The 57,671-nt window shown below is 64.4% G+C and carries 50 protein-coding genes and 1 pseudogene (2 of these 51 cut by a window edge); 37 read left to right on the top strand and 14 right to left on the bottom strand.

All coding sequences use genetic code 11. The features are described from left to right. Both NH14_RS17920 and NH14_RS17915 read left to right on the top strand, forming a co-directional pair. Nucleotides 1-439 carry the end of an ATP-binding protein gene (locus NH14_RS17920; RefSeq protein ID WP_052148302.1) on the top strand. Its footprint begins 974 nt before the window's first position, so only the last 439 of its 1,413 coding nucleotides appear in the window; the start codon falls outside the window, past its left edge; the stop codon is at nt 437-439. A gap of 14 nt (nt 440-453) precedes the next feature. Continuing rightward, complete coding sequence (locus NH14_RS17915) at nt 454-1,056, top strand: phosphatase PAP2 family protein (protein WP_035530444.1); 603 nt, start codon at nt 454-456, stop codon at nt 1,054-1,056. A gap of 61 nt (nt 1,057-1,117) precedes the next feature. Here NH14_RS17915 and NH14_RS17910 read toward each other — a convergent pair whose 3' ends face one another. The 3 genes from NH14_RS17910 to NH14_RS17900 form a co-directional block, all read right to left on the bottom strand. Further along, on the bottom strand, nt 1,118-1,405 hold the full coding sequence (locus NH14_RS17910) for an H-NS histone family protein (protein ID WP_035530442.1): 288 nt from the start codon (nt 1,403-1,405) through the stop codon (nt 1,118-1,120). A 685-nt stretch (nt 1,406-2,090) separates the two neighbouring features. Then, complete coding sequence (locus tag NH14_RS17905; protein ID WP_035530438.1) at nt 2,091-3,218, bottom strand: aminotransferase class V-fold PLP-dependent enzyme; 1,128 nt, start codon at nt 3,216-3,218, stop codon at nt 2,091-2,093. Nucleotides 3,219-3,460: 242 nt separating this feature from the next. After that, nucleotides 3,461-4,627, bottom strand: coding sequence for a porin (locus NH14_RS17900; protein WP_035530436.1), 1,167 nt, complete (start codon nt 4,625-4,627; stop codon nt 3,461-3,463). A gap of 587 nt (nt 4,628-5,214) precedes the next feature. Between NH14_RS17900 and NH14_RS17895 the strand changes: the two genes are divergently transcribed. The 6 genes from NH14_RS17895 (at nt 5,215) to NH14_RS17870 (ending at nt 11,696) form a co-directional block, all read left to right on the top strand. After that, nucleotides 5,215-6,243, top strand: coding sequence for an ABC transporter substrate-binding protein (locus NH14_RS17895; RefSeq protein ID WP_084225765.1), 1,029 nt, complete (start codon nt 5,215-5,217; stop codon nt 6,241-6,243). A 127-nt stretch (nt 6,244-6,370) separates the two neighbouring features. Further along, on the top strand, nt 6,371-7,204 hold the full coding sequence (locus NH14_RS17890; RefSeq protein WP_052148301.1) for an ABC transporter ATP-binding protein: 834 nt from the start codon (nt 6,371-6,373) through the stop codon (nt 7,202-7,204). Nucleotides 7,205-7,229: 25 nt separating this feature from the next. Continuing rightward, nucleotides 7,230-8,093: an ABC transporter permease gene (locus NH14_RS17885; protein WP_035530434.1), complete on the top strand. Its 864-nt coding sequence runs from the start codon at nt 7,230-7,232 to the stop codon at nt 8,091-8,093. A 114-nt stretch (nt 8,094-8,207) separates the two neighbouring features. Next, on the top strand, nt 8,208-9,671 hold the full coding sequence (locus tag NH14_RS17880) for a sensor histidine kinase (RefSeq protein WP_052148300.1): 1,464 nt from the start codon (nt 8,208-8,210) through the stop codon (nt 9,669-9,671). A 13-nt stretch (nt 9,672-9,684) separates the two neighbouring features. Continuing rightward, nucleotides 9,685-10,389, top strand: a complete 705-nt coding sequence (locus tag NH14_RS17875; protein ID WP_052148299.1) for a response regulator — start codon at nt 9,685-9,687, stop codon at nt 10,387-10,389. Between the two features lie 206 nt (nt 10,390-10,595). Continuing rightward, nucleotides 10,596-11,696 carry a porin gene (locus NH14_RS17870; RefSeq protein WP_407947162.1) on the top strand — a complete coding sequence of 367 codons (1,101 nt, stop codon included), beginning with the start codon at nt 10,596-10,598 and terminating at the stop codon, nt 11,694-11,696. 86 nt (nt 11,697-11,782) lie between these two features. Here the strand turns inward: NH14_RS17870 and NH14_RS17865 are convergent, their stop codons facing one another. From NH14_RS17865 to NH14_RS17835, 7 genes are all read right to left on the bottom strand, one after another. Further along, nucleotides 11,783-12,082, bottom strand: a complete 300-nt coding sequence (locus tag NH14_RS17865; protein WP_035530430.1) for a hypothetical protein — start codon at nt 12,080-12,082, stop codon at nt 11,783-11,785. Between the two features lie 69 nt (nt 12,083-12,151). After that, complete coding sequence (locus NH14_RS17860) at nt 12,152-12,502, bottom strand: hypothetical protein (RefSeq protein WP_035530428.1); 351 nt, start codon at nt 12,500-12,502, stop codon at nt 12,152-12,154. A gap of 31 nt (nt 12,503-12,533) precedes the next feature. Further along, nucleotides 12,534-12,689 (bottom strand): hypothetical protein, encoded by a 156-nt coding sequence (locus NH14_RS17855; RefSeq protein WP_161790867.1) that lies wholly within the window; start codon nt 12,687-12,689, stop codon nt 12,534-12,536. A gap of 45 nt (nt 12,690-12,734) precedes the next feature. Beyond that, the gene (locus NH14_RS17850) at nt 12,735-13,631 is read right to left on the bottom strand and encodes an ABC transporter permease (protein WP_035530426.1); all 897 of its coding nucleotides are present in this window, start codon (nt 13,629-13,631) and stop codon (nt 12,735-12,737) included. Nucleotide 13,632: 1 nt separating this feature from the next. Continuing rightward, entirely contained in the window at nt 13,633-14,547 is a 915-nt protein-coding gene (locus NH14_RS17845; protein ID WP_035530424.1) for an ABC transporter permease, read from the bottom strand. Between the two features lie 16 nt (nt 14,548-14,563). Further along, nucleotides 14,564-15,853 carry an ABC transporter substrate-binding protein gene (locus NH14_RS17840; RefSeq protein WP_035530611.1) on the bottom strand — a complete coding sequence of 430 codons (1,290 nt, stop codon included), beginning with the start codon at nt 15,851-15,853 and terminating at the stop codon, nt 14,564-14,566. A 38-nt stretch (nt 15,854-15,891) separates the two neighbouring features. Next, a complete protein-coding gene (locus NH14_RS17835) occupies nt 15,892-16,947 on the bottom strand; it encodes an ABC transporter ATP-binding protein (RefSeq protein ID WP_035530609.1) in 1,056 nt (351 codons plus the stop codon). 273 nt (nt 16,948-17,220) lie between these two features. Between NH14_RS17835 and NH14_RS17830 the strand changes: the two genes are divergently transcribed. The 5 genes from NH14_RS17830 to NH14_RS17810 all read left to right on the top strand — a co-directional run bounded on the left by NH14_RS17830 (nt 17,221) and on the right by NH14_RS17810 (nt 20,401). After that, nucleotides 17,221-18,138: a polysaccharide deacetylase family protein gene (locus NH14_RS17830; RefSeq protein ID WP_035530422.1), complete on the top strand. Its 918-nt coding sequence runs from the start codon at nt 17,221-17,223 to the stop codon at nt 18,136-18,138. After that, the gene (locus NH14_RS17825; protein WP_052148298.1) at nt 18,135-18,875 is read left to right on the top strand and encodes a GntR family transcriptional regulator; all 741 of its coding nucleotides are present in this window, start codon (nt 18,135-18,137) and stop codon (nt 18,873-18,875) included. Before NH14_RS17830 ends, NH14_RS17825 begins: the two co-directional genes overlap by 4 nt. A 219-nt stretch (nt 18,876-19,094) precedes the next feature. Continuing rightward, nucleotides 19,095-19,436 carry a superinfection immunity protein gene (locus tag NH14_RS17820; RefSeq protein WP_052148297.1) on the top strand — a complete coding sequence of 114 codons (342 nt, stop codon included), beginning with the start codon at nt 19,095-19,097 and terminating at the stop codon, nt 19,434-19,436. Next, complete coding sequence (locus NH14_RS17815) at nt 19,433-19,783, top strand: hypothetical protein (RefSeq protein WP_052148296.1); 351 nt, start codon at nt 19,433-19,435, stop codon at nt 19,781-19,783. The genes NH14_RS17820 and NH14_RS17815 overlap by 4 nt, the downstream gene beginning before the upstream one ends. Before the next feature lie 174 nt (nt 19,784-19,957). Beyond that, nucleotides 19,958-20,401, top strand: coding sequence for a glycine zipper domain-containing protein (locus NH14_RS17810; protein WP_035530420.1), 444 nt, complete (start codon nt 19,958-19,960; stop codon nt 20,399-20,401). 48 nt (nt 20,402-20,449) lie between these two features. Here the strand turns inward: NH14_RS17810 and NH14_RS17805 are convergent, their stop codons facing one another. The 3 genes from NH14_RS17805 to NH14_RS17795 form a co-directional block, all read right to left on the bottom strand. Then, nucleotides 20,450-21,235, bottom strand: a complete 786-nt coding sequence (locus NH14_RS17805; protein WP_035530418.1) for a PP2C family protein-serine/threonine phosphatase — start codon at nt 21,233-21,235, stop codon at nt 20,450-20,452. Further along, nucleotides 21,232-22,515 carry a type VI secretion system-associated FHA domain protein TagH gene (tagH, locus tag NH14_RS17800; protein WP_035530417.1) on the bottom strand — a complete coding sequence of 428 codons (1,284 nt, stop codon included), beginning with the start codon at nt 22,513-22,515 and terminating at the stop codon, nt 21,232-21,234. The genes NH14_RS17805 and tagH overlap by 4 nt, the downstream gene beginning before the upstream one ends. Before the next feature lie 69 nt (nt 22,516-22,584). Then, complete coding sequence (locus NH14_RS17795; protein ID WP_161790866.1) at nt 22,585-23,022, bottom strand: TssQ family T6SS-associated lipoprotein; 438 nt, start codon at nt 23,020-23,022, stop codon at nt 22,585-22,587. Between the two features lie 378 nt (nt 23,023-23,400). On the opposite strand from NH14_RS17795, the gene tssJ reads away from it, so the two are divergent. The 21 genes and pseudogenes from tssJ (at nt 23,401) to dmeF (ending at nt 53,128) form a co-directional block, all read left to right on the top strand. Further along, nucleotides 23,401-23,937: a type VI secretion system lipoprotein TssJ gene (tssJ, locus tag NH14_RS17790; protein ID WP_052148295.1), complete on the top strand. Its 537-nt coding sequence runs from the start codon at nt 23,401-23,403 to the stop codon at nt 23,935-23,937. Nucleotides 23,938-23,945: 8 nt separating this feature from the next. Beyond that, nucleotides 23,946-25,349 (top strand): type VI secretion system baseplate subunit TssK, encoded by a 1,404-nt coding sequence (tssK, locus tag NH14_RS17785; RefSeq protein ID WP_052148319.1) that lies wholly within the window; start codon nt 23,946-23,948, stop codon nt 25,347-25,349. A 53-nt stretch (nt 25,350-25,402) separates the two neighbouring features. Beyond that, the gene (locus NH14_RS17780) at nt 25,403-26,734 is read left to right on the top strand and encodes a DotU family type VI secretion system protein (RefSeq protein WP_084225779.1); all 1,332 of its coding nucleotides are present in this window, start codon (nt 25,403-25,405) and stop codon (nt 26,732-26,734) included. Nucleotides 26,735-26,739: 5 nt separating this feature from the next. Continuing rightward, nucleotides 26,740-30,456 carry a type VI secretion system membrane subunit TssM gene (tssM, locus tag NH14_RS17775; protein ID WP_407947160.1) on the top strand — a complete coding sequence of 1,239 codons (3,717 nt, stop codon included), beginning with the start codon at nt 26,740-26,742 and terminating at the stop codon, nt 30,454-30,456. Next, on the top strand, nt 30,438-31,094 hold the full coding sequence (gene tagF / locus NH14_RS17770; protein ID WP_244143484.1) for a type VI secretion system-associated protein TagF: 657 nt from the start codon (nt 30,438-30,440) through the stop codon (nt 31,092-31,094). The genes tssM and tagF overlap by 19 nt, the downstream gene beginning before the upstream one ends. Continuing rightward, nucleotides 31,091-32,323: pseudogene (locus NH14_RS34115) on the top strand (serine/threonine protein kinase); the annotation flags it as partial. The gene tagF and the pseudogene NH14_RS34115, both read left to right, overlap by 4 nt. Before the next feature lie 842 nt (nt 32,324-33,165). After that, nucleotides 33,166-34,266: a type VI secretion system protein TssA gene (gene tssA / locus NH14_RS17760; protein ID WP_407947153.1), complete on the top strand. Its 1,101-nt coding sequence runs from the start codon at nt 33,166-33,168 to the stop codon at nt 34,264-34,266. Between the two features lie 82 nt (nt 34,267-34,348). Continuing rightward, complete coding sequence (tssB, locus tag NH14_RS17755; protein ID WP_035530408.1) at nt 34,349-34,915, top strand: type VI secretion system contractile sheath small subunit; 567 nt, start codon at nt 34,349-34,351, stop codon at nt 34,913-34,915. Beyond that, entirely contained in the window at nt 34,902-36,425 is a 1,524-nt protein-coding gene (gene tssC / locus NH14_RS17750) for a type VI secretion system contractile sheath large subunit (protein ID WP_035530407.1), read from the top strand. Before tssB ends, tssC begins: the two co-directional genes overlap by 14 nt. A 44-nt stretch (nt 36,426-36,469) precedes the next feature. After that, nucleotides 36,470-36,961 carry an Hcp family type VI secretion system effector gene (locus NH14_RS17745; RefSeq protein ID WP_035530406.1) on the top strand — a complete coding sequence of 164 codons (492 nt, stop codon included), beginning with the start codon at nt 36,470-36,472 and terminating at the stop codon, nt 36,959-36,961. A 7-nt stretch (nt 36,962-36,968) separates the two neighbouring features. Further along, a complete protein-coding gene (gene tssE / locus NH14_RS17740) occupies nt 36,969-37,526 on the top strand; it encodes a type VI secretion system baseplate subunit TssE (protein ID WP_052148292.1) in 558 nt (185 codons plus the stop codon). A 14-nt stretch (nt 37,527-37,540) separates the two neighbouring features. Beyond that, nucleotides 37,541-39,448, top strand: coding sequence for a type VI secretion system baseplate subunit TssF (tssF, locus tag NH14_RS17735; RefSeq protein WP_035530404.1), 1,908 nt, complete (start codon nt 37,541-37,543; stop codon nt 39,446-39,448). 23 nt (nt 39,449-39,471) lie between these two features. After that, entirely contained in the window at nt 39,472-40,650 is a 1,179-nt protein-coding gene (tssG, locus tag NH14_RS17730; protein ID WP_084225764.1) for a type VI secretion system baseplate subunit TssG, read from the top strand. Nucleotides 40,651-40,653: 3 nt separating this feature from the next. Continuing rightward, nucleotides 40,654-42,900 (top strand): type VI secretion system Vgr family protein, encoded by a 2,247-nt coding sequence (locus NH14_RS17725; protein ID WP_035530403.1) that lies wholly within the window; start codon nt 40,654-40,656, stop codon nt 42,898-42,900. A 123-nt stretch (nt 42,901-43,023) separates the two neighbouring features. After that, a complete protein-coding gene (locus NH14_RS17720; protein WP_035530400.1) occupies nt 43,024-43,704 on the top strand; it encodes a hypothetical protein in 681 nt (226 codons plus the stop codon). An 18-nt stretch (nt 43,705-43,722) separates the two neighbouring features. Beyond that, entirely contained in the window at nt 43,723-44,982 is a 1,260-nt protein-coding gene (locus NH14_RS17715) for a hypothetical protein (RefSeq protein ID WP_035530399.1), read from the top strand. A 444-nt stretch (nt 44,983-45,426) separates the two neighbouring features. Continuing rightward, on the top strand, nt 45,427-49,596 hold the full coding sequence (locus NH14_RS17710; protein WP_477640193.1) for a polymorphic toxin type 15 domain-containing protein: 4,170 nt from the start codon (nt 45,427-45,429) through the stop codon (nt 49,594-49,596). A gap of 15 nt (nt 49,597-49,611) precedes the next feature. Further along, nucleotides 49,612-50,229, top strand: coding sequence for a GAD-like domain-containing protein (locus tag NH14_RS17705; RefSeq protein WP_035530395.1), 618 nt, complete (start codon nt 49,612-49,614; stop codon nt 50,227-50,229). Nucleotides 50,230-50,247: 18 nt separating this feature from the next. Continuing rightward, nucleotides 50,248-51,453 (top strand): MFS transporter, encoded by a 1,206-nt coding sequence (locus tag NH14_RS17700; protein ID WP_035530393.1) that lies wholly within the window; start codon nt 50,248-50,250, stop codon nt 51,451-51,453. A 93-nt stretch (nt 51,454-51,546) separates the two neighbouring features. Continuing rightward, nucleotides 51,547-51,819 carry a metal/formaldehyde-sensitive transcriptional repressor gene (locus NH14_RS17695; protein WP_035530391.1) on the top strand — a complete coding sequence of 91 codons (273 nt, stop codon included), beginning with the start codon at nt 51,547-51,549 and terminating at the stop codon, nt 51,817-51,819. Nucleotides 51,820-51,826: 7 nt separating this feature from the next. Further along, nucleotides 51,827-53,128 (top strand): CDF family Co(II)/Ni(II) efflux transporter DmeF, encoded by a 1,302-nt coding sequence (gene dmeF / locus NH14_RS17690; protein WP_035530389.1) that lies wholly within the window; start codon nt 51,827-51,829, stop codon nt 53,126-53,128. Between the two features lie 36 nt (nt 53,129-53,164). Here the strand turns inward: dmeF and NH14_RS17685 are convergent, their stop codons facing one another. After that, a complete protein-coding gene (locus NH14_RS17685; protein ID WP_035530386.1) occupies nt 53,165-53,893 on the bottom strand; it encodes a glycine zipper 2TM domain-containing protein in 729 nt (242 codons plus the stop codon). A 334-nt stretch (nt 53,894-54,227) separates the two neighbouring features. Here NH14_RS17685 and NH14_RS17680 point away from each other — a divergent pair, with 334 nt between their 5' ends. The 3 genes from NH14_RS17680 to NH14_RS17670 form a co-directional block, all read left to right on the top strand. Beyond that, a complete protein-coding gene (locus tag NH14_RS17680) occupies nt 54,228-54,644 on the top strand; it encodes a plastocyanin/azurin family copper-binding protein (protein ID WP_035530385.1) in 417 nt (138 codons plus the stop codon). A gap of 51 nt (nt 54,645-54,695) precedes the next feature. Next, nucleotides 54,696-55,772 (top strand): TIGR03118 family protein, encoded by a 1,077-nt coding sequence (locus NH14_RS17675; RefSeq protein ID WP_035530383.1) that lies wholly within the window; start codon nt 54,696-54,698, stop codon nt 55,770-55,772. Nucleotides 55,773-56,034: 262 nt separating this feature from the next. Beyond that, nucleotides 56,035-57,671, top strand: the 5' portion of a protein-coding gene (locus NH14_RS17670; protein WP_035530381.1) for a penicillin-binding protein 1A. The gene runs 577 nt beyond the window's last position; only the first 1,637 of its 2,214 coding nucleotides appear in the window; its start codon is at nt 56,035-56,037; its stop codon lies off the right edge, out of view.

The following is a 57,671-nucleotide window of genomic DNA, read 5'->3' as shown; positions in this document are numbered from 1 at the left end:
GAGCCAGATCGACCTCGGGCTCGCGAGCGAACATGCGGTGAGCGTGAGCGGCTATGGCGAGAACCTGCGCGTGCTGCTCAACAACCTGGTGGACAACGCGATTCGCTATGCCGGCGCGCACGCGCGCGTCGACGTGGTGGTGCGCGAGGAAGGCACATGCGCGGTGCTCGAAGTCAGCGACAACGGCCCCGGGATTCCCGAGCCCGATCGCGCGCGCGTGTGGGAGCGTTTTTATCGCGGCAGCGGCCATGCAGCCCAGGCGATTTCTGGCAGCGGGCTGGGGCTTTCGATCGTGCGGCGTATTGCAGAGCAGCATCAGGCGAACGTTACGCTCGACAGCGGGTCCGATGGCCGGGGCCTCACGGTCCGCGTGCGCTTTCCGGCTCGGCAGCGGCTCGCGCAGCCTGGCACTGAAGCAAGCACCTGTACTTCAACCTGAATTTGACTTTAGCAATGGAAACACTCGAAGCACTGAACCGTTCGCTTTTTCTCGCGATCAACGCCACGCCGGCCACGCCGCACTGGCTCATCGAAACGGCGCTCGTCGTCGCGAACGACCTGATCTTGATGGTGCCGCTCGCGCTGGTGCTGATGTGGCTGTCCGGCGATGAGCGCAAACGCGCGCTCGCCCTTCGGGTGGGCGTGGTCGCGCTGGTCACGCTGGGCGTCAATCAGGCAATCGCTTTCGCCTGGCCGCATCCGCGGCCATTCGTGATCGGGCTTGGGCACACCTTCTTCGAGCACGCGCCCGACTCGTCGTTTCCGAGCGATCACGGGACCGTGTGCTCGGTGTTTGTGCTCACGCTGCTGTTGGGCGGCATGGTGCGGGCCGGTTTGCTTGCGCTGGTCGCGGGGGTGGCGATTGCCTGGGCGCGGGTCTTTCTCGGCGTGCACTTTCCGTTCGACATGATCGGCGCATTCGTTGTCTCATGCCTGGTTTACGCCGTGATTACACCGGTCTGGAACGCGTACGGCGTGGCGTTTACGCAGTTTGCCGTCACGCTGTATCGATCGCTGCTCGCGGTTCCGATTCGCCAGGGCTGGCTGCGGCCTTAGGGTCTGTGCACATTCATTTATGAATGTGCACAGACCCTGGTCTCCCAGAGCCGGCTTCCGATTAGTGGTTAATCAGAAACTTCGTGCGGTCCGGCTCGTCCTTGATCCAGTTCGGCGGCTTGCCGCGCCCCGACCATTCCGCACCGGTTGCCGGGTCGCGATACTTCGGCGGCACCTTGTTGGCCTTCACGGCTTGCACAGGGCCGCGAATTTCATCGAGCGTGATTCTATGGAGCTTCATCTTGCGGATGATCTCATCGAGCACGTTCACGCGTTCTTCCTTGAACGCTTCCTGAAGCTGGGCTTCGAGCTGCTCGCGCTGAGCGATCAATTCTTTGTAGCTGGACATCGGCGGGTAGGGGTGTTGAGGGTAACGCGCATATTTTAACGCGAGCGGGCGCGTGATCGATTGAATCGCTGCACGCCGTTAAATCCATTTAATCCTGTCTCGCCGATAAATCATGCAGGGCACGGGCTCGACTGAGTCCGATGGTGCGCTTGGCGCATCGTATGGATTCCTGATGATTGAAGGCGGCAGCTTCGGACCAGAACCAGGCCGCACCATTTCGTTTGAAAGCCTGTTGAATGGCCGGCTTGCCCGGCCAACGAGCTACGTTCGTTTCGCTGTTGCTCGGCGCGTTCGTGGCGAACTGGTTTCAGCCCGGCGCAGGCCTGAATTTGCCGCTGCCCGACGAGCATGCGAGCACCGGCATCCGTGCGGGAGCGATCAACATGAAAGCGTTCGTCACGCACCTCGTGCCCAAGAGCTTCGTGCAGGTTATGGCCGAGCCGTGGTGTTGCGCGGCCGCGTGTTCGACCTCGGGCGCGGCGTGCGCACGCCCATGTCGACATTCGGCGCACGGCCACCAACGTGCTTGGCAACAGTGTGGCCGCAGCGGTCGTGACGAAGTGGGAGGGCCAGTTAGGCCCCGCGATGAGCGATGAGGAATACGAATCGCTCGTTACCGCGAGAGAGGCGGAGAGGGTGTGAGGCAGTGGCCGCGCGAGCGGCCGCCTGAAACCGGAAACGCGCTTTAAAGGATGCGGTCCAGCGCGTTGGAGAGCCTGGCGAGCGCGCCGTCGACATCATGCAGTTTGTCGAGGCCGAACAGCCCGACGCGGAAGGTCTTGAAGTCCTCTGGCTCGTCGCATTGCAGGGGAACGCCGGCGGCGACCTGCAAGCCGACATCGGCGAACTTCTTGCCGGAGCGGATGCCGTCGTCGTCGGTGTAGCTGACCACGACGCCGGGCGCCTGAAAACCTTCGGCCGCCACGCTCCTGAACCCCTTGCTCTCCAGCAGCGCGCGAACGCGCTTGCCGAGTTCGAGCTGCTCCGCCCGCACCTTGTCGAAGCCGTATGCCTCGGTTTCCTTCATCACGTTGCGCAGCGTCGCGAGGCTGTCCGTGGGCATCGTGGCGTGGTATGCGAACCCGCCGTTCTCGTAGGCTTCCATGATCTGCAGCCACTTGCGCAGGTCGCAGGCGAAGCTGGTGCTGGTGGTGGCGTCGATTCTTTCGCGCGCGAGCGGGCTGAGCATGACCAGCCCACAGCAAGGTGAGGCGCTCCAGCCCTTTTGCGGCGCGCTGATCAGGACGTCGACGCCGCTTGCCTGCATGTCGACCCAGATCGTGCCGGAGGCGATGCAATCGAGCACGAACATGCCGCCGACTGCATGCACGGCGTCGGCCACCGCGCGCAAATAGTCGTCGGGCAGGATCATTCCCGATGCGGTTTCGACGTGCGGGGCAAAGACCAGATCGGGCCTGTGCTCCTTGATTGCGGCGACCACTTCGTCAATTGGGGCTGGTGCATAGGCGGCCTGCCTGCCGGATTCAACCGGACGGGCCTTCAATACGATCGATTCGGACGGAATGCTGCCCATGTCGAAAATCTGCGACCAGCGGAAGCTGAACCAGCCGTTGCGAATGACCAGACACTTTTTATTCGTCGCAAACTGCCGGGCCACGGCTTCCATGCCGAAAGTCCCGCTGCCCGGAACGACAATGGCCGCCTTCGCGTTGTAGACCTTCTTCAGCAGACTGGAAATGTCGCGCATGACGCCCTGAAAGAGCTGCGACATATGGTTGATCGAGCGGTCGGTGTAGACCACTGAATATTCGAGGAGCCCCTCGCGGTCGACATTGGGGAGTAAACCTGGCACGCTCGCCTCCGGTATGAGATGAATGAGTTGAGCAGTATTTGTGATTCGATACTACGGCAACAACACAAATATGCTTTTCGCCTCGATGAAAGCAAATTCTAGCGAAAGCGGCCGGTTGATTGGTGCATATTTTTCCTTAGGGTATTCCAGACAGAAAAAAGCCCGCGCCAGGCGGGCAATCGGAGTCACAAAGAAGTGCGGCGGGCAGGCGCGGGGCCTGCCCACGGCCATACCGCGAGGCCTTAGAAGCGGTGACGGATACCGCCGCTCACAACCACCTGGCTGCGGCTCGTCGACGGTGCTGCCGTACCATTGACCTGCACGACGTTGAAGCCAACCTGGTTGTTCGCGCCGACAAAGGCCACGGCCTCGCCATAGAGGTCGGTGCGGCGCGACAGCGCGTAGTCAGCCTGCAGGCCGAACTGGTTCCAGTGCGCCGAGAGGTTGTTCGACGTGCCGCTGGCCGGGGTATTGCGCAGGCCTTGCGTGTACGCGTACTCCGCGCCCAGCGAGAACGCCGGCGTGAAGTTGTATTTGCCGTTGATTTCAAAGTTGTTCCAGCGCAGCGTGATATTGGCGATCTGGTTTTGCAGACGGGTCTGCGTGAACACGAGGCCAACCACCGCCGGGCCGAACACATAGTTGCCACCCACACCCCAGGTGCGCTGGTTCTGGGTGCCCGGCAGATTAGCGGTGATGTAGGTCGGTGTATCCTGCAGCGAACCACTGGTGTTGCCGGAATTCAGCCCTTGAAGTTGCAAATAGGCCGCGCCGAATTTGAAGCCAGCGTATTCATAGCCCGCACCAAAGCTATATGCGCGATTGTCGGCAAAGCCCGACTTGTTGGAGAAGCCGTACAGGGCGTTCGCCGAGAAACCGGCAAAGATCGGGCTCTGATACTTGACCGTATTGCTCAGGCTGAACGAGGCATTGAGGTTGTCGTTGTCACCCGGGTGAGCGAAGTAGGTGCCGCCCCACGTGCCGGTTGCCGAGAGCGGGCCCAGATAATCGACCACGGAATCGTACTGGCGACCAAGGGTCAGCGTGCCGTAGTCGTTATGCGAAAGGCCGACAAAGGCCTGACGATTGAAAAGCGCGCTGCTCTGGAGGCTGCCGTTCGCGACATTGAAACCGCTTTCGAGGTTGAAGATCGTCTTCAGGCCGCCGCCGAGATCTTCAACGCCGCGCAAACCCCAGCGGCTTTGTTGCACGTTACCGCTGGTCATCCCGAACGTTGCCTTGCCGTTGGACAGACCGTTCGGGGTAATGGTGGAACTCCGGCTTGCTTCGTTGCTTACATAGGTCAGGCCGGCGTCGACGATACCGTACAGCGTCACGCTGCTCTGCGCATGGGCTGCGCCCGCAAAAGCCGCAGTCGCCGCAGCAAAAACCAGGGTCTTCTTTTTCATCGTCGTCAATTCCTGTACAGGGTGGAGTAAACAGCTAAATTCATGCGCCGCGAATGCGTTTGATATTCACGTTGCAAAACATTTGCATATCGGAATACAGGAAATGCATAACGGCTTTTGTGCTGGCTTTTATGCCGTTTGCGCGGAAATTAAACGGCTGCGCGTAGTCAGTATCTTATCGGCTTTAAGGGTGAGGCCGCATTCAGTTTCTTTCAATATCGAGCGCCGCGACAATAGTCTGTTGTTGCCCAGCAACAATAAAAGAAGCGGGCTTATTTTCATAAGCGGATTGCATATTTTCATATGAGAAAAGCAATGCTCAGAATAATAGTTGAATCGTTTATAAACATTCTTCCAGAAATGGGTCATTGCCTGCTTGTTTCGAAATCCGGCGCGATGCGATGCGGACTGAATGATAGTGATTCGCGTTGAGAAAATTGCGTGCCGCCCAGGCCGCGTTTCATGGAAATCCCCCATATTTTGCTGCCTGGCGCGAAAGCATCGGGAAGGGTTCCGCTGGCTAGAATGCCGCCATTCATCGAGGCAGGCGGTATCGTGCCGCCGGCCCAAAATAATGGAGACAGTCGATGCAACCCACTTCCCGCGCATTGCGCCGTCGTTTGCCCGCCGTGGCGGTCGCCTGTGGCCTGTTGTTCGGCGCCGCGCTGCAAAGTGCGCAAGCCGCCGACGCGCCCGGCAAGATCACCATCATGGTGGGCGGGATCACGAAGCTCATTTATCTGCCCGCGAAACTCACGGAGCAGCTTGGCTACTTCAAGGACGAAGGGCTCGACGTCGAGCTGCTCTCGCAGCCGGCCGGCGTGGACGCCGAGAACGAACTGCTGGCGGGTGCGGTGCAAGGCGTGGTGGGCTTCTACGACCACACCATCGACCTGCAGACGAAGGGCAAGGACGTCAAGGCGATTGCCGTGTTCGGCCAGGTGCCGGGCGAAGTGGAGGTGGTGTCGTCGAAGTCCGCCGACACGATCAAGTCGATGGCCGACGTCAAGGGCAAGACGCTCGGCGTGACGGGTCTGGGCTCGTCCACGAGCTTCCTTACGCAGTATCTCGCGGGCCAGCACGGCATTGCGTCGACCGAGTACACGATGCTGCCCGTGGGCGCCGACGCAAGCTTCATCGCCGCCATCAAGCAAAGCCGCATCGATGCGGGCATGACCACGGAGCCCACCGTTTCGCGCCTGCTGCAAACCGGCGACGCGAAGGTGCTGGTGGACATGCGCACGGTAGACGGCACGCGCGCCGCGCTCGGCGGCACCTATCCGGCAGCGAGCCTGTACGTGCAGGACGCGTGGGTGGCTTCGCACAAGGCCGAAGCCGCGAAGCTCGCGCATGCGTTCGCACGCACGATGCAGTTCATCCACACGCATAGCGCCGAGGAAATCGCGGCGAAGATGCCCGACGACTACCAGAAGGACAAGGCGCTCTACGTCACCGCACTCAAGGCTTCGCTGCCGATGTACACCGCGGACGCGAAGATGCCCGCCGACGGTCCCGCCACCGTGCTGAAGGTGCTTTCGGCGTTCAATCCGTCGGTCAAGGGCAAGCACGTGGATCTGGCCAAGACGTACACCAACGAGTTCGTCAGCGCGAAATAACGGCGTTTCCAGGTCGTTACGGCAAGGCGGTCCGTGCGGACCGCCGCGCTGCTGCTTTCCTGTGTTTTGTTGGCTTCGGCGCCGGCTTCTTGTCTGGCCGCGCCCGAACAATCGTGAGATGTCCTTGATGAAGCAAGCTTCAGTTCAATCAGGCGCGCAAACCGTTGCGCAATCCGCCGCGCAATCCGCTACGCCGGCTATCGAATTCCGCAACGTCTCGTGCCGCTTTATCGCACCCGACGGCAAGGCCACCGTGGCGTTGCGCGATTTCAGCATGTCGGTCGCGCAGGGCGAATTCATCGCCATCGTCGGCCCCACGGGCTGCGGCAAGTCCACTACGCTCAGCATGATCACGGGCCTGCTCAAGCCCACCACGGGCGAAGTGCGCGTGATGGGCGCGCCCGTGAGCGGCATCGATCCGCGCATCGGTTTCGTGTTTCAGGCCGACGCCGTTTTCCCGTGGCGCTCGGTGCTCGACAACGTGGCGGCCGGTCCGCTGTTTCGCGGCCGCTCGAAAGACGCCGCTTACGACGAGGCGAACGAATGGCTGCGCCGCGTTGGCCTCGACAAGTTCGGCAAGCACTATCCGCATCAACTCTCGGGCGGCATGCGCAAGCGCGTGGCGCTCGCGCAGACCTTCATCAACAAGCCCGAAATCCTGCTGATGGACGAGCCGTTCTCGGCGCTCGACATGCAAACGCGCACGCTGATGCAGGACGAGTTGCTGCAACTGTGGGGCGGCACGGGCTCGGTGGTGTTCGTCACGCACGACCTCGAAGAAGCGATTGCGCTGGCCGATCGCGTGTTCGTGCTTACGGCGCGGCCCGCGACGCTCAAGAAGGTTTATGAAATCGACTTGCCGCGCCCGCGCATTACGTCGGAAATCCGCTACGAACCGCGCTTTATCGAAATCTCCCGTGACATCTGGCACGACCTGCGCGAAGAGGTGCAAATTGCCTGAAACGCTTCAACTCCGGAAAGCTCCCATGACTGCTCCTGCCACTGTTTCGAACGCGGCCGCACTCGACCGCAACTCGCTCGCGCAAGTCGAGCGCGCCGCGCAGCGCCGCATTCGCCAGCGCCATGCGCTCGTGATCGGTCTGCGCATTCTGGTGCTGGTCGTCGTGCTCGGCGGCTGGGAACTCTCGGGACGCAACAAGTGGATCGACCCGTTCTTTTTCTCCATGCCTTCGTTGATCTTTCAGCAGATCGTCGACTGGTTCGTGAACGGCACCTCGCAAGGCCCGCTGTTGCTGCAAGTGTGGGTCACGCTTGAAGAGACCGTGCTCGGCTTTCTGATTGGCGCCGTGGGCGGCGTGGTGTGCGGCGTGGTGCTGGGCCGCAACAAGCTGCTCTCGGATGTCTTCAGCCTCTACATCAAGATCGCCAACTCGATCCCGCGCGTGGTGCTGGGCTCGGTGTTCGTGATTGCGCTGGGTCTCGGCATGGCGTCTAAGGTGGCGCTGGCCGTGGTGATGGTGTTCTTCGTGGTGTTCGCCAATGCGTTCCAGGGCGTGCGCGAAGCGGACCGCTACATGATCGCCAATGCGCAGATCCTTGGCGCGTCGCGCCGCCAGGTGACCACGTCGGTGGTGATTCCTTCGGCGCTTTCGTGGATTCTCGCGAGCCTGCACGTGAGCTTCGGCTTCGCACTGGTGGGCGCCGTGGTGGGCGAATTCCTCGGTTCGAAGCAGGGCATCGGACTGCTGATCTCGACCGCGCAGGGCGCGTTCAACGCGAGCGGCGTGTTCGCGGCGATGATCGTGCTTGCAGTCGTTGCGCTGTCAACCGATTACTTGTTGAGCTCGCTGGAAAAGCGTCTGCTCAAATGGCGGCCTTCCGCATTCTGATCGCTTCGAGCACTTGAAGGGCCCGGCCGGCGACCGCTCCGGCAAGCGAGGTCCGAAGCGTTCTAACGCCGTCCCGCAGCGCGGGGGCGGCTTCTTTGTCGTGGGGAACGTGACATGGTGCATAGCCTGCGTGCGCGTCTGCTGTTGTGGTTGCTGCTGCCGCTGGCGGCGTTCACCGTCGTCACGGGCGGGATGTCTTACGATGCCGCGCGGCAGACCGCGGATCTGTTGCAGGACAATTCGCTGCTCGCTTCGGCGCGCACGATCATCGAGGACGTCGACTGGGAGAATGGCGCGCTCGTCGCGAACATTCCGCCGGCGGCGCTCGAGATGTTCGAGTCGCCGTACCAGGACCGGGTGTTCTACAAGGTGCTCGCCGGCGACGGCCGGCTGCTGGGCGGCGTGCCGGAACTCGCGCCGCCGCCCGCGAGTGCGCAGTCGTTCGCGCAATCATCCACGCAATCATCCACGCAGTTGCCCGCGTTCTACGACAGCCAGTACGACGGCGCGCCCATTCGCGCGGTGGCCTACGAACGCATGCTCTACGACTCGGGGCGCGCCGAGCGCGTCACGGTGATCGTCGGCAAGACCGTGGCCTCGCGTCAGGCGATGATCGACGGCCTCTGGCGGCCGCAGTTGATGCGCCAGTGGCTGATGCTTGCGCTTGTCGCGCTGCTCGTGCCGCTCGGGCTCACGCTGGAACTGCGCCCGCTCATGAAGCTCAAGAACGACGTGGCCGATCGCGAGCCCACCGAACTCGAACCTATCCGGCCCGATCATTTGCCATCCGAACTAAGGCCGATCGTCGATGCCATCAATCAGTGCATTGCGCGGCTGAAGGTGCACGCTTCGACGCAGCGCCAGTTCATCGCCGACGCGGCGCATCAATTGCGCACGCCGCTCACGCTGCTCGCGACGCAAATCCAGTTCGCGAGCCAGTGCGATGCGCAAGACCCGGCACTGTTCGTCGCGCTGCGCGGCGTGCGCCGCACGAGCCAGAAGATGGCGGAACTGACGAGCCAGTTATTGCTTCTCGCGCAGGCCGAATCGATGGCGCCCGAGCGCATGGGCACGCGTGTGGATCTTGGCGCGGTGGTGTCCTCGGTGCTCGAAGAATCGATTCAGGCCGCGCAGCAGCGAGATATCGATCTGGGTGCGGAACTGGACGACGGCGTGGTGGTGGCGGGCAACGCGGGCCTGCTGGCCTCGCTCGCCGCGAATCTGGTCGACAACGCGATCCGCTACACCCAGGCGGGCGGCAACGTGACGGCCATCTGCCGGCGCGAGGGGAGCGAGGTCGTCCTGCAGGTGGTCGACAACGGCCCCGGCATTCCCGCCGAGGCGCGCAAGCACGTGTTCGAACGCTTCTATCGCGTTGCAACGGACACCGAAGGAACCGGTCTCGGGCTCGCCATCGTTCACCAGGTGGCGCGCTCGCATGGCGGTGCAGTAAGCGTGGGGCCTGGCGCTGGACGGGTCGGACTCGTCGTGACGGTGCGCCTGCCGGTGTGGCGCGAGGCTGCGGAGCGCAGCGGCTCGAAGGAGCGGCACGCGATGCTGGAGGCAGCGCTGACGTGAACAAGGAACAACAATGAAGCTGATGCTCGTGGAAGACAATGCCGAGCTTGCGCACTGGATCGTCAATCTACTGCGCGCCGAGAATTTCACGGTCGATTGCGTGGCCGACGGCGAGGCCGCCGATTCGGTGCTGATGACGCAGCGTTACGACGTGGTGCTGCTCGACATGCGCTTGCCACGCATGAGCGGCAAGGACGTGCTCAACCGCTTGCGGCGCCGGCGCGACAACGTGCCGGTGCTGATGCTCACCGCGCACGGCTCGATCGACGACAAGGTGGCGTGCTTCAGCGCCGGCGCCGACGACTACGTGGTGAAGCCATTCGACAGCCGCGAACTGGTCGCGCGCATCAAGGCGCTGATACGCCGGCAGGTGGGCGACAAGTCGGGCTGGCTCACCTGCGGCGATCTGCATTACCTCTCCGACACGCGCGAATTCCGCCACAACGAGGAGCCGCTCGCGCTGCGCCGCCGCGAACACGCGATTCTGGAAGCGCTGATGCTGCAGCAGGGCAAGACCGTGTCGAAGCACACGCTCATGGAGCGCGTCTACAGCCTCGACGACGAACCGAGCGCGGACGCCATCGACATCTATATCCACCGGCTGCGCAAGCACCTGGCGGAGTCGAGCGCGCAGATCATGACCCTGCGCGGCCTTGGCTACATTCTGCGCGCGAAAGACGCGACGCCGCGCGAGCAAAGCGCTATTTCCGCAGTTTAAATATTGGTGAATCCACTAAGCGATACGAACCATTCGCGAAAGGAGCGCGAAGGATTGAGCGCACTACGATTCGACCATCCGTTGAATGTCATGCATTCATGCAAGCCGGGAGCAGCAGCCGGCCGGAAAAAGGCAACGGAATAAACAGAACTTCAATGCAGTTACTTGAGGAGACAATCTTGAAGAAGAAGCATCTCGCATTCGCCATGGCGGCCGGCACTCTGGCGGCGAGCGGCGCGCACGCCCAGTCGAGCGTTCAACTCTATGGCCTGATCGACCTGAGCGTTCCCACCTACCGCACGCACGCGGACGCCAACGGCAACCACGTGATCGGCATGGGCAACGACGGCGAGCCGTGGTTCAGCGGCAGCCGCTGGGGCCTGAAGGGCGCAGAGGACATCGGCGGCGGCACCAAGGTGATCTTCCGGCTGGAAAGCGAATACACCGTGAATAACGGCGCGATGGAAGACCCGGGCCAGATCTTCGACCGCGACGCATGGGTGGGCGTGGAAGACGAGCGCTTCGGCAAGTTCACGGCCGGCTTCCAGAACACGATCGCGCGCGACGCGTCGGCCATCTACGGCGACCCGTACGGCAGCACGAAGCTGACCACGGAAGAGGGCGGCTGGACCAATTCGAACAACTTCAAGCAGATGATCTTCTACGCCGGCAGCGCGACCGGCACCCGTTATAACAACGGCGTCGCGTGGAAGAAGCTGTTCAGCAACGGCATCTTCGCGAGCGCGGGCTACGCGTTCGGTAACCAGACGAGCTTCGGCAACAACGCGACCTACCAGTTCGCGCTCGGCTACAACGGCCCCTCGTACACGGCATCGACGTACTACAGCCACGTGAACCTGAACGGCAACACGAACCAGTCGTTCTCGGTCGGCGGCAACTATACGCTGGGCATCGTGCGCGCCAATGCTGGCTACTTCCGCTACTGGGGCAACCAGGGCGCGCTGGGTCAGCGTCAAGACAATTCGTGGACGGTGTCGCTCAAGGTCGCGCCCAAGGGTGCGTTCGACTACGAACTTGGCTATCAGCAGATGCGCGTGCATAACGCCGCGTACAACGCCGATGGCAACATTCCGAACGCCAACCTCGGCACCTTCGATCCGGCCAGCGGCCTGCACAACGGCTTCAAGGAAACGCTCTACGCTTCGGTCTTCTATCACCTCTCGAAGCGCACCGAGGTGTATCTGGCGGGCGACTATATGAAGCTGCACGGCGGGTATACGGTCGGCTCGACGTTTGGCGCGTCCAATCAGCTGGAACTGACCACGGGCGTGCGTACGCGCTTCTGAGCGGGCGGGCTCGCTTCCGGTTTTGGCCTGGCGTTGCGCCAGGCCTTTTTTATTTCTTCACCGGATTGCGAGTTGAGTCCGCGTATTTAATCCGCATCCACGCACCTCACGGCAGGCGCCGTGTAATCCGATGGGTAATCCGAATACGGCCCGCTGAGCAGCCGCAGGCGCTGCGTCGCCAGCACCTCGGCCTGGTCCTGCTCGCGGCGCGTCAGCACCGCCGGTTCGCCAGCGGGTGGCGCTTCGTTCACGCCACACAGCAGGTGTTTTCCGCTCGATAGCTGAACCGTGGTCTGGTACGCCGCGCCGGGCAGGGTCGCCACGGCGCAGATGCTCCATAACGCAGCGGCTGCGCCGGCTGCATACCTGAGTGGCACGAATTTCATGGCGCGCTCCTCGATGGCGATAGCCTATCTTCTGCCAAAGCCATCAAGCGCGCCAGCGCGAATGATGAACTACTCGCCTATGCCGGTGAACCAGTCGTAATAGGGATTGAGCGGATCGGCCAGCGTGACCTTCCCGATCGAGCGGGACCAGCTTTGGCGGTCGCCGGAATAAGCGTCGAGCGACGCGTGGTAAAACATCTGAAGAATCGCGCTCTGGTTCGCCACCTGGGCACGGAATGCATCGTCGGCGTCCACCAGCGGCGGACTCACCGCGATTTCCATGAGGTGAGAGAGCATTTGCGGGAATTCCTCGCGCCGCAGCCAGTTTGCGTATTCGATGCGGGGCCGGTCGACGGTGACGGGCGGCGCGTGGGCAGCGTAGTACTCGAGGCCGGCGCGGTCGGTGATATAAGTCGCCATCAACGCCGCCGGAGAGCTGATGCCCACCGCGCTAAATGTTTCGGAAACCGAATGATCGGCGAAGCGTGCGCAGGGCGCCGAGCGACGGCGCGAGCACGAAGCCGGTGAGCATTGCGCCGACGATGCCGCCTGCCGTGTTGAGCGCGACCAGCGCGACCACACGGCGCAAACGCATGGGCTCGTGCACGCGTATCTTTCCGCAGAGCGCGTGCTCGAGCTAACCTGAGCGCCCTCAGCCCACCGCCTTTCTTTTCTTCGCGATCGATCTGACGATCAGCAGGCCGCCGATCATCACCACGAGCGACATCAGGGTGGTCATCGTGCCGAGCGCATAGATCACGGGTGTCGTGACCGAAGTCGTCAAGCCCTGCAATTCGAGCGGCAGCGTGTTCTGGTCGCCAATAGCCTGCGATGTGCGCGCAATCTCGTCCCACGAGAGCGTGAAGCCGAACATGGCGACGCCGATGATCGAAGGCCCGATGATGGGCAGCACCACATGCTTGAAGGACTGCCACGGCGAAGCGCCGAGATCGCGGGCGGCCTCTTCGTAGGCGGGATTGAAGCGGTTGAACACGGCGAACATCACGAGCAGGCCGAAGGGCAGGGTCCACGTGAGATGCGCGCCGAGCGCCGAGGTGAACAGACCCATCGAGGTGGTCCAGCCGTCCGCGAACGACTGGAAGCCCCATGCGTTCGCCAGATACTTGATGAGCGTGTCCAGCAGGCGAAACGTCAGGCCAATGCCGAGCGAGACGATGATGGAAGGCATGATGAGGCTCGCGACCGACACATAGAACACGGCGGTGTCGCCGCGAAAGCGTCGCCTGAACGCGAGGCCCGCCATCACGGAGAACAGCGTGGTCAGCACGGTGACCGCGAGCGCCAGCTTCACGGAGCGGCCGAACGCGGCCCAGATGTCGATATCGCCAACGCCGTCGCGCAATGCGGCAAACCAGTGCAGCGAGACGCCGCGCATCGGAAACGTGAGACCGCCTTCCGGACCTTGAAACGAGAGAATGAAGATCGTGATAACCGGGCCGTAGAGAAACAGCACGAAGAGCCCGAAGACAAGCGCGAGCCAGTAAAAGCTCGCGGGCCGATGCTCGCGATGCGTGAGTGTGCCGCTCATGTCACAGTTCCTTTCTGATATCGACGACGCGCGTGAGCGCCCACACAATCATCAGCACGACGGCGAGCAGGATGATGGCGTTGGCCGCTGCGGCGGGAAACTGCAGGTAGCCCGTTTGCACCTGAATGATCTTGCCCACGGAGGCGATCTGCTGCCCGCCCATCACGCCCACCGTCAGGAAGTCGCCCATCACGATGGTGACGACGAAGATCGAGCCGATCACGATGCCCGTCCTCGACAGCGGCAGCACCACGTCGCGGATCACCTGCCAGCCGCTCGCGCCGCCGTCACGCGCGGCTTCGAGCAAGGCGCGGTCGATACGCATCATCGCATTGAAGATCGGCACGATCATGAAGAACGTGTACAGGTGCACAAACGCGAGCACCACGGAGAAGCTCGAATACAGCAGCCAGTCGACTGGACGCGCCACCAGATGCGTTGTCATGAGCGCCTGATTCACGAGCCCGTTGCGGCCGAGCAGCGGAATCCACGAAATCATGCGGATCACGTTGGACGTCCAGAACGGGATCGTGCACACGAGAAATAGCACGGTCTGCATGGCGGTCGTGCGCACGTGAAAGGCGAGGAAGTACGCAATCGTGAATCCGAGCACGAGCGTTACCGCCCACACGATCGCGCAGAACTTCAGCGTGGACCCGTATGTCTTGAAGGTCATGCAGACGTCGGTGAGCGAACTGCAGCCGTCGAATATCGCCGCGTAGTTCTTCAGCGTGAACGCCGGGATGATCTGATATTCGTTGAAATCCCAGAAGCTCACGATCAGCGTGATCACGAGTGGCACGATGAAGAACAGCACGAAAGTCAGCGCGAGGGGCATTGCCTGCAGCCACGCACTCGCGCGCCAGCGGCGCACCGGGGTGTCCTTCGCTTGGCGGAGATAGTCGACGGTAGCCATTATCAGGCGTGCTCCTTCAGGCAGCGATGAACTCGTTCCACTTCTGCACCATGTAGATGTTCTCGTCCATCACCGCGTTCCAGCAGGCGATCGCGCCCATGCGCTGGTTGTACGAGCCGCCGTCGCGCACGGCGCCCGCCTTTTCGAGCAACTGGCCGTCGGGCGCGTGAATGTCCTTTGCGGCGGCCTTGCCTTCCATCCAGTAGTCCCACTCGTAGGCTTGCATGCGGGTCTTCGCCGTTTCCGTCACGCCAGGGTAGTAGCCCTGGCGCATCAGGTAGGCGCCGGCCCAGCCGTCCTGGAACCAGTTGACGAATTCATAGGCCGCGTCGAGCTTCTTGCCCTGCAGCGAGCGCGGGAAGCCGAAGCCCGACGCCCACGAGCGATAGCCTTCCTTGAGCGGCTGGAACTTGCACGCGATACCCATCGTGCGGACCTTGGTCACGGCCGGCGACCACATCGACTGGATCACGACTTCGCCTGAGGCCATGAGGTTCACGCTCTCGTTGAAGTCGCGCCAGAATGCGCGGAATTGCCCGGCGCGCTTCGCCTCGATCAGGACCTTGATGGTCTGGTCGATCTCGGCCTTCGTCATGTTGCCCTTGTCGCTGTACTTCACGTGGCCCACTGCTTCGATCGCCATCGCCGCGTCCATGATGCCGATGGCCGGAATGTTGAGCAGCGCCGCCTTGCCCTTGAACTGCGGATTGAGCAGGTCGGCCCATGTCGTCACGGGGCGCGGGATCAGGTCCGGGCGGATGCCGAGCGTATCGGCGTTGTAGGTCGTCGGGATCAGCGTCATCCATTCGGTGGGCGTCGCGCTGAACTCGGTCGAGCGCGCGCCGGTCAGGAACATCACCTTCTTCGGTGCGGTGCCCTGGTCGCCGATCTTCTTGCCATTCACCTCGCCGCGGGTCAGCACGGGCGTGATCTTGTCGGCCAGCTTGATGCGCTTCGTGTCCATGCCGGCGAGCGTGCCGGCGGGAATGAGCTTTTTGAGCGCGAAGTATTCGGTGTCGACGATATCGAAGGAATTGGGCTGCGTGATGATGCGTTTGGTGACGTCGTCGGTGGTGACGGGAATGTATTGAATCTCGATGCCCGTGTCTTCCTTGAACTTCTTCGCGATGTCCGCACTCTGGTTCACCGCGGTGCCCAGATAGCGCAGCGTGATCTTTTCCTGTGCGTGCACATAGGGAAATCCGGCGATGCCGGCTGCCGCCACCGCGCCCTTGATGAAGGTGCGGCGTGAAATGCCCTGGTGGGTGGATGCCTCTGCGCTTGCATTGGTGTTTTCGTCGTTCACTGGACTCTCCTCGAATTGGAAGTTGTGCATGCACGTGTTCAGGCGGCAAGCGGATGGGCATTCTGGTCGTCCCACCACACCGTCACGCGTGCGCCCGGGCCAGTGCGTTGCGGGTCGTAGTCGGCGTCGCTGATCAGGGAAACGAGTTCGGGTGAACCGTCGAGCGGATCGAGTGTCATGCGCAGATGGGTGCCCTGATACTCGGCTTCGCGCACCGTGCAGGCGAGCCCGCCGATGCGCAGGAGGCCGTTGCCGCCCGCGCTGGTGCCGGGCGCGACGCCCTGTGGCGCGATGCGCAGATGATCAGCGCGCACGGTGAAGAGCCGCCCGTTCGTTCCCAATACGTTGTGGCCGCCGAGAAAGCGCGCCACGAATTGCGTGCGCGGACGATTGAAGACTTCGAACGGCGTGCCGCTCTGTTCAATATGGCCGTGGCTCATCACGACGACCCGGTCCGCGAGCGCCATGGCTTCTTCCTGCGAATGCGTGACGTGCACGAACGTGATGCCGAGTTGCTTCTGCCAGCGCTTGAGCTCGACGCGCATTTGCACGCGCAGGAACGGGTCGAGGGCGGAAAGCGGCTCGTCGAGAAGCAGGCAGCGCGGCTCGTTGAGGAGCGCGCGTGCGAGCGCGATGCGCTGCTGCTGGCCGCCGGAGAGTTGTGCGGGCTTGCGTTGCGCGTAAGCCGACATCGCGACGAGTTCGAGCAGTTCGCCCGCCCGCTTTCGGCGGGCGTCCCGGGCGACGCCTCGCACCTTGAGGCTGAACGCGACGTTGTCGAGCGCCGAGAGATGCGGAAAAAGCGCGTAGTTCTGGAACACCATCGCCGTGCCGCGCGCAACGGGCTGCTCGCGCGTGACGTTGCGCCCGCCGATCAGCACGTCGCCGTCGGAGACCCATTCGTGACCCGCGATCATGCGCAGCGTGGAAGTCTTGCCGCAGCCGGAAGGCCCGAGCAGGCAGCAATACGCGCCGCCGGGAATGCGCAGGTCGATGGCATCGACGGCTAGCGCATCGCCGTAGCGTTTCGAAACGTGCACGAGCTCGATGTCGGCTGGACTCGCGTGAACCACCGTGGATGCCGGCTGAACCATGAAGGCCTGTCCTGTGTGAAGACGCTGAGGAATCTTGCGAGCAAGCCATTGCAAGACGTATGCCATTAGCGCTCCGAAGCACAGTCTCGATACGAATGCGCCGAGCCCCCAGCGAGCGCTCGCTAGCGTACGTCGACGAATTGGCCTGCATATTGCACACGATCTCGTGCCCCGATCGTTGGCGTTTGCGTAGGCCCCGTGTGTGCGATCGAGGTGCGGATATCGTCCGCTTTGGGGCATGACCTGATCAGACTGGTTCATCGACACTCGACAATGAACGACTTCGATCCGTTGAAGATGCATGGACGTTTCGCCTACCGCCCGATACACCATAGCGATGGATATCGCTGGCCCAACGGGGCTGGCCTCGCGGTCTATCTGGGCTTCAATCTCGAGCACTTCGCGTTTGGCGAAGGGCTGGGGGCGGCGCTCGGGCCGCTCTCGCCGCAGCCCGATGTGCTGAACTACAGCTGGCGCGAATACGGCAATCGGGTGGGCGCGTGGCGCTGCATCGAATTGTTCGATGTGCTCGACATGCCAGCGGGCACGCTCATCAATACCTCGCTCTACGATCATTGTCCCGAGCTAGTCGAAGCATGCGCCGCACGCGGCGACGAGCTGATCGCGCACGGCCATACGAACGCGTGGCGCCAGAGCGATCTTGCGGCGCAGGGCGAGCGTGCCCTGCTCGCGCACTGCCGCACGCGCATGCGCGAATGCTCCGGCGTGGCGCCCGCGGGCTGGCTCTCGCCGTGGATCTCCGAGTCGCATCACACGCCGGACCTGCTTGCCGAAGCCGGCTATCGCTACACGCTCAACTGGTGCCATGACGACCGCCCCGTGCGCATGAAAACGCGCGGCGGGCCGCTCTGGTCCATTCCGTATCCGCAGGAGCTCAACGACTTGCCGATGATCATGGCGCGCCAAATGGACATGCGCGACTTCGCCGACATGATCGTCGACCAGTTCGACGAAATGCTGGAGCAGGCGCAGCGAGCGCGCGAGCCGCAGGCGCTCGTGATGGGAATCGCGCTGCACCCATATATCGTCGGGCAGCCGTATCGCCTGCGGCATCTGCGGCGCGCCCTCGCGCATATCGCCGCGGCGCGCGACGACATCTGGCTCACGACACCGGGCGCGATCGCCCGGTACGTCGACGAGGCCGTACCGCTTACGGCGGATGTCGAATGAGGGCCGAGCAAGTGAGCGTGGACGAGCGCATCTATCGATCGATCTTCGAGGGCGTGCTCAATCGCAGGCTCTCGCCCGGCACGAAGCTGCCGGAGCCGGAGTTGTGCGCGCTGTTCGGCGCGAGCCGCGCGGTGGTGCGCCGTGCGCTGGAAAAGCTCGCGTACGATGGCATCGTGGCCCTGCGTCCCAACAAGGGCGCGGTGATCGCACAGCCCACGCGCGAGGAAACGCACATGATCTTCGAGGCGAGGCGCGCGCTCGAATGCTCGCTGGTTCAACTCGCGACGCAACGCGCCAGCGCCGCCGACATCGCGGCGCTGCGCGAACAGCTGAACGAGGAGCACGAGGCGATGCATCGCTTCGATCAGCCGTCGTGGGCGCGGCTGGCGAGCTCGTTTCATTTGCGCATTGCCGCGTTGGCGGGCAATGCAGTCCTCGAACGCTATTTGACGGAACTGGTTTCGCGCTGCTCGCTGATCGTCGGCGCCTACGAGCCGGTGGGCAATGCGCCGTGCGAGCACGGCGAGCACTGCGCGATCCTCGACTGCCTCGAGGCCGGCGACGCAGCGGGTGCCATGGCGCACATGAGCGCGCATCTGCGCGAGCTGGAGGCGCGCATCGAGACATCACGCATGCCAGGAGAGAAAGGGCTCGCGCATTTGCTGGGCATCAATCCCTCACAACCGGTACGCCGCCTCGCGCATTCCAGGAAGGTGTCCAGACCCGGTGTGCCATAGCTGGCGTTCCACGCATCAGCTCGGAGGACACTGCGCCAGCATCCTTCGGGCGGCGGGCCTGACGGTGTTTCGTTGTCGTGCCTCGATTGTTCTTGTGGAGGCAACTGTGAATTCATTCTATTAATATAATTTTTCGATAGCTATCGCCTACACTTGCGTCACTGTGTGATTGCGGCCGCTTCCTTGCAGCGCGGCCGAACGCTTTCCGGAGGTGATGCAATGAGGGAAATTCTCGAAGGGGCGGCGGCTATCGTCGCGATGAGCCTGTATCTGATTCCATCCATCGAAGCCGATGCGCGTGGGCATCGCCATGCCTTTGCGATCACGATGGTGAATGTATTGCTGGGCTGGACTATCGTCGGGTGGTTTGCCGCGCGTGCATGGGCGCATAGCCGAAGCGACGAACGGCTGGCTCGCACAGCGAAGAGAATCCGGAGCGCGGCGGGCCGTGCTACTGGCCAGAAGATCCTGCAGCACGCGCAATATCGCGCCTTGATGAAATCCCGCGTCGCATTTGGTGCAAATGTGGAACAGCGCGACCTGAAGCGGAGCTATGCATGACGACGGTGGGCAGCTCCAGTGCGCCGGCAATGCTGGCGTACCGTTTCAGACGCTCATCGCTACGCGCAGTCTTGCCGCTTGCGGCCCTGTGCGCAGTGTTGGTGGGCTGTGCGTCGGCCACTGGCGTTACCTCGGCCGATCAGCAGGGAACGCTTACCGTGTCAGCCCGCGCAACGGGTGGACGCCTTGCCTGGGCGCGTGCCCATAAACGCGCGCTGGCCGAAGCCAACGAGTACTGCGAGAGCCGCGGCATGCAGACGAGCTTCGCCACCGAGCGAACGCAGGGCTTTCAGGCGTTTGAGCAGCAAACCTCCGTTGTCCGGTTCGAGTGCAACCCCAAGCTTTGAGATGGGCCGACGTAACCTGGTGTGTTGCACCGCACGGGCACGAGATGAGTGTGCAAAGCATGAAGTTGATACCAGATGCCGCACGAAGGAGGGTTTTTGACATTGCCTAACATTATACTTTCATACGAAATGTTAAACTTGTCCATACATCTCAACAAGGCAAAGGACAAGTCAATGCTGAAGAAGCTTGCAGGAACGACCGCGATTGCCGCCGCGATGGCAGTGGCGTCGCTGCCCGCCGTGGCGGGCGACATGAATAACGCCGTGGGTGGCGCGCTTGGCGGCGTGGCAGGTGCGGCGGTTGGCAATGCAGTGGGCGGCAGCACCGGCGCGGTGATCGGCGGCGCCGTGGGCGGCGGCGCGGGCGCAGCGGTAACGTCGAACAAGCACGAGCGCACGGGCGCCGTGGTGGGCGGCGCACTGGGTGGCGGCGCGGGCGCGGCCGCTGGCAACGCGATGGGCGGTTCGACAGGCGCGCTCATAGGCGCGGCGGCGGGGGGCGCCGGTGGCGCTGCGTTGGGCGGCAACATTTCGCGCAACAACTCGTACTCCAACGACTACCATCACGACAACAGCTACAAACACAAGAACAAGAAGCACAAGAAGCATTACGACTAACCGTGCTTCATCCATACGCGGCGGGCGCTTCCTGCTGGCCTCCCGGCCTCATCCTTCCCGCCGCGTTGTTCTTGGCCGCTGCAGCGTGACGTTCTGCGGGCTCCCTGCCCATACCGCCAGCGCGGAATAATTATCGGCATTCGATGCGCTGCCCGAATGGCGCATCGCCTCGTGCTCGATCAGCAGCGCCCAGTCGTCGACGCTATGGACGATGCGCAATCGGTCTTCGAGCGCCTCCTCCGCCACGGTCTGCCAGAGCCCATCGGTGCAAAGCAGAAACACGTCGCCGTCTTCCAGCGCATGCGGCTCGCTGATCGCGGGCGCAATCGTCCCGCGCATGCCCAGCGCCATATGCAGCCATCCAGGATTCACGCCGTCGCTCGGCAGCCCCGCGTCCAGCAACTGCTGCCGCACGCTATGGTCGCGTGTGCGTTCGATCAGCGCGCCGCGCGCGAAGCGGTATAGCCGACTGTCGCCAAGGTGCGCCCATTGTGCGATGTCACGCCGCCGGTCGATGACCAGCACGATCACCGTCGCGCTCATGCGGCCGCGTTCGTGCTCGCGCTGCTGGCTCGCGCGGATCGCGCCGTGCGCATCCTCGATGCAGGCCCGCAGGGTTTGCGCGAGCGTGGGCTGGTGACCTGCATCGCTGCATTGCGTGCGCTCCAGAATGCGCTCGACCGCGCAGCGCGCGGCGATCTCGCTGCCGGGCTCGCCCGAGACGCCATCGCTCACGACGAAGCATGCGTAGTCGTCGGAGATCGTGTAGCCGAGTGCGTCCTGATTGCTCTCGCGCGTGCCGGTGCGCGAGAACTGCGCGCACGAGAGGTTCATGCGTCGCTCGCGCGCGCGGGGCGGCGTCGCGCGTGATAGCTCCTTACTTCCTCGTCGTAGGCGCGCAGGAAGGATCGGCCGAACACCGCGCTGAAGTCGTCCTCGACGGCGAGCATGGTCTCGTGATGCAGGCGTTCGTAGCGGTTCCACAGGCGCAGCTTGCGCAGCACCGGCAGGAACGCTTCATAGCGGCTCGGCGTGTCGCGCGCGGCCAGGCGTTCGGGCGAGAAGCGCAGCAGCACGTCGTTGAGCGCCGCGCGCATGCCCGCAACCATGGCGATCTGGTGCGCCTGCAAGTCGTGGAACGCGTCTTCGACGGCGCCAGGCGGCGTCATGAAGCCGGGAAACGGCAGGCCGAACATCTGGCGCAGCGCCGCGCTGCCATCGGGCAGCAGCTTGAGCGGGTTGTTCTCGCGATCGAGCAGCACCGTCATATCGGCCTTCACTTCGCGCTTGAGAATGCTGCGCGAGGAGAGCAGCTCGACCGTGCCGTTCGCGAATAGCGCCAGCAATTGCCCGGCCGTGTGCAACTGTTCGGTTTGCCAGTCGCAGGTGGCCTTGTCGAGGCCCGCGCCGCGCAAAAACGCGGAAAGCAGCGCATCGGCGGAATCGGGTGCGGCGGAAGGCGTGGGTGCATCGGCGCGGGTGGGTGTGCTTGCTGCTGTCGCTGTCGCTGACGCCTGGTCGTACGCGCGTGTCAGCGGTGGTCGTGCCGAAAATTCGCGCTCGGACCTGGTCTCTGCAAATGTCGTTGCGCGCGCATCTATACGGGAGGCGGGCGTCGGTGGTGGTTCTGGGGCAGGCCTTTGCGCGGATTTTTGCGTCGATGTCTGTGGCGGAGTTTGCGTCTGCGTTTGAGTCGATTCGCGTTTCGCCTCGTTACCGCTCGGGCGCGCGAACAGCGCGAGCGGATCGGTCGGGATCGGCGCGTTCTCCTTGACGTGCTTCTCGACGTTCGCTTCGACGTCCTCGCCATCGTGCGCGCGCAGCACATAAGGCCCGATGCGGATCGCGTCGCCAGAAGCCAGCGCATGCTCCTCGGTGTACTCGAGCGGCGTGTCGTTGATCTCCACCACCGACACGCTGCTCAGGTTCTTCAGCACGCAATGCTCGCCGTCGATCTGCAGCAGCGCTTGCAGCCGCGAGACCTGGCGCGTTTCGTCGGGCAGCACCATCTGGTTGTCGGCATTGCGTCCGATCGTGCCGCCCGGCGCATGAAACATCACGCTGGTCTCGGTGCGGACCGGTTCTCCTGCATATTCAATGACGGTCAATTGCATGATGCGGACTGACTCACTCAATAACGGATAAAAGGTGCGCGCGGCACGCCGCTGCATCACAACGGCTTGTCATGATGGCGCGACCTTGCGGCGGGCCGCGTCGAAGGCGGGGCCCCAGACGGGGTGTCCCTTCTCCGCGGCGGACAGCTCGAAGTGCGGGTCGATGCGCAAGATGGCCTCGAACTCGGCGCGGCACTGCGCGACGCGGTTCGTCACGCAATAGCTGAACGCCATCAGCTTGTGCGCTTCGATCCTGGTGGAGCGGTCGCCGTCTTCCACCGCGTTGCTGTTGCGAAGCAGCGCGATGGTGCGCGGGTAGTCGCCCGCGAGATACGCGTCGTGTGCGGCCGCAACGGTATTCGCGGCGGCGCGCTGCGCGGGCGAGAGACTGCTGCAACCGCCCGTTGCAACAACGAGCGTGGCCGCAAGCGCCAGTAAAAATGCGCCGCCAAGGGCGGCCGGCGTTCCATTCGAACGTAATAAATTCCAGCGTATCGGCCAATTCATCGTCGGCAGTCCGGTATTTAATTCTTGATTCAAGCGCGCGATGTAAATACTACGGCTTGAGAAATTTATTTATAGAGCGCGTATTCGGAGATCGTTGCGGTAAGGAATCGTACGAACTATAGTCTAGTCACCTGATTTTTCCTCATATGAATTATTACTCGTGAGACAGCGTCGGCGATAGATTAATTTAATTCCGCGAAATAGCGAAAGGCATGGCGTCGTGGCCCCGTGGCTCGTTATCCGGCACGCATGGGCCAGGGTGGGCGTTCCTGGAGCAGAACTCATGGCCCCTGTTTGCAGGCGTGGAGCGGGGCGGGGCGTGTTCGTGCCTGTGCATGAGCAACGTGTTTTCGCGCTGAATCAGAGGACTGGCACGGTATGTACGGAGCGCAAATTAAGCGCGTGCTTCAACTGCGCGCGGGGATTTATTTTGCCTTTTTATTATTATGGGGGTGTGCATCGACGGAGAAGAATTTACCGGTTCCTTATTCTGTTACATTTCAGGTGGCGGCCGACGTCAATCGCGATTCTCAAAATCGGCCAGCACCTATAGCGCTGCAAACGTTTCAGCTGAAATCCGGTAATAATTTCAGCCACGCCGATTATTTCTCGCTGCAAAGCAAGCCCGAAGACGCGCTGGGCGCGGAGCTGGCGGGCACGGACCGTATCGTCCTGCGCCCGGGCGAGTCGCGCACGATTCACTTTCCCGGCGGCGAGGCGGTGCGCGCGCTCGGCGTGGTGGCGGGCTACCGCAAGCTGGAGAAGCGTCGCTGGAAGGTCGTGGTGGCGTTGCCGCCGCCCGCGAGCACCAACCTGTTCAAGTTCTGGCAGGGCAAGCCCTCCGAGATGCGCTACGTAATCGCGGTGCAAGGCGATGGACTCGTCGCCACGCCCAATGCCGGTGATGCTCCATGAACGACCGCATGAATGCTCCTGTTGCGCCCGTCACGGGCGGTGCCGGCCAGCGCGACCGCGTGGTGTGGTCCGAGGGCATGTTCCTGCGGCCCCAGCATTTCCAGCAGCTCGAACGCTACTTCGAGCGCTACGTGCATCTGCGCTGCGCGCCGCTGCAACGCTATTCATGGGGCTTCGCGTGTCTGCGCATCGACGAGGAGGCGCTCGCGCACGGCAAGGTGATGCTGCGCGCCGCGAGCGGCATGCTGCCCGATGGCACGCCGTTCGACTTTTCGCATCTCGACGAGGCGCCCGAAGCGCTGGAAGTGGGCGCCGACGTGCGCGACACCACGGTCGTGCTGGCGCTGCCGGCCCCGCGCAGCAGCAGCGCGCAGGTGACGTTCGGCGGCGGCGCGGCGGCGCTTGCGCGCTACGTGGCCCATGAGGCCGAGATCGCCGACGTCAACGAGGTGCGCCTCGAGCCCGCGCTCGTGCAGTTAGGACGCCTGAAGCTCAAGCTCGCGCTCGCGACCAGCGTGGATGACGACTGGCACGCGATGGGCGTGCTGCGCGTGATCGAGCGGCGCACCGACCGCCAATTGGTGATCGACGAGACCTATATTCCGCCGCTGCTCGACGCGCACGCGCATCCGCAACTGGCGGGCTACATGCAGGAACTCGACCGGCTGCTCGCGCAGCGCAGCGAGCTGCTTGCCGGACGGCTCGCGCAGGCGGGGCGCGGCGGCGTTTCCGAGGTCGCCGACTTCCTGCTGCTGCAACTCGTGAATCGCTATCTGGCGGTGACTTCACATACCGCGCAAACGCCGGGCGTTCACCCGGAACTGCTGTTTCGCGACTGGCTCAAGCTAGCCTGCGACTTCGCCACGTTTACGGCGGCCTCACGAAGGCCCGAGGTGCTGCCGGCCTATCGGCACGACGACTTGCGCGCGACCTTTGGCGAGTTGTTCGCCGAACTGCGGCGCTCGCTTGCCACCGTACTCGACCAGAACGCCGTGCAGATCGCGCTTACCGACGCGGGCAACGGCATGCAGGTGGCCGTGATCGCCGACACCTCGCTGCTGCGCGACGCGGGCTTCGTGCTGGCGGTGCGCGCCGACGTGCCCGCCGAAAGCGTGCGCACGCGCTTTCCCGCCCAGGTCAAGCTTGGGCCGGTCGAGCGCATCCGCGATCTGGTGCAGTTGCAGCTGCCTGGCATTCCCGTGCGCGCGCTGCCGGTCGCACCGCATCAGATTCCGTATCACGCCGGCCATAGTTACTTCGAGATCGACAAGGCCGGCGACCTGTGGCGGCAACTCGAACGCTCGGGCGGTCTCGCGCTGCATCTGGCCGGCGAGTTTCCGGGCCTCGCGATGGAGTTCTGGGCGATCCGCGACATGCGAGTAGGCGAAATGCGTGCAGGTGACACGCGATGAATCCGCTCAACGATCCCTTCGCCGCGCAACGCGAGGCCGGCCATGGCGCCTTCATGACCGCGCGTGCGGATCTCGCCCAGGCAACGGGCGACGAGCCGTGGCGCACCGATGCGCCGTCCGGCGATGCGCGCGGGTTCACGGGCGCCGCATTGGCTGCCTCCACCGCATCGGCGGCCTCCGCTGAAGGGGGCAATCCGCTCGTGGCCGCGGCCAACGCGTTGCTGAACCTGATTCCGCAGATCCGCTACACCGTGCACCATCCGAACCCGGCCTGGCTGCGCGAGCACCTCGCCAACGAGATCCGCCAGTTCGAAGAGCGCGCGCGCGGCGCGGGCGCGTCGCCGGAGCAGATCGGCGCGGCGCGCTATTGCCTGTGCACGGCGCTCGACGAGGCGGCGGCGCTCACGCCGTGGGGCGGCGCGGGCGACTGGTCGGCGAACAGCCTGCTCGTGGCGTTCCACAACGAGACATGGGGCGGAGAAAAATTCTTCGAACTCCTCAGTCGTTTGATGCAGCAGCCGCGCGAGCAGCTGAATCTGCTCGAACTGCTCTATTACTGCCTCGTGCTGGGCTTCGAAGGGCGCTATCGCGTGCTCGACAATGGCCGCGCCCAGCTCGACGATCTGCGCCACTCGCTCGCGCGCACGATTCGCAGCGTACGCGGCGACTATGACGCCGCGCTTTCGGCGCACTGGCGCGACGAGATCGCGCGCGAGGATCCGCACCGCTTCGCCGTGCCGCTCTGGGCTTGCGCCGCGCTCGCGTTGCTGGTGGGCTTCGGCGTGTATCTTGGGTTCGATCTCGCGCTGGCGGGGCGCTCGGACAAAGCGTTCGCGATGATCGGCCGGCTGCAGATCCCGAGCGTGCGCCTGCAAGCCGCCGAGCCCGCGGCGGTCCACCCGATGCCGCCGCCGCGCCTCGCGGGCTTCCTCGCGCCGGAGATTGCCGAGGGGCTCGTGGAAGTGCGCGACGCTGCCGACCGCAGCGTGATCGTGATGCGCGGCGACGGACTGTTCGAATCGGGCTCCGCCACCGTGATCGACCGCTACCAGCCGACGCTCGCGCGCGTGGCGGCCGCGCTGGCGCGCGTGCCGGGCGCGATTGTCGTGGCCGGCTACACCGACAACGTGCCGGTGCACAGCGCGCGTTTCCCGTCGAACTGGAACCTCTCGGTCGAGCGCGCCCAGGCTGTGGCGGCCATTCTTGCCGCGCGTCTGGGCGATGCCGCTCGCGTGCGCGCCGAAGGACGCGGCGCCGCCGATCCCGTCGCGCCGAACGACAGCGCCGCGAACCGCGCCCGCAATCGGCGCGTGGAAATTACCTTGCTCACCGCGCCGCCCAAGCTCGCGACGCCGGATACGGGCGTTGCCGGAGCTGCGCCATGAGCGGCATCGGGCGTTCGGCATGGCACGCGCTGCGCGCGCTTCTGAGCGTGCGCGTGTGGGCCGTCATCGGTCTGTTTGCGCTCGCGGCGCTGATTTGGCTCGTGGGGCCGCTGATCGCGGTGGGCACGTATCGACCGCTCGACAGCGTGCTCTCTCGCGCGCTCTTCATTGCGCTGATCTTCGCGGTGTGGGCCGCTCGCACGGGATACCGGCACTGGCGCGCCGCGCAGTTGAACGCGCAGCTGCTGAGCCAGTTGCGCGAGCCGGTTGAAAGCCGCAACGCGCGCGAGGAGGAAGCGCCGCATGCGCAGGAGTTGCGCAGCCGCTTCGACGAGGCCGCGAAACTCTTGCGCAGCGCGCGCCTGGGGAGTGCACAGAAAGGGGCACAGAACGTCCAGGGCTTGCGCGGCCGTATCGGCCGCTGGTTCGAAGGTCTCACGCGGCAGTATCTCTATCAGTTGCCGTGGTACGTCTTCATCGGCGCGCCTGGCTCGGGCAAGACCACGGCGCTGGTGAACTCGGGCCTCACGTTTCCGCTTGCCGAGCAGTTCGGCAAGGCGGCGATCCGCGGCGTGGGCGGCACGCGCCATTGCGACTGGTGGTTCACCAACGAAGCCGTGCTGATCGATACGGCGGGCCGCTACGCCACGCACGAAAGCAATCGCGCGCTCGATCAGGACGAATGGTCGGGCTTTCTCGCGCTGCTCAAGAAGTACCGCGTGCGCCAGCCGCTGAACGGCGCGCTTTTGACGATCAGCGTGTCCGATCTGCTGGGCGCGTCCGAGGTCGAGCGCACTGGGCATGCGATGGCGCTGCGCAAGCGCCTGCAGGAACTGCGCACCGAGCTGGGCATTCAGTTCCCCGTCTACGTGCTGGTGACCAAGGCGGACCTGCTCTCGGGCTTCACCGACTACTTCGCGCGCCTGAACCGCACCGAGCGCGCGCAGGTGTGGGGCTTCACGATCCCGCTGGCCGAGACCGAAGCGCACGACTTCAGCCTGCGCCCCGTGTTCGACCGCGAATACCGGCTGCTGCACCGCCGCCTCAACGACGCGCTGCCCGAACTCTTCACCGCCGAACCCGATGCGCGCCGGCGCGAGCTTATCTATTCGCTGCCGCAGCAATTCATCGGCTTGCATGAGGTGCTCGGGCAATTCATCGAGCAGGTGTTCTCGACTTCGCGCTTCGACGCCATGCCGCTTCTTCGCGGCGTCTATTTCACGAGCGGCACGCAAGAGGGGACGGTGTTCGACCGAGTGATGGGCGGCATCAAGCGCTTTCTCAAGATCGACGGCGCGCCGCCCGCGCCCCATGTGGCCGCGTCGGCGGCGAGCGGGCGCAGTTTCTTTCTCAAGGACCTGCTTCAGGAATTGATCTTCAAGGAAGCAGGCCTCGCCGGCACCGATATGCGTTGGTATCAGCGCCAGCGCATGCTCGCGCTCGTCGGCTACGCGGCGCTCGCGCTGCTGCTGGCCGGCGCGCTGGCGGCGTGGGTGGGCAGCTACGCGCGAAATCGTGCGTATCTGGCTTCGGTCGAGGCGCGCGTGCCGCAAATCGACCGCGCGCTGCAAGGCGTGACGATCACCGACGCCGACAACATCGCGCGCGTGCTGCCAATGCTCGACGCGATGCGCAACATCGGGCACGTGGAAGGCGTCGATCCGGCCAACGCGCCGCTCGCGTATCGCTGGGGGCTGTTCCAGGGCGACAAGGTGCAGTCGGCCGCCGAGAACGTCTATCACCGCGCGCTCGATGAGTTGCTATTGCCGCTCGCCGCGCGGCGGCTCGAAACGGCGGTGCGCGACGCGCCGCCCGACGACCCCGCCTATGTGTACGCGGCGCTCAAGGCGTATCTGATGCTCTACGACGGCGCCCATTATGATCCCGACTTCGTGCAGGCGGTGCTGGACCTGGAGATTGCCTCCGCGCCCGGCGCGCAACTCACGCCCGCGCATCGCAACGACTTGCGCGCGCACATGGCGGCGCTGTTCTCGGGCCGCGTGGTGGTCTCGCCGTTCGCGCAGAACGAGCAGATGGTGGCCGCCGCGCGCGACAAGCTCACGCGGCTCACCTTCGCGCAGCGTCTGTATGCACAGCTTGCGCGCACGCTGCGCCCGGCGGCGGCCGCTTACGACGTGAACGTGACACAGATGGCGGGCCCCTCGGGTGCGCTGGTGTTCCGGCGCGCGAGCGGCGCGAGTCTGAACGAAGGCGTGCCGGGGCTCTATACCTGGGACGGCTACTGGAAGGTGTTCGACAAGCGCCTCGCAGCGGCGGTGGAAGCGTTTGGCCGCGACGAAACCTGGGTGCTCGGGTTGCGCGCGCAGGAAGCCGCGACGCCCGCTGCTGCGAGTGCGCAGGCCAAGGACGTGCGCGCGCTCTATCTCGACGACTACATGCGCCGCTGGGACGCGTTGCTCGGCGATCTGCGTTTGCAGGGCACGGCATCGATTGCGCAGGTCACGCAGATTGCGCGCGTGCTCTCAGCGCCAGACTCGCCGCTCACGCGTCTCGCGAATGCCGCCGCGCGGCAGACCACGCTCATGCAAAGCGCAAGCGGACCAGGCGGGCTCGCGGCGGGCGCGCAGGACAAGGTGAACCAGGCGCGCGAATCGCTCGCGCAGATCTTCGGTCAGCCGCAGGGCGGCAGCGATGCAGCGGGCGCGGACGCGCGGCCCGAAGCGGTGGTGGACGCGCACTTCGCGGGCCTGCGCGAGTTCGGCGGCCCGCAGGCCGGCGGCGCGGGTGGCGCAGGTGGCACCACTGACAGCAGTGGCGGCGGCGCGAATGCCGCGATGGCCGCAGTGCTCAAGTCGATCGACAACCTCTATACGTGGCTCACCGCCGCCGATGCCGCGCTGCGCGGCGGCGGGACGCCGCCGCAGTCGGACAGCGCCGACCAGATCCGCGCCGAGGCCGGCCGCATGCCCGCCCCGTTCCGGCAGATGCTGGGCGATCTCGCGAACGCCGCGCAGGGCACCGTCACCCACAACGTCGACCAGAACCTCGCGCAGAGCGCGTCCGTCAACATCGGCGACTTTTGCCGGCAGGCCATCGCGGGGCGCTATCCGTTTGCGCGGGGCTCCTCGCGCGACGTCGCGCCCGGCGACTTCGCGCGCCTGTTCGCGCAGGGCGGCATGATGGACGACTTCTTCCAGAAGAACCTGCAAAACCGCGTGGATACGAGCGTGCAGCCGTGGCGCTTTATCGGCGGCGCGGGGGCGACGGGTGCATCGGGCGTTTCCAGTGCTTCAGGAGACAGCGCGCTGCTCGCCTCGTTCGAAAAAGCCGCCGTGATACGCGATGCGTTTTTCGCGGGCGGCGCGCGCACGCCCACCATCAAGCTGGAAATCAAGCCGCTCGACATGGACCCCGACATCTCCGAATGGACGCTCGACGTGGACGGCCAGCAGGTGCGCTACGCACACGGCCCGCAGGCGCCCGTGACGGTGCAGTGGCCGGGGCCGCGCGGCATGAACCAGGTGCGGCTGCAGGTCGTCGATCAGTCCGGCGCGACCGACGGCATCGTGACCGAGGGACCGTGGGCGCTCATGCGGCTCTTCGATCGCGCCGCGCCGGGACGCGGCCAGGGCCCCGAGCAGATGGTGGCCGGTTTCAACGTCGATCATCACGCGCTCGCGATGCAGGTGAGCGCCGACAGCGTGCGCAATCCCTTGCGTCTCGCACAACTGGAGTCGTTTTCGTGTCCGGGGAAATCATGAACGGCGCGCTCATTGGCGCTGAACTCGCGTTGCCCGCCTGGTACGGCAAGCTGCCGGGCGCGGGCGATTTCGTGGGCCGCCGCATGCAGGGCGCGCTCTCGCGCACATGGGAGCAATGGCTTTCGCACGGGATGGCGGCGGGCCGCGCCACGCTCGACGCGCACACGCCGCTCTGGAGCTTCGCGATTCCGGCCGGCAGCGGCGAGGGCTGGGTGCAGCTCGGCTGCGTCGCGCCGAGCCGCGACCGGGTCGGGCGGCGCTATCCGCTCGTGGTCGCGCAGCCGTTCGCGCCGCAACGGTGCGTGCGCGAGCGCGGGCAGGGCGCGCTCGCCGATCTGCGCATCCGCTTGATGGGCGCGATCGTGCGCGACGCGATACGCGGCGCGCTGGGACCGGAGGACTTCGACCTCGCGCTGGCCCAGGGCCTGCGCGACGACTCTGCGCTCGCACGCAGCGATGCGCCAGGTGTTGAAGGCGGCTGGCCGAACCTGTGGGAGTACTTCGACCCGCACGGCATGACGAGCTTCTGGTGGACCGAAGCCGGGGACGGCGCGCCGCGCACCGACGTCCACACGGGCGGGCTCGATGCCGCGCTGTTTCAGCGGCTTTTCGGCGAGCCGCAGGGAGGACCGGCATGACCGACCCGCACTACGCCGAAGCCGCGCCGAATGCCGCGCGCGCGGGTTCACAAGGCGGCTCGAAAAGCAGTTCGAAAGGGGGAGCGCAGGTGGGTTCGTCACCCGGCAGCGACAGCGTGCGGCCATTGCCGAACGGCCACCGGCTGGCCGGCTTCGAGCTCGACTCGGTGCTGGGCACGGGCGGCTTCGGTATTGTCTATCGCGCGTTCGATCGCACCTTGCAGCGCGCGGTCGCGGTCAAGGAGTACATGCCCGCGATGCTCGCGTCGCGCGAGGGCGATTTCACGGTCGCGCTGCGCGCCGCGCGCTTTTCGCAGGCCTTCGATGCAGGGCGTGCCGCGTTTCTGAACGAAGCGCGCCTGCTCGCGCAATTCGATCACCCGGGCCTCGTGAAGGTGCTGCACTTCTGGGAGAGCCACGGCACCGCTTACATGGTGATGCCGTACTACGAAGGGCAGACGCTGGAGCAATTGCATCAGCGCGGCCAGCGCTTGAGCGAGCCCGCGCTGCTGCGCTTGCTGGCGGCGGTGCTGGGCGCGCTCGACGTGCTGCATCGCGCGCAGTGCTTTCATCGTGACATCTCGCTCGACAACATCCTCATCCTGCCCAACGGCAACCCGGTGCTGCTCGACTTCGGCGCGGCGCGCAAGCTGATTGGCGACATGGTCGACGAGACCGCGATGATGCTCAAGCCCGGCTATGCGCCGATCGAGCAATACACCGACGATCCAGCGTTCCAGCAGGGGCCGTGGACCGACATCTATGCGCTGGGCGCGGTCGCGTACGCGCTGATGACGGGCGAGCTGCCGCCGGCCGCGGTGGTGCGCAGCATTCAGGATCAGTACCGGCCGCTGGCGGGGCGCGCGGCGGCCAACGGAGATGAACAGAGGAACGGCCAGGAGCACTACAGCGAACGCGTGCGGGCCGCCATCGACCATGCGCTCGCGCTGCGGATCGAGGACCGGCCCGAATCGGTGGCGGCGTTTGCCCAGGCGCTCGGCTTGCACGAGCCCACGCCGGGCGTGTTCGTGCCGGCTGGATATGAAGCGATGCCGCGCGCGGCGGCACCCGATCTGCCTGCGCCCGCTGCTGAAAAGCCTGCGGGAGCCGTGGCGAATGCGCAGGCGGAGGCGAAGGCGAAGGCGAAGGCGGTAGAGCCGCGCGATAGCGTTGAAGTACCGGCACCGGCACCGGACGCAAGCCCGCGTGAGGTCGAACCAGAAACGCCACCGCCACAATCCGCGGATAACGTTGCTGCGACGGCAGACGCGCAACCACACGATTCGGCATCCGAATCGTTGGCGCCGCGCTTTGCGCGGCGTTCGATGCGCATCCCCGCGCTCGTCTTGTTGCTCGTTTTGGCGGTGGGCATTCTGGCGCTGCGCTACGCGATTCACACGCCGGAAAATTCCACGCAGACGGCAGCGAACCCCAGCGCGCCTGCAGTTCCCGCTGCACCGGCCAGCCACCCGGCCACTCTGGCGCTTGCGGCTCCCGCCGCTCCCGCCGCGAACCCGCCCGCGCAACCCCAGGTGCAAGCGCAACCCGGAACGGCGGCGTCCGCGTTGGCGACGCCCGGTTCCAGCACGCCGCCCGCCGCGCCGGCTCTGACCACGGACACCACGGTGGTGGAGGTGCAAGCCGGCAAGGACAAGCCCGCCAATGCGACCGACAACACTGCCGACGATCCCACCAATAGCTCTACCGATCAATCCACCGCATCCGCGCAAACGGCTCAAGCCGCGGACGCCACGCAGGCCGCCCCTTCCGGGCCGCAGGTCGCCCACACGCCGACACGCACGGCCATCGCGCCCAACGTGCGCACGCCCGCGCCGATGCGGCCCGTGCGCGTGCACTTCCAGGTCCTGCCGTGGGGCGAGGTCTATGTCGATGGCGTGAGGCGCGGCGTGAGCCCGCCGTTCCATACGGCAAGTCTTTCGCCGGGCACGCATCGCATCGAAATCCGCAACGGCTCGCTCCAACCCTACGTGCGGACCGTGACGCTCGACGTGGGCAGCCCGCCGCTCGAAATCAGCTACAAGTTCGAGTAATGCGCGAAGGAGACCGAACGATGATCGACACCCTGCTCGCACCGATCAGCGCCGACGCGCCGTGCGGACCGGACCTCGAATACGACGCGGATTTTCTGGAGTTTCAGCGCTGCGCCACGGCGAAGCCCGAAGAGCAGTACGGCGACGTGGTCATCGCCGCGCAGTCGCCCGCGTGGCGCGAGGTGGAGCGCCTCGCGCTGGTGCTGCTCGCGCGCACGAAGGACTTGCGCATTGTCGTGCCGCTCACCTGGGCGTGGATCGACAGCCGTGGCCTGCAAGGCTATGCGGATGGTTTGCAGCTCGCGTCGGCGTTGCTCGACGCGTACTGGGAGCCGCTGCATCCGGCGCTGCTCTTCGATGACGAGGCCGATCCGCTGCCGCGCTTCAATGCGCTGGCGGAACTGGCCGGCCCGCAGGGTTGCGTGCGCGCGGCGCGCGAGCAGGCGCTCATTGGGCCGCTGAGCGTGAGCGCTGCGGCGGAACTGTTGCAGCAAGGCGATGGCGTGATGTCGAGCGAAAGCGGCAGCGATGTCGGCAACGGCGTTGGTAGCTACGCCGGTGGCCGCACACGCCTCATGCGCGAGCTGCGCGAAGCGTACGCGGCGGGCAGCCCTGCGCTGCTGGCGGCGCTTTCGGTGAGGGAGCAACTGGAGGGATTGCGGCGCCGGACGAGCGAGCGGCTTGGCGAGGCGTGGGCGATCGACAAGAGTGCATTCGAACGGCAGCTGGCGGCGCTGGCTGCCGAACTGCCGCAAGACATGACGCCGCAGCCGCAAGCCATGCCGGAAGCGGCGGAGCAAAACACGCCGCAAAACGCGGAGCAAAACGTACTACCGCAGCAGCGCGCGGCGGGAACGCCCGCCGCGAATGGCGCGAACGCCACAACCGGCACCGCATGGCGCGACGCCGAAATTTCGAGCCGTGCCGACATCGATTTCGGCCTCGAAAAAATGTGCCGCTACCTCGAATTGCACGAGCCGAGCCACCCTGCGCCCATTTTTCTGCGCCGGGCGCAGCGCCTGCTCTCGCTGAACTTCTACGAAATCTTTCGCGACATCGCGCCGGAGAGCGTGCGGGAGCTCGACCACCTGAGCGGGAACCGCAATGAATCGCCGCCGTGAGCCGCCACGCGTGAATTGCTGGTGTCAATCGGAGTACTGAATCGAGGTTTAAAGCGCACGGATTGCGCGGGAGTTGACTCACATGTCTCGTAACAAGTCATTGGACGGCGGCCAGAAGTTCATCGCGCGCAATCGCGCGCCGCGCGTGCAGATCGAATACGACGTCGAGCTTTACGGAGCGGAGCAGAAAGTGCAGTTGCCCTTCGTGATGGGCGTGCTGGCCGATCTCGCGGGCAACCGCTGCGAGGCGCTGCCGGATCTGGCCGAGCGCCGCTTCATGGAGATCGACGTCGACAACTTCGATGACCGCATGAAGTCGATCGCTCCGGCGCTCGCGTTTCAGGTGCCCAACACGCTCACGGGCGACGGCACGATGAGCGTCGAGCTGGCGTTTCGCAGCATCGACGATTTCGCGCCCGCCGCGCTCGCGCGCAACGTCGAGCCGCTGCGGCGCTTGCTGGAGGCGCGCACCCAGCTTGCGAACCTGCTTTCGTACATGGACGGCAAGCGCGGTGCGGAGGAGCTGATCGCGCGGGCGCTGGGCGACCCGGCGCTGCTCGCCGAACTATCGGAGCTATCCGAACCCAAAGCGCTCGACGCGCCGCCCGCGCGCAACGCCGGCGAGGAGGACGACCATGAGCCGAACTGAAACGCGAGGCGCGCTGCACAGCGCCGCCACCACCTTGCCTGCGACTACGCTGAGCGGCGGAGAGTTCTCGGTGCTGCTGGAGCGCGAGATCAGCCCCAAGACCGAGCTTGCGCGCGTGGCCGTGCAGACCGCGGTGCAGACGCTCGCGCGCGAGGCGCTCGAACAGAGCCGCACGGCGACCTTGTCCTCGGACGCCTACGAAGGCGTGCGCCAGATGATCTCCGCGATCGACGAGAAGCTGTCCACGCAGATCAACGCGATACTCCATCACTCCGAATTCCAGCGCCTGGAGTCGGCGTGGCGCGGGCTGCATTACCTCGTGAACAACACCGAAACCGACGAGATGCTGAAGATTCGCGTGCTGCCCGCGGGCAAGCAGGAAGTCGCGCGCATGCTCAAGCGCCACAAGGGCATTGCCTGGGACCAGAGCCCGCTCTTCAAGAAGGTCTACGAAGAGGAGTACGGACAATTGGGCGGCGAGCCGTTCGGCTGCCTCGTGGGCGATTACTACTTCGACCATAGCCCGCCCGATGTCGAGATGCTGCAATCGATCTCGAAGATCGCGGCGGCGGCGCACGCGCCGTTCATTGGCGGGGTGTCGTCGTCGCTGATGCAGATGGACTCGTGGCAGGAGCTTTCGAACCCGCGCGACCTCACGAAGATCTTCCAGAACACTGAGTACGCCGCGTGGCGCAGCCTGCGCGAATCGGACGATTCGCGCTATGTCGGGCTCGCGATGCCGCGCTTTCTCGCGCGCCTGCCCTATGGCGCGCGCACCGACCCAGTCGACGAATTCGAGTTCGAGGAAGAAACCGATGGCGCGCGCCACGACCGCTACACCTGGGCCAACGCGGCCTATGCGATGGCGGCCAACATCAACCGCTCGTTCAAGCTCTATGGCTGGTGCTCGGCGATACGCGGCGTGGAGTCGGGCGGGGCCGTGGAGAACCTGCCGTGCCACACGTTCCCCACCGACGATGGCGGCGTCGACCTCAAGTGCCCGACCGAGATCGCGATCAGCGACCGCCGCGAGGCGGAACTCGCCAAGAACGGACTGATTCCGCTCATTCACCGCAAGAACTCCGACGTGGCCGCGTTCATCGGCGTGCAGTCGCTGTATCAGAGCGCCGAGTACCACGACCCGGACGCCACCGCGAACGCGCGGCTTTCGGGCCGGCTGCCGTATCTGTTCGCGTGCAGCCGCTTTGCGCACTACCTCAAGTGCATCGTGCGCGACAAGGTGGGATCGTTTCGAGAGCGCCCGGACATGGAGCGCTGGCTCAACGACTGGATCATGAACTACGTGGACGGCGACCCCGCGAACTCGTCGCAGGACACCAAGGCGCGCAAGCCGCTGGCCGAGGCGCGCGTGGTGGTGGACGCCGTGACCGACAACCCCGGCTATTACTCGGCGCGGTTTTTCCTGCGGCCGCATTACCAGTTGGAGGGCTTGACGGTGTCGCTGCGGCTGGTGTCCCGATTGCCGGCTTTGGAGCCGTCGGGCAGTTGATGAGGATCGTGGGTCATTCCGCTTGAGAAAACAGGAGAAACACAATGGGCGTGGCGATGTTCATGAAGGTGGATGGCGCAACGGGCGAATCCGCCGACAAGCAGCATGGCGGCTGGAGTGACATCCAGTCGTTTTCCTGGGGCGCGACGCAACCGGCGGCCATGGCCACGGGCGGGGGCGGCAACGCGGGCAAGGCGAACTTCGACGACCTCGTGGTGATGGCCTTCATGGACAAGGCCACCCCCGCGATCATCAAGCATTGCGCGAGCGGCAAGCATTTGTCGAAGGTGGAGATATCGTCGTGCAAGACTGGCGGCGAGCAGATCGAGTTCTCGCGCGTCACGCTGGAGGAGGTGATCGTGACCACGGCGCGCGTGGTGGGCGCGGAAACGAGCGACGCCACCGACCGGCTGATGATGCAGTACGGCTTTCAAGCCGCGCGCGTGAAAAAGCAGTACTGGGAGCAGAACGCGAACGGCGGCAAGGGGCCCGAGGTGACGATGGGCTGGGACATCAAGAAGAACACGGAAATGTGAGGCCCGCATGGCGAGTGAATCCGCTCAGCGCGACTTCATGCGCGAGACCCGCGAGGGCCACGCGGTCCAACCGCGGCGCACGGCGCGGCCCATGCTGTTCGACCGTTTGCGCGACGACGGCCGCGGCACGGGCACGCTGCTCGAAGCGGTGCTGCGCGATCTGTCGTGGCTCTTGAACACGGCCTGCGCGCTCGACGAGCACGATGCGCGCCGCTACGCCGAAGCGGGCCGCTCGGTGCTCAACTTCGGCGTGCCGGCATTCGCGGGCACGCCGTTGTCCGGCATCGATACGCAGTACCTGGAAAATGCGCTGCGCGAGGCCATCGTGTGCTTCGAACCGCGCTTTCAAAGCGGGAGCGTCGAGGTGCAGTGTGTGAGCGACCCGCGGCGCGCGAGCCGGCATAACGTGCTGACCTTCGAGATCGCGGGGCGGCTCGCATGCGTGGAGCCGCCGATTTCCATGCTGCTGCAAACCGATCTGGATCTGGATTCCGGCTTCGCGCTGCTGCGCCCGCTGAACCGCTCCGGGGACGCGGATTCCACCAGCAAGCGCGCGCGGCGCTGAACCCACGTCACGCTATGCACGCACGCTTTCTCGACTACTACAACCGCGAGCTGGCTTATATGCGCGAGCTGGGCGCGGAGTTCGCGCGCCAGTATCCGAAGGTCGCGGGCGGCCTCGGCATGCACGGCATCGACGTGGCCGATCCGTTCGTCGAGCGCCTGCTAGAGGGCTTCTGCTTTCTCACCGCGCGCGTGCAGTTGAAGATGGACGCCGAGTTTCCGCGTTTCTCAGAGCGGTTGCTCGATGTCGTGTATCCCGATCATCTCGCGCCCACGCCCGCGATGGCGATCGTCCAGTTCGAGGCCGATCCGGCCCAGGGCACGCTGGGCCAGGGCTTTACCGTGCCGGCGGGGACCAGCCTCATGGCGGCCGCGCCGCGCGGCATGGGAACGGCCTGCGAGTTTCGCACTGCGCAGCCGGTTACGCTGTGGCCGCTCGTGCTGCGCGCCGTCGAGTTGATTCCGGTGCCGGCGGGCATTGGCATGGGCCGAGGCGCGAGACGCGCCTTGCGCATCGTGCTGGGCGCGCGCGGCGGGGCGAATCTGAAGCGCTTGCCCGTCGATCAGCTTACGTTTTTCCTTAGTGGTCCAGAGCGGCAAGCCATGCGGCTGCTCGAACTCGTGTGTGCGCGCACGCTCGGCGTCGTGCTGCGCGATGGCGCCGATTCCGCGGATTCCGGTCCGCGCGTGGAGGGCAACCGGCTCGCATCGCTCGGCCCGGAGGCCGTCGTTCACGAAGGCTTCGACGCGGACCAGGCGCTCTTTCCACCCAGTTCGCGCGGTTTCGAGGGATACCGGATTCTGCGCGAGCATTTCGCGTTTGGCGCGCGCAACCTCTTTTTTAGCGTGCGTGGCCTGCGCCAAGCGTTCGAGGCATCGCGCGGCGATAGCGTCGAGATGCTGCTGCTCATCGACGGCGACGACGCCGATCTCGAACGCAGCATCGACGCCAGTCATCTCGCGCTCGACTGCACGCCCGCGATCAATCTGTTTCCGAAGCGCACGGAGCGTATTCCCGTGACGCCCGGCACGAGCGAGTACCGGCTGATGGTCGACCGCACGCGCGCGCTCGACTACGAGATTTTCTCGGTGAAGCGCGTAATTGGCCACAGCGGCCACAGCGCGGGCGAAGGGAGCAATGGAAACGCCCAGGGAGAAACCGCGTTCCATCCGCTCTACATGGCGAATGCCGGCGATGCCGAAGAATCCGGCGCGTACTTTTCCGCGCGGCGCGAAACCCGGCTGGTGGGTACGCAGGCGCGGCGCGGCGGCATGCGTTCGAACTATGGGGGCACGGACGTCTACGTGTCGCTCGTCGACCGCAGGCATGCACCGTTCGACGAGCGCATCGAACTGCTTTCCGCCGATACGCTGTGCACAAACCGCGATTTGCCGCTGCACCTCGCGGCCGCGGGCGTGACCGATCTCACGCTGAAGATTTCCGCGCCGGTGAGCCGCGTGCGCATCGTGCGCGGCCCTTCGACGCCGCGCCCGCCGCTTGCGCAAGACGAGGTCAACTGGCGGCTGATCGCGCATCTGGGGCTCAACTACCAGCCGCTCGCCGATATCGACGACGAAGCCGGCGCGCAGCGGCTGCGCGAGCAACTGGAGATTTACGCCGATCCTGCGGATGCACCGCTCTCGCGCCGCATCCGGGGCATCCGTCGGCTCGCCTGCGAACCGGTGTTCAGGCGCTTGCCGGTGGCGGGCCCGCTCGTCTATGGGCGCGGCGTACGCGTGGAGATGACCGTGGACGACCACGCGTTCGCGGGCGACAGCCCTTATGTGCTTGGCGCGGCGCTTGAACAATTCTTCGCGCGGCATGCGTCGATCAACGCGTTCGTCGAGTTCGCGCTGTATTCGGCGCAACGTGGGGAAATCGCCGAATGGCCGGCTCGTGTGGGAAGAAGGCCGGCGATATGAACAATAAGTCAGGATATCGAAACATGAACCGTGAGAGCGACCGTGCCCGCTACCTGGCGTTCTGGCAACGGCTGCGCGCTGCGCCAGCGGAACACGATCTGTTTTGCCTGCTGCGCTGGATCGATGCGCTCTCGAATGCGCCCGCGCGGCTCGGCGCGGCGCAACATCCAGGCACGGAGCCCGTTCGGCTCGGGCAGATTCCGTCGCTGTCTTTTGCGCCTTCGATGGTGTCCGGCATTGCCGATGCGCCAGGCGAGCCGGCGCCGCCTCGCGTGCTCGTCCAGGGCTTCGGGCTGTTCGGGCCCAACGGCCCGCTGCCGCAGCACATGACCGAGTACGCATTCGAGCGCGCGCACAGCGTGGGCGATGCATCGATGAGCGCATTCGCCGATGTCTTTCATCATCGCCTGCTCGTGCTGTTCTATCGCGCGTGGGCCGATGCGCAGCCGGTCGTGGGCCTGGACCGGCCCGGTGCGTCGCACTTCGATGGCTATGTCGCGAGCCTGATCGGCGCGCGCGCCACGGAGCCCGCGTTGCCCGCGCGCGAAACGTCTGGCCGGCCCGGACGTCATGCGAAGTACTTCCACGCGGGCCACTGGGTGCGCCAGACGCGCAATCCAGAGGGGCTCGCGCAGATGCTGTGCCATGACTTTGGCGTGCCGGTGCGCATTGTCGAGCATGTCGTGCGCTGGGTCGCACTCGACGCGCGGCAGCGCAGCGCTATCGGTGCGCGAGGCACGCCGGGCGCAGCAGGCGGGTCGGGAGCAACCAGCAAGCGCGGCGTGGCGCAGGGCGGGCGGCCTGGGCGCGGCACACGCGCGGCGCTCGGCGAAGGCGCGGTGCTCGGGCGCGCGGTGCGCGACGCGCAAGGCAGTTTTCGCATCGTGCTCGGGCCGCTGCCGCTCGCGCGTTACCAGTCTTTTCTGCCTGGCGGCGCGGATGCCGCGAGACTCGTGCATTGGGTGCGCGAGTACGTAGGCGCGGAGTTCGACTGGGACCTGCAACTCGAACTGGCGGCGCCCGAGGTGCCGCGCGCGGCGCCTGGCGGAGCGGGGCGGCTCGGCTTTTCGACATGGATCGGGCAGCGAGTGGGCGAGCAGCCCGCACGCGATCTCGTGATCGATCTGGCCGCTCGTGCAGCGCAAGCCGCTCGCGCTGGCACCCATGAATCGCTCGACTTCGCGCGAGCGCAAGGAGGCTGACGCGTGGCGCGCATCTTTACGCTCGACAGCCCGCTCGGCGACGAGCTCAAGTTCTATCGCCTGAGCGGCCAGGAGGAACTCGGGCATCCGTTCGAATGGCGCATCGAGGCGCTGGCCGCGAGCCATAGCGTGTCGCTGCGCGATCTGCTCGGCAAGCCGGTGACAGTGCGTATCGAGTTGGCGGACGCCGGGCAACGCTATCTGAACGGCATCGTCGCGCGCGCCACGCTGATCGGGCGGCACGCCGAGCGCTACTACGCGTATGAACTGATCGTGCGGCCCTGGCTTTGGCTCGCGAGCCGCAGCGCTGACTGCCGCATCTTTCAGGAGAAGAGCGTGCCGCAGATCGTGCAGCAGGTGCTCGCTCCCTATGGCTATCCAGTCGAAAGCCGCCTCAGCGAGACCTACGTGCCGCGCGAGTATTGCGTCCAGTACAACGAGACCGACCTCGCTTTCGTCTCGCGGCTGATGGAGACCGAGGGCATCTACTACTTCTTCCGGCACGAGGCCGGGACGCATACGCTGGTGCTCTGCGATGCAACGGCCTCGCATGGCAACCTGCCCGGCTTCGCGACGATTCCGTTCATCGCCAGCGACCGCGCTGCGATTGCCGACGAAGAGCATATCGATCGCTGGCAGCCCGTGCAGGAAGTGAGCGTGGGGCGGCGCGAGGCGAGCGACTACGACTACACGAAGCCGCTCGCCGATCTGGGCGTGCAGCGCGCGCAACCGCGCGGCCACGATCACGACGACTATGCCGTGTTCGAGTGGCCGGGCGGCTATCGCGACGATGCGCACGGCGAGCATCGCAACCGCGTGCGGCTGGAGGAACTGCAGGGCGTCTACGACCGCGCGCAGGCGCATACCGACGTGCGCGCGTGCGCACCGGGCTATCTTTTCGAGCTCGCGCACTGCCCGCGCGCGGACCAGAACCGCAGGTATCTGGTCATCCGCTGCGCGTATCGCTTTCAGGAGAACCCTTACGCGAGCCACACCGGCAACGAGCCCGTGCTGCACGAGTCCGATCTGCTCGCGCAGCCCGACAGCCTGCCATACCGCTCGCCATGCGCCACGCCGCGGCCTCACACGAACGGGCCGCAAACGGCCATCGTGGTCGGGCCGCCAGGCGAGGAAATCTGGACCGACCAGTACGGCCGCGTGAAGCTGCAATTTCACTGGGACCGCTACGGAAAGAACGATCAGGATTCCTCATGCTGGGTGCGCGTGTCGAGCCCATGGGCAGGCGGAGGCTTTGGCGGCATGCAGATTCCGCGCGCGGGCGACGAGGTAATCGTCGATTTCCTGAACGGCGACCCCGATTACCCGATTGTGACCGGGCGCGTCTACAACGCCGCACGCATGCCGCCCTGGGGCCTGCCGATGAGCGCGACGCAAAGCGGGCTGCTCTCGCGTTCGACGCCGGGCGGCACGGTCGAGCATGCGAACGCGTTGCGCTTCGAGGACCGCAAGGGTTCGGAGCAATTGTGGATGCACGCGGAGCGTAATCTCGACATGGAGGCGGAGGTCGATCATTCCGTTTCGGTGGGCCGCGACCGCACCCGCACCGTGGGGCGCGACGAGACGGTGCAGGTGAGCAACAACCGCGCCAAGCAGATCGGCAACAACGAGACCGTGAGCGTCAAGCAGCACCGCACGGCGCAGATTGGCGGCAACGAAAGCACGAGCGTGGGCGGCGACCATAGCGTCACCGTGACGGGCAACAGCACGCATGCCGTCACCAATGGCAATCACAGCTTCACCGTGGCCACCGGCACGCACACCGTGGTGGTGCAGCAGACTAGTGCGCATACGGTGGTCGCTGGCTCGCGCATCGTCAATGTGAACAACGGCGAGTACAGCTTGAGCACGGCGAAGGCCGTGCGCCTGCATGCGAAAACCGATGGCATGCACATTACCGGCGATAGCGGCGGCGTCGCCATCAAGGGCAGCGATTCGGGCGTGGATCTGAACGGAACCGGCAACGGCGTAGGCATCACGGGCGATGGCCAAGGGCGAGGCGTGGACATCACCGGGACCGGCAAGGGCGTTGTCATCACCGGCACGCCGTTCACGCAAGTCTATGGCATCACCAACGTGAATGTTTCGGCGCCGACCATCAACGTGGGCGACCCGGAAGTCAAGCAGGTCAACATCAACGCGAAGACGATCCAGATCTCGACGGAAGGCGCGAGCATCACGCTCGATTCGTCCGGCATCACGATTCAGGGGACCATCGCTCACATCAACTAGTTGCGGCTTGTCTCGCAGATGCAACTAACTGTCAAACGCCACTTGTGACCGCGACGCGGTCTCGATGGTGCTGCAAACACTGCATTGCGTCGAGAAGGCAGGCAGAGAAACGGAGAGAATCTCATGGATGCTCAAGAGAATTACGCAGATCAAGTCGATTCCGAGGCGGCAACGGAAGCCACGCAAATCGACACGGACACCATCGACAATGCCACGCGCTCGAAGCTGCGCGCCTTGTTCGAGGCGGGCATGGCTCCCGCTCCGGCAGCGCCCGCGCGAGCACCTGGCGCGCAAGGCTTGCTTGTCGGCGAGGTGATCGACACGCATCACCCGGACTGCCCGGGCCGGGTGCGCGTGCGCTGGTTCGATACGCACGGCGAAATGGTGGAGCGCTGGCTTGCCTGCCTGCGTGGGCAACGGCCGCGCAGGGGCGATCGTGTGCTGGTGGAGCAACCGGCAAACTGGGCCGAGCCGCTCGTGACAGGTGTTTTCGCACCGGGCGCGGATGAAACTGTCACGCCTGCGTTGCAGCAGGACCAGGACGCGCAGGCGAGCCACGTCATAAAGCTCGCGCCCGACCAATGCTTGCGGATCGACGATGCCCACGGCAAGCCGCTCGTTCAGATTCTGGCTTCGTGTGCGGGGCCGGTGGTGCGCCTCATGAGCCCGGACATCAACCTGGAGGCCGCGGGCAAACTCAGCCTGCGCGCGCAGACGCTGGAACTGGAAGCCGGGCGTGGCGGCGTCGATATCCGCACCGATGCCGATACGGTCGTGCGCAGCCGCTATATCCGGCTGAACTGACGCACGAGCACTCCGGCGATGCAGCGCGAATTTGCCGCCACGGACGCTGCGCTCGGCGACTTCATCGAGCAGCCCGACTATCCGGCGCTCGTGATCGGCGCAACCGATCTCGACGTCGTGCTCGCGTTCAAGATGCTTCAAGAGCGCGACCGGCGCGACGCGCAGCGCATCTATCTGCTGTTCCCGTTCGCATGCGATGCGCCAGGCCACTACTTGCAGCAGTGCATGGACGCGCTTGCCGCGCAGATCGCCGCCGAGAACGAGGCGCGCGTTAAAGATGGCGAGCCGCTTTGGGCTCCACTTCCATTGCTTTGCACCGACCCCGGGCAGCCTCCCGCGCAGCGGCTCAAGGCAGCGGTCGAGCATGTGCGCACGCTGGTGGAGGAGGGCGTCGATATTGTCTGGGCGCTCATGCCGTCAACTGTTGCGGACACAACCAGTTACCGAGAAACAGTTTGGCCGCTGCTCGCGCTCGATGGCTTCGAAGCGTGGATGGAAGGCCACCGGTTCTGCCTTCGCGACGATCCTGCGCGGCGCTTCCTGCTGCCGCCCGAGCAGCGCGAGAAGGCCCGTCATGTGCTCGCGCTCGACCTCGACTTCTCGCCGGAAAAAACCGCCGATACGCTGGTGGGCGCGCTCAACGACGCGGCCCGTCCGCTCGCCGAGCGAATGCAGGCGGCGATGCAACTGGCTGCGCTCGATCTCACGCACGGGCGGCTCGACCAGGCGCTCGAAAAGTATCGCCTGCTGTATGGCTGGCATCGCGAGCAGCGCAATCCGCTGGGGCAGGCGCTGGCGCTGGGCGGCATCGGCGAGGTCGCGACCCGCAGCGCTCAGCATTCCGATGCGTGCCGCTGGTACGCGCACGCGCTCGACGCGGGGGCCGATAGCGGCAATCTTGGCGTGATGCTGAATCTGCTCATGGCCTCGGGCCAGGCGTGGCTGAGCCTGAAGCAGCCCGCGCGCGCGATCGAATACTTCGAGCTTGCTAACCGTGCCGCGGACAAGCTGATGTTTCCGCATGCAGCCGTCGATGCGCTCGAGAAACTGGGCGTGGCGTTGCTGGGCGCGCGCAAGACCGTCGAAGCCGCGCGCGCGTGGACGGACGCCAAAGCGCTGTGCGAGCGCTTTGGCTGCGAGAATCAGCGCCAGGCGCTGCTCGAGCGCCTGGCGTCGCTGTACGCGCAGGCCGGGTTGAAGACGCAGGCCAGGGCATACGAGCTGGAGAAAGATCGGATTCCTGTGCATTGGGAGATGGAGCGGGAGAGGCGGGGCTAGATGAGCACCCCGCCAGGCAATCCAGGCAACGCGGCCCGCACGGCAACCGAGGCCAGCGCACCGCCAACGCCACCCGCACCGCTGATCGCGCCGACCGGCAATACCTCGGTCGATGCGCTCGCCAGTGCGGTGAATAGCGGTGCGCAGCCGTTTCAGGATCTCGGCAATCCCAACGCCAGCACGCTGAACCGTATATCGGACGTCGTCAATGGCGCGGTGGGCGGCCTGGGCGCGTTCGATCAGTTGCTCAATACCGGCATGGCGTTGATTCCGGGCGCGGATCTGATGCCGGGCATGCCCGCAGCGTTTATCGGCGTGCCTCATTTGGGCGTGCCGCATGCGCACACGCATCCACCGAGCAATGGCGTGCCGCTGCCGAGCTTTGGCGAGACCATCGGCAGCGGCTGCCTGAGCGTGCTGTATGGCGGCATGCCCGCCGCGCGCGTGCTGGATGTGGGCATGGCACCCACCTGCGGCGGCCTCGCGCCAATCTTCGAAATCTGCACGGGATCGAGCAACACGTTCATCGGCGGCGCGCGCGCGGCGCGCATGGCGATCGATCTCACGCGCCATTGCAATCCGCTCGGGATGAGCGGCAAGGGGCATATTGCGCAGGAGGCGGAGAAGGCCAGCAAGTTCAGGCGCGCAATGAACGTTGCTGGCATGGCTGCGCCAGTGGTGGCGGGCGGAGCGACGGCGGTCGATGAGGCGGTCGGCGGCCGCATGGTGGACGCTGCAGTGACTGCCGCCCAGACGGCGGCGGATGCCATGGCGATGGCGTTGAGCAATCTGATGGGCAAGGACCCCGGCGTGGAGCCCGGAATGGGCACGCTGCTCCTTGGCGACGCGAGCGTGCTGATTGGCGGCTTTCCGATGCCCGATGCGCTGGCGATGCTGATGCTGGGATGGGGGCTGCGCAAGAAGGCCAAGCCGAAGGACGAAGGCGAGGGGCCGAAGCGAACGCACGAGGAACCGTGCAAAGATGGTCACCCGGTCGATGTCGTCACGGGCGCGGCGGAGAACGAGTTCGTCGACTACGGCACGCGCGCCACACCCGCATTCAAGTGGGAGCGCTATTACTGCAGCGCCTGGAGCGATCAGGACGGCGCCCTTGGCTACGGTTTTCGTCATGCCTTCCAGCATGAGTTGCGCCTGCTGCGCACGCGCGCTGTGTACGTGGATAACCTCAATCGGGAATACCCGATTCGCTGCGACGACATGGGGCGCTACGAGGGCGTGTTCGCAGGCTGCGAACTGGAGCAGCAGGGCGCGAATCGCTTCGTGATGCGGCACGGCGCACGGGGCGAATTCACGTTCGAACGCGCGGACGAATCGCAACGCTCGGCGCGGTTCATGCGTCATGTGCACGAGGGTGTGGAAAGCAGGCTTCGTTACGCGAGCGACGGGCTATTGCGTCAAATCGAACTGGTGGCGGAGCACGGCGGGCACCGCAGATTGATCGACTTCGTTTATGACGCGCGCAACCATGTCACAGACGTGAACATGGTCGACGCGCAAGGCGCCGTGTCATGCATTGCCCGGTATCGCTACGATCGTGCCGGATGCCTCGTGGCATCCACCGATGCGTCTGGCGCAACGATGACGTATGGCTACGACGGCCGGCGCCGGATGATCCGCGAAACGGATGCCAACGGCTATTCGTTCTCCTACCGCTACGATGGTCATGGCCGTTGCGTCGAAAGTGCGGGGCAGGATGGATTGTGGCGCGTCCTGCTCGATTATCAGCCGGGCCGCACCGTGGTTACGCGGGCCGATGGCGGCAAATGGACCTTCCTGTATAACGCGACCCATACTGTGACGCGCATTCTGGATCCATACGGGGGCGTGACCGAGCGTGTGCTGGGCGGCGATGGGCGAGTCGCTTGCGAGGTCGATTCGGGCGGGCGAGTCATGAGCTGGCTCTATGACAGGCGAGGCGGTAATACCGGACGTCTGGATCAGTGGGAGAACCGCTGGCCGACGCGGCAAGATGCCCCCGCACTGCCCAATGCGAGGGTGCTTGAAGTTCCCGCCACGCCGTTGGCGCAGCAATGGGGGGAGGACAGTCCCGAGGACATGCCGGACCGGATTCTGTTGCCGCCGGAAATCGAGGCGCTCGCGGCTTGCGTTGCCGCGCCGGCCTGCCCGCTCTGCGCACCGGAAGCGCAGCACGACGCAGTGGGCCGCGTGGTAGTACGCAGGGACGAGCATGGGAACGCGGAGCTTCTCCACCATGACGCTGCGGGCAATCTGGTGCGGTTGCGCGACAAGGATGGGCGCGACTACCACTACACCATCGCATCGTGGAACTTGCGCGAGAGCGAGACGAACCCGATGGGTCTTACCGTCCGGTACCGGTATACGGCCAAAGCGGGGATTGCCGCCATCATCGACGCGAACGGCAATGAGAGCGCGTACACCTACGACCTCAAAGGCAGGATCGCCAGTGTGACGAGGCACGGCCGGCTGCGGGAGACGTACAAGTACGACGCGGGAGACCGGCTGATCGAGAAGCGCGACGGGCAAGGCAACCTGCTGCTTCAGTTCGAAGTCGGCGAGCATGGCCTGCATAGCAAGCGAATGCTCGCGAGTGGCGAGACTCACTATTACGAATACGACGCTCGCGGAAATTTCACGAATGCATCGACTGACAAATTCGATATCCTGATCGATTACGACGAAGATGGACGGCGCATCGCGGACAAGCGCGATGGATCAGGCGTCGATCACGAGTATTTCGAGGGCAGGTTGGCCAGTACAACGTGGTTTGATCGCTTCGTGGTTCGCTACGACCTGGTCGCTCTCGGCGAAATGCTGATCTGCACGCCGACGGGCGGCAGGCACCGGCTCCTGCGCTCGAACGACGGCCGGGTCCATCTGCACCTTGGAAACGGATTGAACCTGCTGTGCAGCTTCGATACCGCGGGCCGCTGCACGGGGCGGCTCGTATGGCGCGATGGCCCGAGCGAGGCGGCGCGCGGGGCGAGGGGCGTGCGTTATCAGTACAGCGCGATGGGCGAGCTTCAACGCGTGATCGACAGCGAAGCGGGCACCACCGAGTATCAGTACGACGCGGCACATCGGCTGATTGGCGAAACGCGCGAAGGATGGCCGGTACGTCGCTTTCAATATGACGCCGCCGGCAATTTGCTGTTGGCTCCAGACGGTTCGTCGATGCGCCATGTAGAGGGTAATCGGCTCTCGGACACGTCGTCCGCGGTGTTTCACCATAACGAGCGCAATCACCTCGCGCACGAGATTGCCGCTGATGGCCGCCGCACGACCTGGCGCTATAACAGCCTGGACTTGCTGGTGCAGGTCGAGTGGAGCGATCGACCGGAGGTGTGGGTCGCCGAGTACGACGGTTTGAGCCGGCGCACCACCACGCGAATGGGCGACGCGTGTACGCAATACTACTGGGACGGGGACCGGCCAGCCGCGGAGATGGGACCGGACGGGCGGGTTCGTCTTTATCTATATGTGAACGAAACGGCGTTGCTGCCGTTCATGTTCATCGACTATGCCGGCCTGGACGCCGATCCGAAATCGGGCAATGCCTACTTCGTGCTGTGCAATCAGGCAGGATTGCCGGAGCGAATCGTCGATGGCGATGGGCAAACGGCGTGGCTTGCGGAGGACATCGACCCCTACGGGATGAGCCGGGTTGCAGCGGGAAATTCCATTGACTACGCGCTGCGATGGCCCGGACACTACTACGACCGGGACACGTCGCTGCATTACAACCGGTTTCGCTCCTATCATCCAGGGCTTGGGCGATATCTGCAGTCGGACCCGGCCGGGCAGTCGGGCGGAATCAATCTCTACGCCTACGTTGCGAATCCGCTGGTTCAGGTCGACGTGCTGGGGCTACGTTGTGTCAACGCCGATCATCCGAACGATTGCGATGGAAAGGGACCCGATCATGAGTATGTAGGGCGCCCGGGAGAGTATCCGGCGGACATCAAGCCGGTCGTGGACCCGAGATCGAACGAGCCCGTGGACGTGGAATGGCCGAAAATCCCGTGTTTCCATCCATACGACAAGGATGCTTACAAAGGCTTGTCCGAAAGCGCCCAGCGCAAGTACCTGGAAAACTATGCGAAGCAATTGAGCGGCCAGGAGCGCGGGATCAACGGCATGACGGCGGATGAATTCAAGGCCGCGCGCGATGCATTCGATGCAACATTCCAGGCGCAGAAAGCAGCGGGCAAAAAGAAGCCAAGCGGAAGAAATCCTAAAGGCAAAGCAGCACAACGGGCATACCGGAAGTTATACGAAGCCCCGATTCAGGCCAGCCTTCTTGAAGACATAATAAAGAAAAATCCGAACCTCACCGAAGCGCAAGCCTTGAAGCAAGCAAAGGCACGCACTAGAGAAATCATGGACACGCTTGCGGCGCTCCATAATCCCGACATGGTCGCCGGAGGGTGGCACCACTACGAGCCGGTAGGCATGGGTGACTCCCCCGTGAACTCGTCAATTGGATCGGGCTGGAATAGCGACGGTCGCGCGGATGCCCTTGAACAGTGGGCGCAGACCGCAATTGATATCGGGAGGGGAGGATATCTGATGAACATTAAGCTGAAACTATGCCGTGGCTTGGGGAAAAAATGATAGGGTCGCAACGACATGACTGACGAGCTATTTGACGCATTTATCCAGACGTTTGGCCGCGGGAAGACTCGCCAGCAGGTTCCCGAGTCCGCATTGCGACGGTACCGGGGCGTACTTCCCGACCGTTTGCTGGAAATCTGGCGTGAAGAAGGATGGTCCTCGTATGGCGACGGTCTGGTCTGGATTGTCGACCCGCAAGCATACGAGGGTATCGTCGATATGTGGCTGCGCGATACGCCGGTTGCGGGCATCGACAAATACCACGTCATTGCGAGAACTGCGTTTGGCGATCTTTTTCTCTGGGGTGAGGCCACGGGACCCAAGATCACGCTTTCATGTTCGCAGCACGTGCTGGTTTTCCTGCCGGACAGGGTCGAAAAAAAGATTGAAAACGCCGATCGGACATTACGTATTTTCTTTGCAACGCTCTCGCGATCGGGCTGCGACAGCGACCATTTATTCAAGCGCGCCCTCAAGCGTCTGGGGCCGCTGGGGCCGGAGGAGATGTATGGCTTCGAGCCTGCGTTGATCGTCGGCGGGGAGATATCCATCGATCATCTCGTGAAAGTCGATCTGAACGTTCATCTGTCAATACTTCGGCAACTCGGCGCGCCACAGGTCGGGAGTTTTTGATTTTCCGGAGAACGAACGATGCTGCCTGATGCCACCCGTGCGCCACGCATTGCCATTCCGCGCACCGTCCGGATGCTCGGGTTTGTCAGCCTTTTCATGGATCTCTCGTCCGAGCTGATTCATGCGCTACTGCCGATATTTCTCGTCACCACGATGGGCATGAGCGTGAGTGCGCTAGGCGTGCTCGAAGGGGCCGCCGAGGCGAGCGCGATGATCGTCAAGATCTTTTCGGGCCCGATAAGCGACTGGTTGGGTAAACGCAAGGCGCTGCTGCTGCTTGGCTACGGGATGGCCGCGTTGTCCAAGCCGCTTTTCCCACTCGCCAGCACGCCATTGATGGTCGCGATCGCGCGGATCATCGACCGCGTGGGCAAAGGGATTCGTGGCGCGCCGCGTGACGCGCTCATCGCCGATATCGCCCCGCCGGAGATTCGCGGCGCCTGCTTTGGGTTAAGGCAGTCGATGGACACGGTCGGCGCATTTGCCGGGCCGCTTGCGGCAATCGTTCTGATGTTCTGGTTTTCCGATCACATTCGCACGGTGCTTTGGTTCGCCGTGGTGCCGGCGTTTGTCGCAGTGGGATTGATCGCATTCGGTATCGAGGAGGCAGCGAGCGAGCGTGCCTCCCACGCGTTCCGGTCGCCGATGCACTGGCGCGCACTGCAAGCGTTTTCCGGACGCTACTGGTTCGTGGTCGCACTCGGCGCCGCTTTCACGCTGACGCGCTTCAGCGAAGCGTTCCTGGTGCTGCGCGCGCAGCAGACAGGGTTGAATATTGCGTGGATTCCCGGCGTGATGGTCATTATGAGCCTGACCTATTCGCTGTCCGCGTACCCCGTGGGCGCGCTATCGGACCGCGTCGATCGGCGGATTCTGCTTGCATGCGGGATCGTGCTTCTGATTGCGGCGGATCTGCTCCTGGGCATGAGCGCGTCGATTGTCACGGTGCTTATCGGCGTTGCCCTATGGGGCCTGCACATGGGGTTCACGCAAGGCATTCTCGCTGCGATGGTTGCGGAAACCGCGCCACCGACGCTGCGCGGCAGCGCATTCGGCGTTTTCAATCTCGTGAGCGGTGTCTGCTTGCTGCTCGCAAGCGTCATTGCCGGATGGCTGTGGGACCGGCACGGAGCTTCGGCCACGTTTTTGGGCGGAGCGGCTCTTGCGGTCGTCCCTGTTGTGATGTGCCGCTTCGCACCGCATCTGGGGAAGCTCGATCGCTAGGCCGTGGCCATCGCCGCTTGCGCAGGCAAATTTAGTATACCCCCCCTCCCTATTTTGCTAATATGCACCCCGCCGTATAACTGGAGCCAAGGCATGAGCCATACGATCCGCGAAAAGCAGAAACTCCTTAATCGGGTGCGCCGCATCAAGGGGCAGATCGAGGCCATCGAGCGTGCGCTGGAGGACGAGCGCGGGTGCATGGACGTGCTGCAACTGATCACGAGCAGCCGTGGCGCGATGAACGGGCTGCTCGCAGTGGTGCTGGAGGACCATATCCGCACCCATCTGGTGGACGCGGAACCCGACGACGAGCATGGCAGTGGCAAGGAGCAGCTAATCGAAGTAGTGCACAGCTACTTCAAGTGAGACAACTATGAGCAATTTCGAAGACGCCGCTTTCGGCGCGGGGCACGACCATATCTTTCTGGGCGCGGCCCACAAGGACAACGAGCGCAGAACCTGGATGGTGATTTCGCTGTGCAGCGCGATGATGGTCGCGGAGATCGTTGGCGGCAGCATGTTCGGCTCGCTGGCGCTGGTTGCCGATGGCCTGCATATGTCGACGCATGCGGGCGCGATGCTGATCGCGGCGCTGGCGTACACCTACGCGCGCAGGCACGCGAGCGACGACCGTTTCGTGTTCGGCACTGGCAAGCTGGGCGACCTCGCGGGCTTTACCAGCGCGATCGTGCTTGCCATGATGGCGCTGCTGATTGGATACGAAGCCGTTTCGCGCTTTCTCGCGCCGGTGCCGATCCAGTTCGGCCAGGCGATTCCCATTGCGGTGCTGGGGCTCCTCGTCAATCTCGCGAGCGTCTGGCTGTTGAGCGGCGATCATCATGGACACTCCCACGGTCACGGGCATAGCCACGGCCATGGCCACGGTCACGATCGCGGCCATGACGATGAACACGATCATGAAGAAGAGGTGCATCGCGTCGCCGGCGACGCCGGCGCATTCACCGTGTCGATTTTCGAAGATGGCGTGCCGCCTGTCTTCCGGATTACGCCGGAAACGGCGGGTGCGAACCTGACTGCCGATGCGGTCTCAGTCACGACGATTCGTCCCGACGGCGCGCGCCAGACCTTTGCGTTTGGGAACCGTGGCGCTTATCTGGAATCGGCGGACGAGATTCCCGAGCCGCATGCATTCGTGGCCGTGGTCCGTTTGCCCGATGGCGAGCACCGGATCGAGTTCGAAGAACATGAGCATGGCCACGACGATGCGCACGCTACGTTGCATCGCGATCACAATATTCGCTCGGCCTACATTCACGTCATCGCGGATGCTGCGGTTTCGGTGCTCGCGATCATTGGCCTGTTGCTGGCCCGCAATTTCGGCTGGGTCTGGATGGACCCGCTCGCGGGCGTGATTGGCGCCCTCGTGATCGCGAACTGGTCATGGGGTTTGATGCGCGATACGGGCGCCATTCTGCTCGACATGAACGCGGACCGGCGCCTGGCTGCCAATGTTCGCGGCGTCGTGGAAAAGCATGGCGACGCCGTGCTCGATCTTCACGTCTGGCGCGTGGGTCCGGGGCACATGAGTGCGGTGATATCGGTGGCGACCGGCGATGCGCAGCGCAGTCCCGGCTTTTATCGCGCGGCGTTAAAGCGTTTCAAAAGTCTTTCGCACGTTACGGTCGAGATCAATCGGGTTCGGCCGGTGTTGTGAGTGAGGGCGGTCGGCGCGTTCGACCGCCATGAATCCTCACGCCGCATTCAACCCACCACCATCGACACGCACGCGCTCGCCAACCGCAAACTGAGGCGGCGTTGAGTAGGTGAAGGTTCGATAGCTGCCATCGGCCATGCGCACTTGAACCTGGTACGTAGTGGTCTTGCGCACTTCATGTTCGATGCCATTGCCCGCGAGCCCGCCGCCAATCGCACCCGCGATGGTGGCGATCGTGCGGCCGCGCCCCCCGCCAATCTGGTTGCCGAGCAGCCCGCCGGCGACGGCCCCGCCTACCGCGCCGATTCCCGTGGTGGGCTCGGGTGCCTGAATTGTGTTGATGGCGACCACCGAGCCTGAGTTTGGATCGACGGCTTCGGTTCGGGGTTCGCTTCTCACCGGCCAGGCGCTGGCATTCGCATAGTGGGGCGCGGCCGGGGCAGCATGGTAGTGGTGAACGGGCTCGCGTCGCACAGGCTCCTGCACGCGGGCCGGCTGATTAATCGGCTGACTAATCGGCTGACTAATCGGCTGACTAACGGTCTGATGCGCCATTGTCTGCTCGCCGCCGGAAGTCAAGTTGCCGGTCTGCGCGGCAACGTTGGGAGCGGCAACTTGGGCGGTGCTCGCGTGCGTGGTGGGCAGCCACCCGGTCATGGCGGCGATGCCGGTGGCGCTCGCGAGAATCACAGCGACGGCCGCCCCCGCGACGAGAGGATGAATGCGGGCGCGCGGCGACGTTTCAGGACCCGGGATCGTGTTCATGTGCAAGCTCCGTTGAGCATTGAGTGCGAGTGGTGGCGGCACGCTCCTGTGCCGCCTGCATCCTCAACGGCGCAATGAACGGCGCGGATTACGCAATACTTGTGAGTTATGCAAGCAAATGTTGCTGACGCGAGCACCCGTCAGGCCCGGATGCATCGTGAACCGCTGCGGAATATGTCGCCAACGGCGCGCGTTTACACCACGTATCGCGTGCCGTTCGAATCAGTCATGCCAGTGCACAGGCAGGGGTATTCGCGTGCCTGCGAATGGGGCATGGCGCGTGGCCATGGTTCGATGCCCGGCATACGCGAGGTCTCGACGCAAGGAGGCGGCCGTGCATGCCACTCACAGAATGACCCTCATCGCCATTGTGGTCGCGTCCGGAATGACACCGCACGCGAGTTGGTCCCAGCAAACTGTCAACGCAACGCTGTTATCGGATTCGATCCAGCTCGAAACGCACACCGTGAAGGCGGGGCGTCTCACGCTCGATATCAGGAGCGACGCCAACAACACCATGGCGCACGAACTCGTCTTGATCAAGACGAACCTTCCAGACGATGCATTGCCTGCCAGCAAGGGACAGGTGTTGGAGCACAAACTGAAAAAGATCGGCGAAATCGAGGACGTCGCGCCAGGCAAAAGCAAGCGCGCGTCGTTCACGCTTGCGCCCGGCCATTACGTGCTGATTTGCAACAAGCCGGGACACTATGCAATGGGGATGCATACGGCGCTAGTCGTGACGCCGTGACGCCGGGAATCTCACGGCGAATCCCCTTCATTTTGTGTCAGGAGTGCAATCATGAGACAGGTTCATGCGCCGCTCGGTGCGCTGGTGGCGGCGGTGGTGCTCGCGAGCATCGCAGCGTGCGGAGGCTCATCCCATACGAACATGCAGTATCAGGTTAGCGCGCTGGTTTCCGATGGCGCCGTGGCGGCTGCGCACGTGGATGCCAACCTGAAGAATCCGTGGGGTGTTGCCTTCAACCCCAAGGGCTTCGCATGGGTGGCCGATAACGGCACCCAGCACGCGACACTTTACGATGGCAATGGCGTGCCGCAGTCACTCGTGGTAACGATTCCAGCTGGCAAGAGCGGCGACGCCGATCCAACCGGGATCGTGTTCAATGGCACGACGGACTTCATGGTGACGCAAGGGGCAAAGTCGGGCCCCGCGGCGTTTATCTTCGTGGGCGAGGGTGGGACCATGACTGCATGGTCGCCCACGGTGAACCCGACATCGGCTGTTACGGTGTTCGATAGCGGCGGCAGCGCCGTCTACAAGGGGCTCGCCATGGCCAGCAATAACGGCGCGAATTTCCTGTACGCAACCGACTTTCACAACAACAAGATCGATGTGTTCGACCGGACCTTCACGAAGGTCACGCTGGCCGGCACCTTTCAGGATCCCACATTACCGGCGGGATTCGCGCCATTTGGCATCCAGGTGATCGATTCGAAGCTGTTTGTCTCGTACGCGAAGCAGGACGCGGCAGCGCACGATGACGTGCCGGGCGCGGGCATGGGCTTGATCGACGTATTCAGCCCGTCTGGACAATTCATTCAGCGCTTTGCTACCGGCGGGGCGCTGAATGCGCCGTGGGGCATGGCATTGTCGCCCATTGATTTCGGCCGTTTCAGTCATGCCGTGTTGATCGGCAACTTCGGTGACGGCATGATTCATGCGTTCGACCCGACCACCGGAACGATGCTCGGAACCCTGGAGCAGCATCCTGGCATGCCGATCGTCGAATCGGGGCTGTGGGGTATGGCGTTCGGTAATGGTCTCGACAATCAGCCCACCAACACGCTGTTTTTCGCGGCGGGAATTAACGACGAAGCCGACGGACTCTATGGCCGCATCGATGTCGGCAGGTGATCGTCGTCGCCGGGTAATCGGGCCGGCTCCAGCATAGGGTGCTGGAGCCGGCGACCTTGCTGCGTGTTCGCTTATGGAATGTTCGTTCGCAAGGTCCAGATCGTGGCGCTATTCGTGTTGCCGCAACCCGCGTTGCGGTATTGAAACCAGAGTGGAAACAAATGTAATCGTCTGTTAGCGGCACTCGCAAAGTGCCGTTTTAGCGTCAGTGCCCCGTTTTCGCTTTGGTACGATCCCGCCTTTCGTTTATTGCGCAGCTTTTGTGAATCCCCCGCCTGGATCGTTTTTTCGTGACCTTTGCGCGCGGTGGCTCAAGCGTGGACAGTCGCTTTCCGCCACGGCCGGCATAAAAGCCCGAGGCATATTCGCCACCGCGTTGCACGGCCTGCGCCACCCGACGCGCCGTGGCGTTGCGCTGTCGCTTGCCGCCGTGCCCTTGCTGCTGCTCGCGTACGTGCTCGCGCTGATCCCGCTCACGCCGAATATCGGCGACATTCGCAAGGCACGCGTCGATCGTCCAGCGCTGATCGTTTCCGCCGATGGCAATCGCCTCGCCGAATTCAAGCCCGTCAATCGCGAATGGGTGACGCTCGCGCAAATTTCGCCATACGTGGTGCAGGCGCTGGTCGCGACCGAGGATCGCCGGTTCTATCAGCATCACGGCATCGACATTCTGCGCGTTGTGCCGGCGGCGCTGCATACGTTCTCGGGTGCGCGCCAGGGCGGATCGACTATCACGCAGCAGCTCGCGCGCAATCTGTACCCCGACGAAGTGGGCCGCGCGCCCACCTTGACGCGCAAGCTCAAAGAAGCCATTACCGCGCTCAAGATCGAATCCGTCTACAGCAAGGACCAGATTCTCGAGACTTACCTGAACACGGTGCCATTTCTCTACAACGCCTATGGCGTCGAGATGGCCGCACGCACGTACTTCGGCAAGTCTGCTGCGCAGCTCAACATTCTGGAAAGCGCAACGCTGGTTGGCATGCTGAAGGCCAATAGCGCCTATAACCCGGTGCTCAATCCCGAGCGCGCGCTGGAGCGCCGCAACACAGTGCTCCAGCAGATGGTGAAGTTCGGCAAGCTCAAGCCGGCCGATTGCGCGTGGCTCAAGCGTCAGCCGCTTGGCGTGAATTTCGAAATCCAGTCTGAACCCACGGGCGCCGCGCCGCATTTCGCGGCGCAATTGCGTCGCTGGCTGATCGGCTGGGCCGACCGCAACGGCTACGACATTTACTCCGATGGACTCGTTGTTCGGACAACCATCGATTCGCGGCTTCAGGACATGGCCAACCAGGCGCTTGCCTGGCAGACCGGTCAGTTGCAATCGATTGCCAACGCGGCCTGGAACACGCGCACGGGATGCTGGCCCGGCAATGGCCTGTTCCAGTCGTTCATCAGGCAGACAGCCGAGTATCGCAGCGCGCGCGACGCGGGGCAGTCCGATGCGGCTGCGATCAGAAAGCTCGCGATGGACGGGCAATTCGTCGATACGCTTTGCCACAACAAGACGCAGATTCAGGCAGGGTTTCTTGCGATTGACCCGCGCAACGGCGACATCAAGGCGTGGGTCGGAAGCAGCGACTTCCGCGACGAACCGTTCGATCACGTGCAGCAGGCGCGGCGTCAGCCGGGTTCGACGTTCAAACCGTTTGTCTACGGCGCGGCGTTTGCGGATGGTGCGCAACCGGGCGACACGATCGTCGATCGCAACGTGACCATCGCGTTGAAGGGCAACGCGGCGTGGCGGCCAACCGACGCGGAGCCGCCCACAGGCCGGCCGATGTCGCTGCGCGAGGCGCTGGCTTTGTCGCGCAACCGCGTGACGGCGCAGCTCATGCAGCGCGAAGGCCCCGCGAAGGTCGTGGCGCTGGCGCGCGCGATGGGCGTGCGCGAAAG

Origin of the sequence: Paraburkholderia sacchari, from assembly GCF_000785435.2 — a bacterium.
GTDB lineage: Bacteria > Pseudomonadota > Gammaproteobacteria > Burkholderiales > Burkholderiaceae > Paraburkholderia > Paraburkholderia sacchari.
The sequence above is the reverse complement of the archived record's forward strand: the minus strand, read 5'-3'. Positions and strand labels throughout refer to the sequence as shown.

Coding starts and splice junctions, on each gene's coding strand:
- NH14_RS17890 (WP_052148301.1), top strand. CDS start 6,371: ATGAAGCAAGCTTCAGTTCAATCAGGCGCGCAAACCGTTGCGCAATCC.
- NH14_RS17700 (WP_035530393.1), top strand. CDS start 50,248: ATGCTGCCTGATGCCACCCGTGCGCCACGCATTGCCATTCCGCGCACC.
- NH14_RS17745 (WP_035530406.1), top strand. CDS start 36,470: ATGGGCGTGGCGATGTTCATGAAGGTGGATGGCGCAACGGGCGAATCC.
- NH14_RS17850 (WP_035530426.1), bottom strand. CDS start 13,631: ATGAGCGGCACACTCACGCATCGCGAGCATCGGCCCGCGAGCTTTTAC.
- tssC (WP_035530407.1), top strand. CDS start 34,902: ATGAGCCGAACTGAAACGCGAGGCGCGCTGCACAGCGCCGCCACCACC.
- NH14_RS17810 (WP_035530420.1), top strand. CDS start 19,958: ATGCTGAAGAAGCTTGCAGGAACGACCGCGATTGCCGCCGCGATGGCA.
- tssF (WP_035530404.1), top strand. CDS start 37,541: ATGCACGCACGCTTTCTCGACTACTACAACCGCGAGCTGGCTTATATG.
- tagH (WP_035530417.1), bottom strand. CDS start 22,515: ATGCAATTGACCGTCATTGAATATGCAGGAGAACCGGTCCGCACCGAG.
- NH14_RS17825 (WP_052148298.1), top strand. CDS start 18,135: ATGAGGGCCGAGCAAGTGAGCGTGGACGAGCGCATCTATCGATCGATC.
- NH14_RS17895 (WP_084225765.1), top strand. CDS start 5,215: ATGCAACCCACTTCCCGCGCATTGCGCCGTCGTTTGCCCGCCGTGGCG.
- dmeF (WP_035530389.1), top strand. CDS start 51,827: ATGAGCAATTTCGAAGACGCCGCTTTCGGCGCGGGGCACGACCATATC.
- tssG (WP_084225764.1), top strand. CDS start 39,472: ATGAACCGTGAGAGCGACCGTGCCCGCTACCTGGCGTTCTGGCAACGG.
- NH14_RS17805 (WP_035530418.1), bottom strand. CDS start 21,235: ATGAACCTCTCGTGCGCGCAGTTCTCGCGCACCGGCACGCGCGAGAGC.
- NH14_RS17880 (WP_052148300.1), top strand. CDS start 8,208: ATGGTGCATAGCCTGCGTGCGCGTCTGCTGTTGTGGTTGCTGCTGCCG.
- tssK (WP_052148319.1), top strand. CDS start 23,946: ATGAATGCTCCTGTTGCGCCCGTCACGGGCGGTGCCGGCCAGCGCGAC.
- NH14_RS17820 (WP_052148297.1), top strand. CDS start 19,095: ATGAGGGAAATTCTCGAAGGGGCGGCGGCTATCGTCGCGATGAGCCTG.
- NH14_RS17860 (WP_035530428.1), bottom strand. CDS start 12,502: ATGGCGACTTATATCACCGACCGCGCCGGCCTCGAGTACTACGCTGCC.
- NH14_RS17835 (WP_035530609.1), bottom strand. CDS start 16,947: ATGGTTCAGCCGGCATCCACGGTGGTTCACGCGAGTCCAGCCGACATC.
- tssB (WP_035530408.1), top strand. CDS start 34,349: ATGTCTCGTAACAAGTCATTGGACGGCGGCCAGAAGTTCATCGCGCGC.
- NH14_RS17875 (WP_052148299.1), top strand. CDS start 9,685: ATGAAGCTGATGCTCGTGGAAGACAATGCCGAGCTTGCGCACTGGATC.
- tssA (WP_407947153.1), top strand. CDS start 33,166: ATGATCGACACCCTGCTCGCACCGATCAGCGCCGACGCGCCGTGCGGA.
- NH14_RS17900 (WP_035530436.1), bottom strand. CDS start 4,627: ATGAAAAAGAAGACCCTGGTTTTTGCTGCGGCGACTGCGGCTTTTGCG.
- tssJ (WP_052148295.1), top strand. CDS start 23,401: ATGTACGGAGCGCAAATTAAGCGCGTGCTTCAACTGCGCGCGGGGATT.
- NH14_RS17815 (WP_052148296.1), top strand. CDS start 19,433: ATGACGACGGTGGGCAGCTCCAGTGCGCCGGCAATGCTGGCGTACCGT.
- NH14_RS17915 (WP_035530444.1), top strand. CDS start 454: ATGGAAACACTCGAAGCACTGAACCGTTCGCTTTTTCTCGCGATCAAC.
- NH14_RS17705 (WP_035530395.1), top strand. CDS start 49,612: ATGACTGACGAGCTATTTGACGCATTTATCCAGACGTTTGGCCGCGGG.
- NH14_RS17865 (WP_035530430.1), bottom strand. CDS start 12,082: ATGAAATTCGTGCCACTCAGGTATGCAGCCGGCGCAGCCGCTGCGTTA.
- tssE (WP_052148292.1), top strand. CDS start 36,969: ATGGCGAGTGAATCCGCTCAGCGCGACTTCATGCGCGAGACCCGCGAG.
- NH14_RS17720 (WP_035530400.1), top strand. CDS start 43,024: ATGGATGCTCAAGAGAATTACGCAGATCAAGTCGATTCCGAGGCGGCA.
- NH14_RS17715 (WP_035530399.1), top strand. CDS start 43,723: ATGCAGCGCGAATTTGCCGCCACGGACGCTGCGCTCGGCGACTTCATC.
- NH14_RS17845 (WP_035530424.1), bottom strand. CDS start 14,547: ATGGCTACCGTCGACTATCTCCGCCAAGCGAAGGACACCCCGGTGCGC.
- NH14_RS17695 (WP_035530391.1), top strand. CDS start 51,547: ATGAGCCATACGATCCGCGAAAAGCAGAAACTCCTTAATCGGGTGCGC.
- NH14_RS17870 (WP_407947162.1), top strand. CDS start 10,596: ATGGCGGCCGGCACTCTGGCGGCGAGCGGCGCGCACGCCCAGTCGAGC.
- NH14_RS17795 (WP_161790866.1), bottom strand. CDS start 23,022: ATGAATTGGCCGATACGCTGGAATTTATTACGTTCGAATGGAACGCCG.
- NH14_RS17780 (WP_084225779.1), top strand. CDS start 25,403: ATGACCGCGCGTGCGGATCTCGCCCAGGCAACGGGCGACGAGCCGTGG.
- NH14_RS17885 (WP_035530434.1), top strand. CDS start 7,230: ATGACTGCTCCTGCCACTGTTTCGAACGCGGCCGCACTCGACCGCAAC.
- NH14_RS17675 (WP_035530383.1), top strand. CDS start 54,696: ATGAGACAGGTTCATGCGCCGCTCGGTGCGCTGGTGGCGGCGGTGGTG.
- NH14_RS17830 (WP_035530422.1), top strand. CDS start 17,221: ATGAACGACTTCGATCCGTTGAAGATGCATGGACGTTTCGCCTACCGC.
- NH14_RS17685 (WP_035530386.1), bottom strand. CDS start 53,893: ATGAACACGATCCCGGGTCCTGAAACGTCGCCGCGCGCCCGCATTCAT.
- NH14_RS17910 (WP_035530442.1), bottom strand. CDS start 1,405: ATGTCCAGCTACAAAGAATTGATCGCTCAGCGCGAGCAGCTCGAAGCC.